The organism is Pseudarthrobacter sp. NPDC055928, from assembly GCF_042270935.1.
GTDB lineage: Bacteria > Actinomycetota > Actinomycetes > Actinomycetales > Micrococcaceae > Arthrobacter.
The window spans coordinates 225844-279989 of record NZ_JBHJZH010000002.1 but is presented as its reverse complement, the minus strand read 5'-3'; the positions used below and the strand labels follow the sequence as shown (position 1 = coordinate 279989).

Below are 54146 nucleotides of genomic sequence, written 5' to 3'. Positions count from 1 at the left end.
TCGCTGGCAGTCCTGAACGATCTTACGTGATTCCTTGGCCTAGCTTGGGGTCGCATAGGATGGGGCGGGCAACCGGTGGGACCCTTACTGCCGTTGTTTTGCCCTTGAAGTCGAGCGAGACGTGAGGCCATGAACGCCCCAACCCAGCCTGAGACGGCGCCCGTACGAGCGAGCATTTGTATGGCCACTTACAAAGGTGCCAGGTACATCGACGAGCAGCTCACATCGATCCTGGATCAGCTCGCAGAAAACGACGAGCTTGTCATCGTGGACGACGCTTCGCCCGATGACACTGTTGAACACATCCGCAGATTTCATGATCCCAGGATTAAGTTGATCCAGGCCGAGCGGAACCAGGGATACGTCAGGTCCTTCGAACAGGCGGTGCTTGCGAGCAAGGGCGCTGCCATTCTCCTGGCCGACCAGGACGATGTCTGGATTGAGGGTCGCCTGGATACCTTGCTGGCCGGGCTGGAAACGGCGGACGTCGTGGCCAGCAACTTCGACGTCCTGGGCGGCGGCCGCCGTCCCGGCATTCCGCTGCTTCGAAGCGCCGACAGCGGACGCCACCGTGCGAATCTTTTAGGGATTCTGATCGGTTACCGTGCCTACTACGGCTGTGGGATGGCCTTCCGGCGCGACGTTCTGCACGACTTTGCCCCGGTGCCCCGCTACCTCCGCGAATCCCACGATCTTTGGCTCGCCATCCTGGGCAACACGGCAGGATCCATCATGCATGTCGACCGCCCGACACTGCTGCGCCGACTGCACGAGGAGAACGCCACGCCCAGGGGCTGGAGGTCCTTGAGCGTGATCGTCGCCGCGAGAGTGGTCCTACTCAGGCTAATGGTCGAGGCGCGGCGGCGCCTGCGGTCAGGGAAGAAGCCGCGGCCCCGATGAGCCAGCTGGCAGTGGTCGCGTCCCGGCGAAACGGCTCATGTCAGAACTAATACACGACTGCGTCAACGGTTTGGGCCGGGATGGTGTTACTTAGGAAATGGACCGTAGTGCGCCGTAGGCCCACTGTTGTTGACCAATTCCCATTCCAGTCGCCGGCTAGGGGACGGTCGCCCGGATTGCCAAACGGAAACGCTGAAGCGACGGATGAGCTCCGGTTGCTATTGCCGAGAGCAAATACGTTGTTTCTGAAGATACCGATGGTTGTTGTTCCGTTGGCGTCCCAATCACCAGCGAGGGGAGCGTCGCCGGCCTGACCAAAGCTAACTACGTGAGTGATGCTGGCTGCCCCCGCGCTTCCGTTGCTCAGAGCCCAAACTCCATTGCGAAAAATACCAATACCCGTCCGTCCAGTAGCCGACCAGTCGCCGGTAACAGGGATGTCCGTGGGCAGCCCGAACGATGCCACCGAATCAATCGCGGGTCCTGTCAGACTATTGGTGAGGTACCAGTGGCCGTTGCGCACGATACCAATGGTGGTTATTCCGTCACCATTCCAATCCCCAGTTACGGGAATATCGCCCGCAGTTCCAAACGAGAAGCAGAGAGGAACGCCATTGGGGTTCTGAAGGCACCAGAAGCCATCAAGCATCCACCCCACCAGCCAACGCCCTGCCCCGTACCATTTGCCAGAAATTGGCGTCGAGTTTGCGGGCGGGGCCATCGTAGTGAAATCCGGCGTCCCTGCGAGTCTCCGCAGCTGGTCCATTGTGCCGTTGAACACATTCTGGTCCCCGGGGAACGTTGCCTTGACGGTCTGTGAGGCGTCGGCATAGTCGTTGGCGTACTGCCAGATTGTGTAGGTCGACCAGCCCCCGGGAATGGCGGGGCTGTTGGTGTAATACGAGGCGAGCCAAAGGGGATTGGTGCTGCTGAATTCGGTGGTGTTTCCCAGGCAGTCGCGCCAGAACCAATAGCCCGTGTAGATCATGGCCTGTTTGTTGGTCAGCCGGTAGATCGTGGAGGTAAAGTCCCGGACCCAGGTGGTGAGCTGGGACGGAGACATGCCATAGCACTTGTTGGTCCCGCCGTACGGGTTGTCCTCAATGTCCAGCGTTGGTGGCATGGTGATTCCGTCGGCTGACCAGCCACCACCATTGTTGACGAAGTAGAATGCCTGAGTCGCTCCATCGGATGCACTTGGCGCTGCGAAGTGGTAGGCGCCCCTGATCAGCCCCACGGAGGTGGCACCGCCGATCTGGGCGCCGAAGTACGGGTTCTTGTAGGTGGTTCCTTCGGTCGCCTTAACATAGGCGAACCGTGCGCCGTTGCTCTTGACCGCGGCCCAGTTGACCGACCCCTGCCACGAGCTGACATCCAGGCCCAGTGGCTGGCCCACCGTGCTGGCAGGCTGCTCGGGGACCGATGGCTGCGCTGACTCCGCGCTCAGTGCCTTGGCTTGGGGAACCTGGCCCTCCGCCTCCGGTCCATTCATCCCAGCCCTGCCCATCGCGGCCTGTCCTGCTTCGAGGGAAGGAGCTTGCGCTGCCGCCGCTGTTTCGATGGGGTCAGGCGTGGGCGATGGCGAGGGCGTCGGCGACTCTTCGGAAGCGGCGGCCGGAGGGGTCGACGTCGGCTGCAAGGCACGTGCGGTCTGTCCAGGGGCTGATTCGGACGGCGAAGGCTCCGGAAGTACCTCCGTCGTGGGCGGCGGAGTCGGTGCCGGAGTCAGTGCCACGGCTGACGTTCCGTTCAGAATGAGTGGAAAAACGAGCGCGGCGGTTATCAGGGCCGTCCGGCGGGAATTCAGCATGGTCACGGTTGCTCCCGGTTATATCTTGCGCGGGGAGAACTTCCACCGACGTCCTACCGAGAGTACCCAACCGTTACTGGTGTGACCAGTGGTGGAGGAGTGAAGAATTTGTGGCTTTCTCTGAAATCGGCCGGCCACGCCTCAGCCGGTAAGCTGGGCACCATGCAGAAACTCCTCGTTACCGGCGGCGCCGGCTTCATCGGTTCCAACTTTGTTCACTACGTCATCGCCAATACGGACAGCCACGTCACCGTTCTGGACAAGCTCACGTACGCGGGAAACCTGGAATCGCTGCGGAACCTCCCGTCGGACCGCTTCGCCTTTGTGGAAGGTGATATTGCCGACGGCGGCCTGGTGGACGGGCTCGTGGCCGACACCGATGTGGTGGTGCATTACGCTGCCGAGTCACACAACGACAACTCCCTGCATGACCCCCGGCCGTTCCTGGACACGAACATCATCGGCACGTACACGCTGATTGAGGCGGCCCGGAAGCACAACAAGCGTTTCCACCACATCTCCACCGACGAGGTCTACGGCGACCTCGAACTCGATGACCCGGAGCGCTTCACGGAGCAGACACCGTACAACCCGTCCAGCCCCTACTCATCCACGAAGGCCGGCTCAGACCTACTGGTCCGCGCCTGGGTGCGTTCCTTTGGGCTGCAGGCCACCATCAGCAACTGCTCGAACAACTATGGCCCCTACCAGCACGTGGAGAAGTTCATCCCGCGCCAGATCACCAATGTGATCGACGGAATCCGCCCCAAGCTGTACGGCAAGGGTGAGAATGTGCGGGACTGGATTCACGCCAACGACCACTCCTCGGCGGTGCTGGCCATTATCGCCAAGGGCAAGATCGGCGAGACCTACCTGATCGGTGCCGACGGGGAGAAGAACAACAAAGACGTCGTGGAACTGATCCTCAAGCACATGGGCCAGTCCCCGGACGCCTACGACCACGTCGTCGACCGGCCCGGGCATGACCTGCGCTACGCGATCGACTCCACCAAGCTCCGCGACGAACTGGGCTGGGAACCCCAGTTTTCAAACTTCGACGTCGGCATCGAGGACACCATCGCGTGGTACCGGGACAACGAGGACTGGTGGCGGCCGCAGAAAGCCCAGACCGAAGCCAAGTACAAGGAACAGGGCCAGTAAACGATGACCATCGAGTTCTCGAAAAAGCTGACCACACACGAAACGCCGATCCCCGGCGTCGTCCTGTACGACCTTCCGGTCCATGGCGACAACCGTGGCTGGTTCAAGGAAAACTGGCAGCGGGAGAAAATGGTGGCCTTGGGGCTGCCCGATTTCCGTCCAGTGCAGAACAACATCTCCTTCAATGAGAAGGCCGGAACCACCCGCGGTATCCACGCTGAGCCGTGGGACAAGTTCATTTCTGTTGCCACCGGGAAAATCTTCGGTGCGTGGGTGGACCTGCGCGAGGGGCCTTCCTTTGGGGCGGTATTCACCGCCGTCATGGACCCCAGCCAAGCCATTTTTATCCCCAGGGGAGTGGGTAACGCTTTCCAGACCCTGGAGGACAATACTGCCTACACCTACCTCGTCAACGACCACTGGTCAGCCGACGCGCAAGGCCAATACACCTTCCTGAACCTGGCTGACGAGACTGCCGCCATCGAATGGCCGGTGCCGCTGGCGGAGGCCGAACTCTCGGACAAGGACAAGGCCCATCCCAGGCTCGGCGAGGTAGTCCCGATGCCGCCGAAGAAGATACTGATCCTTGGCGCAGATGGTCAGCTGGGCAAAGCACTGCGGGAACTTTACGACGGCGACACATCAGTCGAGTTCGCCGGCCGCGCCGACTTCGACATCACCAGCGCGGACGCGTATGCCCGGAAGAACTGGAAGAACTACTCGGCCGTTATCAATGCTGCCGCGTACACCGCAGTTGACCAGGCGGAGACCCCTGAAGGCCGGGCCGCGGCGTGGAAGATCAATGTGGCGGCTGTTGCCCACCTGGCCCGCACCGCCGTCGAGCATGACCTGACCCTGGTCCAGGTCTCCTCGGACTACGTTTTTGACGGCTCCGAAGCTGACCACCATGAGGGCGAGGCGTTCTCGCCGCTTGGCGTCTATGGCCAGTCGAAGGCTGCCGGCGACGCAGTTGTATCCGTGGTGCCGCGCCACTACATCGTCCGCACGAGCTGGGTTATCGGCGAAGGGAACAACTTCGTCAGGACCATGTCATCCCTTGCAGGCCGTGGGATTGCACCGTCGGTGGTCAACGACCAGATCGGGCGGCTCAGCTTTACCCAGGATATCGCCGCCGGTATCAGGCACTTGCTTGAGTCCGGCGCAGCGTACGGGGTCTACAACCTCAGCAATGACGGCGAGCCGCAGTCCTGGGCAGACATCGCCGCTGATGTTTACGAGCTCAGCGGAGCCTCCCGGGACGACGTGGCCGGCGTCAGCACCGAGGAGTACTTCAAGGGCAAGTCCGTCTCTGCCCGCCCGTTGAACAGCGTGCTGGATCTCTCCAAAATCAAGGCCGCCGGGTTCTTTCCTGCCAAGGCCGGAGACCGGCTGCAGGAATACTTGCGGGGCTAAGACCGGCAAGGCAATAAAGAACTCTGGACTTCCGCAGGATTACGGAGGTCCAGAGCTCTTTAGGGTGTTGTCAGGGTTTTGTGGAGTCTGCCCGCGCAACCGCCTGGCCGTTCGCAGACTGGGGGCCCTTCTGCCGGAACGAAAGCCGGGCCAGCGACCCTGGCATCGACAGCAGGGTGCCGCCCGGGTGAAGGTAGCCGAACAGCATGCCCGCACCAATCAGGACCGTGACGGCGTAAACGAGGGTCAGGACCTCCCAGGTGAAGGGTGGCTGCCATCCCGGAACAGTGATCATCGTCTGCCAGTTCCCCTTATCCGGCAGACCTACAACGTACCGGCGCAGCACAAACAGGAACCCGTAGACGTGGGCGATGGCACCAGCGAGGAGCAGGAGCCGTGTCATCGCCTGGGAAGGCCGGCTTTGTGGAAAGTGCCGGAACCGGAACGCCATGCCCGCCGCGATGACCGCTATCAGGAACAGAGGCAAGCTATATCGGCCCTGCCAGATGAACCCCACGCTTGCCACGAGTCCGGCCTGCATCACGGACGGAACCAGCAGCAATGCTGCCAGGGCGGCAAGGAACCCCAGGCGCAGGCGCCAGTGCCTGACCAGGAAGACCATCAGGATCGCGAGCATCAGCAACATGTTCCAGAACATCAGGACAGCCTGGGGCATGGGGGTGTCAAGCCAGCCCACAACGCCGACGTACTGGATGACGTAGTCGAAGGACCGGTCAAGCATGGTGAGGAAGGCGTTGTACGGCCGGACATCGTCACCGGTGACATTTGAAATTCCCGGCGGCGCCTCTCCCGCTGAGGGCGGTGCGTTGAGGATCAACAGGTTCCAGGCCATGCCCAGGGCCACCCCGACTGCTGCCACACCCACGGCCATGAGGACCACCCTGTTGCGGAATAACACGAGAAAGTCTTTCCAACGGTAAAAAACACAAGCGACGACGACGGCGCACAGCAGCCAAACGAGCGACACCGCCCTGGTATTGGCCAAGGCGATGATTGACACCGCCACGGTAATCACCGCTGGACGCACGACCCTCAGTTGGCTTGAGTTCTCCAAAACCACGAGGAAGCCGCAGAAGGCGGCCATGGTCGCAGCCACTTCCAGGGAATTGGGGTTGATGCCGCTCGCCAGGAAGAGAACCATGGGTGTCGTTGCCACTGCCGCGGCCGCCATGGGCCACTTTGGATGCCGCAGCCGGCTGAGGGCGGTGAAGCCTGCTGCGTAGAACGCGGCGGAGAGCAGCGCACTCAGAATGCGCATGGCGAAAACCGCAGGCGCTCCGGACATGAACAGGCTGGGGAGCCCCACGAGCCAGTAGTACATCGGGTTGTACAGGCCTGCGGATGTCACGCCGATCGTCAAGTAGTTGTCATCGGCAGGGACCCCAGGGGCGCACCCGGCTGACCGGTCACGGTGGAACGCAAAGCAGGTCTGCGCCTGGAGGTTGGCAATGTAGGAGGGCACTTGTACATGGAGGCCGTGACCGAACGACTTCCCCGCCTCCGGCGCGATCTGTCCGCGCGCGACGGCGGCGGCTTTGATGGTGTGCACCGGCTCGTCGGGGTAGGCCATGAGGGGAGTGGCCAGTGCCCAAAGCACCATCAGCCCTGACAACAGCGCAAAAACCCGGAAAAAGGTCTTGGCCGCTGGTCTCGTGCGGGTGGTTTGATCAGCGGGTGTTCCCGGGACGATGTGTGTCATGCCTGCCTTGCCTGAGGACGGACCGTGGGGCGTCATGCCCGGCCTGAGTTGTGCGCTCATTCGACGGATGTGATGTCGTCGACGCGGGACTTGGCCATGGTCAGTGCCTTCTCGCTAAGGGTGGAAACGCCGGCGAACCGGGCGGAGTTGCCTTGTCCGCCTCCGCTGAGGACATAGTTGCCCCAGGATTTCACAAGCGTGGTCAGGGAAGGATTCGCGTAACTGCTGCAGTAGGCCTGGTAGGTCACTGTTGCGAGGCCATAACCGGAAGCGGCGGTGTTGTCGACGGCGAATGTGACGCTTTCCCCCGGACCGGTGCCGGTGGTTCCCGCTGCGATGGACTTGCTGAGGCTGTCGTCGCTCATTCTGACGAATCCTGTTCCGAAGTCGAGCAGTGCAGTGTCGAAACCGGACCCGATTCCTGCCCGGTCGACGAAGGCTATGGAGCCTGCCGTGTCGTCGACTTTCCGGGGTACTGCGTCGTACTTCTTGACCGTTACGTCTCCGGCCGGCTCCGGCCAGCTCCGGTCGGCCCGGGCAGGCCATCCAGCCGGAGTCAAATAGTCAGTGACAGCAGCCGTCAACGGGGACGCTTCTTCCGCCCTGATGGGAACGATGTCCTGGTCGGGAAACTCTGACTCCGGGTTGAGCCTTGCAATCTCCGGGTCTTCCCAGTTGGTGATCCGCCCGCTGAAGATTCCAGACAGCGTCTCGGAGTTCAGTTTCAGGTTTTTGACACTGGGAAGGTTGAACATCACGCCGATCGGGATGACGGCTACGGGGACCGAGAATGCGCCGTCAGGCCCGCAGGCGTCCCTAGATTTCTCCACATCCTCGCTGGTCAGCGGGGTGTCGGTGGCAGCGAAGTAGGCCTGGCCGGTGATGAGCGCGTCCACTCCAACGCGCGGACCATCGGGTGAGTAGTTGAGCGAAGTCTCGGGAAATTCCTTCATCCAGCCGCTGCGCCATGCCGAGATCGGCGCGCCCTGGGCAGGCGTTCCGATTGCGGTCAGTGCGCCGCGCACGGGGGCCTCGGATTGCGGCACCGCGCAACCTGCCAGGGAGGCTGCCAACGCGGCCGTCATGGCGAAGGACCGGATCGAGAGTGGTCTCAATGCTGTATTTCCTCTTCGTTCAGATTCTCCGCACACGGCGGACCGGGGCCAGTCAGGCCCGCACTTCCTCGGCCTAGCCTACTTTGCCGGAGCCCACGGCATGGTCAGCGCTGGGCCTGACCGGGTTTTCCACATCTTCACAATATGACTTGGTCGTATGGTGTAGGGTGCCTAGGCTGTACCTCAGTTACACTGCTCCGCTGGGGGCGGCAGTTGTATGGGGGAATCATATGGACGCTGTGCAAATCGTGGAGGACGAAGTCCGCGAGCTGATCCGACGTCGTGGCCTGGACCCATCGCGGCAGGCCGGAGAGGTCCGTCGGCTGGTTGAGGCTGCTGTCACCGACTACGACGAACGGGCTCTCGTGGGGCCACTTCCTCCGATCGGTCCGCTTGAGACGGCGCGCAAGTTTGTTTTCGATGCTGTTGCAGGGTTCGGGGTCCTTCAGCCTCTGCTGGATGATCCCACCATCGAGGAAATTTGGCTCAACGCCCCGAACGAAATCTATGTGGCACGGAATGGTGAATCCGAGCTGACATCCCTGAGCCTTTCAGACCAACAGGTCCGCGACCTGGTGGAACGGATGCTGAAGAGCTCTGGCCGCCGCCTGGACATGTCGTCGCCATTCGTGGACGCCGCCCTTCCGGATGGATCAAGGCTGCACGTAGTCATACCGGATGTAACGCGCCGGCACTGGGCAGTGAATATCCGGAAGTTTGTCGTGAAGGCGAGCAGGCTCGAGCACCTGGTTGAGCTCGGCACGCTGACGCCGCAGTCGGCACGGTTCCTGGGGGCGGCCGTCGCAAGTGGGCTGAACATCCTTGTGTCCGGCGCTACGCAGGCCGGAAAAACCACCATGCTGAACTGCCTGGCCGCGAGCATCGGTAGCAGGGAGCGGGTGGTCACCGTAGAGGAGATCTTTGAACTTCAATTTCCGCTACGTGATGTCGTGGGCCTGCAGTGCCGTCAGCCCAACCTGGAAGGCCAGGGCGAGATACCGCTGCGCCGGCTGGTGAAAGAAGCGCTGCGGATGCGTCCGGACCGGCTGGTGGTGGGGGAGGTCCGGGAGGCTGAGAGCCTGGACATGTTGATTGCCTTGAATTCCGGACTTCCCGGGATGTGCACTGTCCATGCGAACTCGGCCCATGACGCAGTGACCAAGATCTGTACCCTTCCGCTGCTTGCCGGTGAGAACATCTCGTCGGCGTTTGTTGTACCCACGGTCGCATCCTGCATCGACTTGGTTGTCCATTGCAGCCGCCAGGCCAACGGGCGCCGCCAGGTCACCGAAGTACTGTCGCTGGGGAGAAGAGTCGAAAACGGCGTTATCGAGTCGTCGATGGTTTTCGGTATGGACGATGGGTTGCTCCAGCCACGGGCCAACTCCATGCCGGCAGCTGAGAAATTTGCGCGCGCCGGCTACGACGTCGCGGCGCTGCTGGAACCGCACTGATGGCACCACTCATGGGGGTAGTTGCCGGCGCTGGGTTCTTTCTTATTTGGTGGTCGTGTTGGGAGAATCCGCAACCGGCCGCCCGGCCGGCCAGATCAAACCGGCTGGAAGACCTTCTGGCGTCCGCCGGTATTGAGAGAGTCTCGGCGGCCGGTTTGGTGGCCAGTTGCCTTGGACTGGGCCTTTTTGTGGCGCTCGTATTCTTCGCCGTCAGCCGCTCGTGGCCGATGGCGGCGTGCTTCGGCCTCTTCGGTGCCTGGCTTCCGGTCAGCGTGATCCGCTGGCGTGCCAGGAAGAGAACGGCGCTGCTCCGTCAGTTGTGGCCGGACGTCGTGGACCACCTCAGATCCGCTATCCGGGCGGGACTGTCACTGCCGGAGGCCCTCATCCAGCTCGGGGAGAAGGGTCCCGAGGAACTGCGGTACGTCTTCAGGGACTTCGGCTCGGACTACCGCGCCGGAGGCCAGTTTGATGCCGCGCTGAACAAACTCAAGGACCGGCTGGCCGATCCCGTGGCTGACCGGATCGTGGAAGCACTGCGGCTGACGCGCGAAGTCGGAGGCGCGGACCTGGGGAAACTGCTCAGCACGCTTGCGGAGTTCCTGCGGGAAAACGCCCGCACACGAAGTGAGCTTGAGGCCCGCCAGTCGTGGACCATCAACGCAGCCAGGCTGGCGGTTGCTGCTCCCTGGATCGTTATGCTGCTTCTGGCCACGAGGCCAGAGGCGGTCCAGGCGTACAACACGCCGGTGGGTGTCGCTGTTTTGCTGGGCGGCCTTGTTGTGTCCCTTGTCTGCTATTCGCTGATGCTGAGGATTGGCGCCCTCCCACCGGACGAAAGGGTTCTCAGATGACGGGCTCTCAGGCCGCGGCCACCATCTGCGGAATCGTCCTCGGAGTGGGACTGTGGCTGGTCTTCGTTCGATTGCCGATGATGCGCGCCACTACACTGGCCGAACGCATTGAACCGCAGCTGAAGTCACAAAACCTTGAGTCAAGGCTGCTGCGCGCAGCGGGGGACCAGAACGTCACACCGTTCGGCCCGCTGGAACGCATTATGAGGCCCCTGATCCGCGACGGCTTCGCTGCGCTGGGCGGGCTGAACCTGGGATCCAAGGGCCTTGCACGACGGCTCGCCCAGGCAGGCATCAACAAACCTCTGCTCGACTTCCGGGCTGAGCAACTGCTCTGGGCTGCGGCAGCCTTCAGCCTCTCGCTGTCGTTGGTGGTCCTCGGTGCCCTAGCGGGCCGTTTCAGTCCATTGCTGGCGGTCCTCGCGGTCGTTGGGAGCGGGTTCGGCGGGTTTCTGTTCCGCGACTATTGGCTTGGGATCCAGATCAGGAACCGGGAAGCCCGGATGATGGCTGAGTTCCCCAGCCTGGCCGAGTTGATGGCGCTCGCGGTCGGTGCCGGCGAAAGCGCCACCGGCGCGCTGGACCGCGTCTGCCGCAGCGCGCACGGGGAACTGGCCAAGGAGTTCTCCCGGATCCTGGCCGAAACCCGGGCCGGCAGGCCACTCGTGGAGGCCATGCAAGGGTTTTCCGCCCGAACCGACCTGGGTCCGCTGATCCGGTTCGTTGACGGCATTATCGTGGCCGTGGAACGGGGGACCCCGTTGGCGGACGTACTCCGGGCCCAAGCCCAGGATGTCCGGGATACGGCCAAACGGAACCTTATGGAGTCGGCCGGTAGAAAAGAGATTGGGATGATGGTGCCGCTCGTTTTCGGTGTCCTGCCCTTGACCGTGATCTTCGCTGTTTACCCCGGCATTGCAGCCATCAGCCTTGGCTTATAAGCGGCCTCGCTGGGCAACCATAACCAGCCGGGCTGCCGGCTTTGAGAACGCGACTACTGAATAGGACGAAAGATGAAAAACTTGGGATTGCGCATCGGATTGCAGCTTTTGGGCATCGTGGCCGGCATCTGGTGCTTAGCTCGGATAAGCCTGCAGCCGTACGGGGCGCTGCCCGCCGGGCGAAGCTACGCAGCATCCGAACACCCTGAGCGTGGCGACGTCCCTGGCTGGGTGATGATCACACTGATGTCGGCGGTCCTCGTGGCAGCGTTGCTGGCTTTGGCGGGTCCGGCTTTGGAGTCGATGTTCAACCAGGCCATGGACAGGGTCGGAAACTGACCATGCCCCGACGCCTTGGGCGGGACCGTCTCCGCGGCGGCAGTCCCGTTGCAGTACAAGGCCGTTTCAGGGGTGCGTCACCGGGCGAACGCGGTTCGGCCGTGGTGGACTTCGTCCTGGTGGGTGGCCTGCTCAGCATGTTTTTCCTGGCCATCATCCAACTCACCTTGGTCCTCCACGTCCGAAATACCCTGATCGACGCCGCGGCATCAGGCGCCCGTTACGGCACCTTGGCAGACAGGGGCGCCGCCGATGCCCAGGAGCGCGCCGGGGCGCTGGTTGGAATGGCACTTAACGAGGAGTTCGCCCGCGATATCAGCACCTCCGAAGTGACCTTCCAAGGCCTCCGGACGCTGGAAGTGACCATCAAGGCCCCCATGCCGGTTATCGGATTGATCGGGCCCCGGGACATGTTGGAAGTCAAGGGCCATGCCGCTGTCCAGCCGTGAAGCCATCCATTCGGCCGTAGTCCGAAGGCTGAGGTTCGCGTGTGGCCTCCCGGCCACGACCGCTCCGCCACCGGACGACAACACCAGAGCCATCCGCGAACAGGGGAGCGCAGTGGTGGAATTTACGTTCCTCGCGCTGCTTCTGATGGTTCCGCTCGTGTACTTCATCATTACTATGGGCCAAATACAGGGCGGATCCTTTGCCGTCGTTGGGGCGGCCGACCAGGCCGCAAAAGTGTATGTCGCCCAGCCTGACCCTGCCTCGGCGCAGCGCGCGGCCGAGCAGGCGGCCCTGGTTGCCCTCGCAGATTACGGTCATCCTGCCGACAACGCCCAAGTAACGACGAGTTGTGACCCGTCTGCCTGCCAGGCGGCCGGAACGGCGGTGACCGTGACCGTCAGTTTGATGGTGCCTCTGCCGTTTGTGCCGTTCAGTGACGAGTTCAGGCTCAACGCCAGCAACGTCGAAGCATCTTCGACCCAACTGGTTGGCAGGTTCCGGTGAAGGCAAAGAATGCCCGGGAGGACGGCCAGATGATTGTCCTCATCATCGGATATGTCCTGCTGGCACTCTTGGTGGCCACTGTCGTCGTCGGCATCTCCAGTGTCTACCTGGAGCATAAGCGTCTCCTGTCCCTGGCCGACGGAGCGTCCCTGGCCGCGGCCGACAGCTTCACCCTGGGTGATGTTGGATCCGACGACGGCGGTCCCTCCACTGTCCTCGGTTCCGAACGCGTCAGGAACGTTGCCCGCGACTTCATCGGCAGAAATCCAGCCGCGGCGCGTTTCGACCGCTTGGACGTCGCCCCGGCGACAGGCAGTCCCGAGGGCTCCACCGCCGTCGTTGTCCTCACCTCTGCCGTCCATCCGCCAGTGGTGAATTTCCTCATGCCCGACGGAATCAGGATCGAAGCTTCCTCCACGGCCCGTTCCCGGCTTACGCGGTGACCTGCGGCGGGGAGTCGGGGCCTCCGGCCGGATAGCGTAGGCTTAAACAACCATGGCCAATATTGATTTTTCCGCAGAAATCCGCGCCCTTCGCGCCACCTACACCTCCATCGAGCGAGTCAGCGATGTTGAGGCTCTGAAGGAAGACATCGCTGAACTCAGCGAGCGGGCCGGCGAACCGAACCTGTGGGATGACCCTGCTGCTGCCCAGAAAATCACGTCCCGGCTCTCCCACCGCCAGTCGGAACTGGAGCGGCTCAACACTCTGGCCTCGCGGATTGACGACCTCGAAGTCCTTGTGGAGCTCGGTCAGGACGAGGACGACGCTGATTCCATGGGCGAAGCGGCTGCGGAACTCGAATCCATCAGGAAGGCACTGAAGGAGCTCGAAATCGTCACGCTGCTCTCCGGCGAATACGACGAACGTGAAGCGGTAGTGTCAATCCGTGCGGGAGCCGGCGGGGTTGATGCAGCTGATTTCGCCGAGATGCTGATGCGGATGTACCTGCGCTGGGCGGAGCGGCACGGTTACCCGACCACTGTTATGGACACTTCCTACGCCGAGGAAGCCGGGCTGAAGTCCGCCACTTTTGAGGTCAAGGCACCTTACGCCTTCGGAACTCTGAGCGTGGAGGCCGGCACCCATCGCCTGGTACGGATCAGCCCCTTCGACAACCAGGGCCGGCGCCAGACCTCCTTTGCCGCCGTCGAAGTGATCCCACTCATCGAACAAACTGACTCCATCGACATTCCTGACAACGAGATCCGCGTGGACGTTTTCCGGTCCTCGGGCCCCGGCGGACAGTCGGTCAACACCACGGACTCTGCTGTCCGCCTGACCCACATCCCTACCGGCACGGTGGTGTCGATGCAGAATGAAAAGTCCCAGCTACAGAACCGCGCGGCTGCGATGCGGGTCCTCCAGTCAAGGCTCCTGCTCCTGAAGAAGGAGCAGGAGGACGCCGAAAAGAAGGCGTTTGCCGGGGATGTCAAGGCATCCTGGGGCGACCAGATGCGCTCGTACGTCCTGAATCCGTACCAGATGGTCAAGGACCTGCGGACCGACCACGAAGTCGGCAACACGTCAGCGGTTTTCGACGGCGAGATCGATGACTTCATCGACGCCGGCATCCGGTGGCGTACTGACAACCGCAACGCCGAAAAGTAGCTGTCCGGCAGTCCCCGAGGGACTGATCGCGCGACACGCCCCCGGAAGCCCCTAAATACGGCGCCGCGGCTGCGTATAGTCGAGGAGCCGGAGCTCTACTTCCCCCAAACAGAAGCCCGCGCACCGGCTGCAGATCTGGGCTGCGTAACGATCAGCCGTGCCTGCAGGGTACTTAGGGTCATGATCCGATTCGAAAATGTCACCAAGGTCTACGACCAGCAGGCACGGCCCGCGCTGGATTCTGTCAACCTGGAGATCGACCGTGGCGAGTTCGCCTTCCTCGTAGGCGCTTCCGGATCCGGAAAATCCACCTTCCTGCGGCTGGTGTTGAAAGAGGACCGCGCCTCGTCCGGGGCCGTCTACGTGGCCGGGCAGAACGTCGCCAAGATCTCAAGCTGGCGGGTGCCCCGTCTCCGCCGCGGCATCGGCGTCGTCTTCCAGGACTTCCGTCTCCTGCCGCAGAAAAACGTCTTCGCCAACGTCGCCTTCGCAATGCAGGTCATCGGCAAGAGTCGCAGCGTCATCCGGGACACGGTACCCGAGGTACTCAAGACAGTGGGGCTCGAAGGTAAGGAAAACCGGCTCCCGCACGAACTCTCCGGCGGCGAGCAGCAGCGCGTGGCCATTGCCCGTGCGGTGGTTAACCGGCCGGGCATCCTCCTGGCGGACGAGCCGACGGGAAACCTGGATCCCACGACGTCAATGGGCATCATGGGTGTGCTGGACAAGATCAACCAGAATGGCACCACAGTAGTAATGGCCACGCACGATGACGACATCGTTAATGAGATGCGCAAGCGCGTAGTGGAGTTGAAGAACGGCGTAGTCATCCGCGATGAAGCGAAGGCCCTCTACACTTCCATGATCCCGGTTGTTGGCCAGTCGCGGCGGCTCAAGGACGCCAGCGGCCGGGAGGAGCCACCGCCTGCCAGCCCTGAAGGACACCGCGAAGGCTCAGGGGAGGGACAGCGATGAGGCTCGCTTTTATCCTCGGTGAGATCGGCAGCGGCCTGCGGCGGAACGTGACCATGGTCGTTTCCGTCATCCTGGTGACCTTTGTTTCCCTGACCTTCGTTGGCGCAGCCGGGATGCTCCAGCTGCAGATAAACCAGATGAAGGGCTACTGGTACGACAAGGTCCAGGTAGCGATCTTCCTTTGCAGTGACGGTTCGACGGCCGCCGGGTGCGCCGCCGGCCCGGTCACTCCGGAGCAGCAGGACAACCTGCAAAGCCTCCTGGAGTCACCGGCGGTGGCTCAGTACATCAACGATTTCCAGTTTGAGTCCAAGGAAGAGGCTTACAAGCACTTCAAGGACCAGTTCTCCAATTCCCCGATTGTTGACTCTGTCACGCCGGACCAGCTTCCGGCCTCCTTCCGGATCAACATGAAGGATCCGGAGAAGTACCAGATCATCAGCGAGACCTTTTCGTCCCAGCCCGGCGTCGAGACTGTTATCGACCAGCGCCAGTTGCTGGAACGGCTCTTCTCCGCCATGAATGCCGCTTCCCTCGTGGCTGTCAGCGTCGCGGGCGTCATGATTGTCTGTGCCATCCTCCTGATCGCTACCACTATCCGCCTCTCGGCGTTCAGCCGACGCCGCGAAACGGGCATCATGCGCCTCGTGGGCGCCTCCAAAACAGTCATCCAGCTGCCGTTCATCCTCGAAGGTGTCATTGCTGCTGTGATCGGCGCTGCGCTGGCGTCCGGAACGCTGTGGGCCGTGGCGCACTTCTTCCTGGGGGAGTACCTGTCCAAGCAGTACCCGGACACGGCCTTCATCTCGCCGGCGCAGACACTCATCCTTGCGCCTGCCTTGCTGATCCTTGGCGGATCCTTGGCAGGAATTTCGTCTCTCTTGACCTTGCGCAGATATTTGAGGGTTTAGGCTGTGCAAACCGACCAAGGAAAGCTTATGACTGGCATGAATCGAACTTCCCGAGCGCCCGGCAAAACCGGCAACCGCCGGCCCCGCCGCGCTGGCATCATTAGCGGTGTCCTGGCGCTTGTCCTGGCGGCAAGCCTGGGCGCTTCAACGCCGGCAGCTTTCGCCGACGAACTGGAAGACAAGCAGGCCGCCCTCGAAGCCGAGGCCGCCCGGGTTCAGCAGTCCCTTGAATTCGTTGACTCGCGGATAGCCAAAGCCGCGGGCGACCTCGTGATCTACCAGGGCCAGCTTCCCGGCGCCCAACAGGCACTTCTTGAAGCCCAGGGCAGGGTTGCCAGTGCCGTCAAGGAAGTCGAGGCGCTCTCAGCGCGGGTGGATTTGGCACAGCAGAACAAGGCCAAGATCACTCAACAGCTGGAGACAGACAAGCAGAAGATAGCGGACACAAAGAAGCTGATCGGCCAGATTGCTACGCAGGCGTACAAGTCCGGCGGGGTACCCTCCAACCTCACGCTCTTCTTCGGATCCAACGCAGGCGGGAGCCTGACCGATACGATGGACCTCGCCGACCAGGCCATGCGCAGCCAAAACTCGGCCATGGACAAGCTGTCCCAGCAGAACGCCACCAACGTCAATTCCCAGGCTCGGCTTGCGGCAGTTGAAGCGGAGATCCAGGACCTGAAAGCCAAGGCCGACGCGGCGCTCGAGCGGGAAAAGGCGGCCCGCGATGAAGCCGCGGCCAAGAAGGCGCAGGTTGACCAGCTGATCGCCGACACCACCCGGCTGGATGCCGAACTCCAGGCCGCACGGCCAGGCATTCAGAGCCAACTGGCAGCCGTCGAGGCCAGCCAGAACGCAGTCGCCAACGAGATTGTCGAGCGTGACCGCAGGCTGCGGGAAGCCTGGGAAGCAGAACAACGGCGCCGTGCTGAGGCGGCGGCAGCAGCCGCGGCGGCAGCGGCCGCTGCAGCGGGCCAAGCTGCCCCGCCGCAGGTGCCCTACGCTCCGGTGACCGGGTCGCCGTCGGCGTTTGGCCTGCGGCACCCCTTCGCCGGCTCCGTGCCCATCACGTCCGGCTTCGGTTGGCGGGCCACTCCGCCGGGAACCATCGACTTCTACGGCACCGGCGGTTACATGCATACCGGCATAGACTTCGGAGCAGCGTGCGGCACCCCGGTCTATGCGGCCGCGGCCGGTGAGGTCTTTTCCTCGGGCTGGAACTCAGCCGACGGCGGCGGATGGCGGGTAAAGCTTTCCCACGGTGTGATGGAAGGCAATTCCCTGACCACCATCTACTACCACAACAGCAGCATCGTCGTCTCCAACGGCCAGAGGGTCTCCCAAGGCCAGCTCATTGCCTACTCGGGCAACACAGGGAACTCCACAGGCTGCCATGCACACTTCGAGACCTGGCTGAACGGCGCAGCGGTCGATCCGATGCGGTTGCTGTAACGCCGCTCCGCGCCTGCCGTACACTGGTATGACTTCGCGCCGGAACGGCCGGAGCCACTGACGATCCAAGAACCGAGGAGTTCCACCGTGCCCAAAGAAAGTGGCCGTAAAGTTGTGGCCACCAACCGCAAGGCCCGGCATGACTACCACGTGCTGGACACCTATGAGGCGGGAATAGCCCTCATGGGAACAGAGGTCAAGTCGCTTCGCGAGGGCCACGCGTCCATGGTCGATGGCTTCTGCACCTTCTACAACGACGAGTTGTGGATGGAGGGCATCCACATCCCGGAATATAACCAGGGAAGCTGGACCAACCATGCTGCCCGCAGGCGCCGGAAGCTGCTCCTCCACCGCGAGGAACTGATCAAGATTTCGCACAAGATCAGGGAGTCCGGGTTCACCATTGTCCCGCTCCAGCTGTACTTCGTCGACGGCCGTGCCAAGGTGGAGATCGGGGTCGCCCGCGGTAAGCGGGAATACGACAAGCGACAGAGCCTGCGTGAGCAGCAGGACAACCGTGAGGCACTGCGCGAGATCCGGGAACGAAACCGGAGGTAGCGCGCCGTGGGGTGGAATGATTTCCACCGGCTGTGCGTTATGATTGGTAGTCCGGCAGGCATTGGGACGCAAAACCTGACCTGCCGGGTTTGATAACAAAATACGGGGATGATCGGTTTCGACGATGTTAGTCGCGACAGGTGAAGCGGGCCGAGGATGCAGAATTATCTCGTAAACGCTGTCTGCAAACCAATAAGTGCCGAATCTAAGCGCACTGACTTCGCTCTTGCTGCCTAAGCAGTAAGACAGTCCGTCAGCCCGAGGTTGCTATTGCCCCGGAACCTGGCGTCATTTAGATAGCCACTGCTGTTTGCCTCCGTCATCGGGGCAAACGGGACTCTTAGATGACTGGGCCCGGATCAGCCAGCTGTTTGCAGCATGGCTGGGGCCGAGAAAATCCGACGCAAACTGCGCCCGGAGAAGCCCTGACAACACGACATCGGACGGGGGTTCAATTCCCCCCATCTCCACTCTAAAACCCCCGTGTTTACGGGGGTTTTTTTGTTGGTGTTGACGCAAACGCTGTTAATGTTTACTCACACCTGTTAAAATTAGAGTGATGCACAAGCATCAAAGACCTAAGGGGACAGAGCTTGAGCATTCCTAACGAAGCTGTTGAGGCGGCGCATGAGCAGCTTGACGCGATGGGCTCCTACGTCCCACGAAAGTATCTAGCCGCCGCACTCGAAGCCGCAGCCCCGCACATGCTGGCAGACGCTTGGCGTCTAGGCCTTGACGCTGGCCGCGGGGTCGAGACTGCGAGAAACCCTTACAGTGGCTAGTATCCGAACCAACAAACTAGCGAGCGGCAGGGAGTCGTACACGCTGATGTGGCGTGAGGACGGCAAACCCCGCGGACTGAACTTCGACAACAAACCCGAAGCCGAACGATGGAGAAAACTCCTTGATGCTAATGGGCAATCCTTCACTCAGGCTGAGAAGCTCTACGAGGAACACGACGCCGGCGGGATCACGTTCGCGGAGTTGTTTGAGGAGCATTTGAATCAGCTCACGGATGTTGGCCCGTATCAGATGAAGCGGTATCGGTCTGCGTACCGTGACCACTTCGGATCCCTCGCCAACCGCACTGTCAAAGGCATCACGCGTGCTGATGTGACGGCCTGGATCAACGAGATGCGGAAGAAACCCGGTCGGTACGGTGGGCCGATGGAGGCTAAGACCATCGCCAACCACCACGGGCTGTTGTCTGCTGCGATGACGACTGCTGTTGTGAACGGGCACCGGGCGGACAACCCGTGCAAAGGGATCAAGCTTCCCAAGTCCACGCACACTGAGGAAGTCATCCGGTTCATGACACAGGCTGAGTGGGCGACGATCATGAAGAACATGGACGAGTACTACCGCCCGTTCTTCAATTTCCTTGTTGGCACCGGGCTGAGGTTCGGGGAAGCAACAGCACTCACGGCGAAGGACTTCCAACTCGACACCCCCACACCAACCGTCAAAGTCACCAAGGCATGGAAAGAAGACGAGAACAAGGGCTACTACATCGGCCCGCCTAAGACCAAGAAATCGCGGCGTGAAGTATCCCTAGCCCCGTCCACCGTTGACGCTGTGAGGCCCCTTGTGGAGGCTGCCGGGGACGGTTACGTGTTCCGCCTCAAGAGGGGCGGGGTGATCCGTTCAGGGGCGATCTACAACAGGTGTTGGGAACCCGCACTGATCAAGTCCGGGTACATCAAAAGCACCCAAACCACGGACGGCAAACGCGGCACAGTCGGCAACATGCCACGCATACACGACTGCCGCCACACCCACGCATCCTGGCTCGTCGGCGCCGGCATGGAAATCTTCCAACTCTCCCGGCGCCTAGGCCACGAATCCGTGACCACAACAATGGACCGGTACAGCCACCTCCTGCCCGACGCCATGTTCTCCCAAGCCAGCATCACCCAAAAGGCACTCGGCGCATAGGAAGTTTACGATACCCAAAAGTACTTACATGGTTGGGTAATTTCGGGTAACATTAGATGCATGGGGACTTACGAACTACACCATGGCGACTGCGTCGAAGTGATGCGAACTATGCCTGATAGCTCGGTGGACAGCATCGTCACCGACCCGCCTTACGGGCTCGGGTTCATGGGTAAAGCATGGGATGCGTTGCCGCCGGGGCGGGAATGGGCTGAGGAATGCCTGCGGGTACTCAAACCAGGCGGACACCTGCTGGCGTTCGGCGGGACTAGGACATGGCACAGGCTCGCTGTAGCCATTGAGGATGCAGGGTTTGAGCTCCGCGACTCCATCGCATGGATGTATGGCTCCGGATTCCCGAAGCACCGGGCCGCGCTGAAGCCAGCGTTTGAGCCCATCGTTATGGCACGCAAGCCATTCAAAGGATCGCTGACCGCCAATGAGGCGATTCACGGCACAGGCGCCCTAGACATCGACGGGTGCCGCATTCAGTACAGATCTGAGTCAGACAAGCAATCAGCCAAACCACAAGGCGCGGCAACTGCATTAATCGGCGCACTAGCCGGGAAGGTCCAATCATGGGAATCAAGTACAGCGCTGAAGGAATCATCTACCACTGCGGAGACGACGGGTTCTTCTGCGAGCCCGTCAGCAATGTCTGCCAGCACTGCAATTGGGACGGAGCGAAAGGAGTTTACGCCGAAACGGAATGATGCTGGGCGTTGGCCCGCGAACGTCATGATGGACGAGTATTCCGCGTGCGCACTTGACGCGCAGAGTGGAGTTACGAAGAGCGGAAGTCGAAAGGCTGGTACGTACGCCGGCCTCGGGTATAACGGTAGCGTGGCCGCAGATTTCCCTGCTGTCCAAGGTGACAGCGGGGGAGCTTCTAGGTTCTTCTACGTCTCGAAGGCCCCGCCGCGCGAGCGCCCCAAGGTTGACGGGGTTACTCATGCCACAGTGAAGCCCCTCGATCTCATGCGATGGCTCGTGCGGCTAGTAACGCCGAAAGGCGGGACCGTGTTAGAGCCGTTCGCCGGGTCCGGCACAACGGTGGAGGCGTGCATCCTCGAAGGCTTCCACTGCATCGCCATAGAACGCGAAGCCGAATATTTACCACTCATCCAAGCAAGAATCGACAGGCAGGAAGTGGCATGAGGCACGATTGGAGCTTACTTGGGGGCGGTGGGGGCTGGGAACTGTGGCAATGCCAGCGGTGCAAGCAAAAAGCAATACCGCTCGTATTCGGGAAGTTCTTGCCCTTCCCTAGGTGCCGGGCATGAGGGGCCCGATACGTAGGCGGGTAGCCGCGGTGGCTTACCTCTTTTGCAAACACGAGTGGCAAGAAGTGATCACCCACTACCCACCCAAAGAGGAGCGGCCCGCAAACTGGCCGCTTGCCATCTGCAACAACTGCGGAAAGCCTAAGACGGCATGATCCCATACTTCATTTTGGGTGAAGAGACAGTCATGAAGGCTGGTCCGGGGCTTACGGTCACGCTTGGATGTATTCTCATCTACGCTATCTACGTGAACCGCAAAGACCGTGAAAAAGGGACGAGCCGAGTGAATGTCCACAAGACCGACTTCGGTGACTATGTCGTTTCACTCGGTGGCATGTGGATACCAGGAGCTTACGAAACGGAGAGTGCCGCTCTGGAATCCGCGAACCTCTACGCCTCCGACCTTGAGAAGTGGAAAGAGACTTACCCGCAACCGGTTGACTAGTAGAAGGGCCCTCTTACTCCCAAACATTCCACCCGCCCATGTTACCGAGACAACAAAACGCCCCGCGCATCCGAAGATGGCGGGGCGTTTATGCTTACTTAGGCTGCCAGTAAGTCCCACTAGCTGAGTTCCCCCTATACTTCATTCCATGGGGAAACTACTTGAAGCCGTCCGTTCGTTCAATGCTTCCGTGAAGCTGAGCCGGGGTCAGTGCGACAATCTGACTTGCCGGAAGCCGCTGCGTGACGATGCCCGCCGCGTCAATGGATACCGGACATGCTCCGAGGCGTGCACCGAAGCTGTGTGGCTCGACTCTGGCATCTAGCCCCCGGTGGGCAGGAACCGTTGTTCCATCTGTGCGATGTAGGCGTGGCCTGTTGCGGTGGGGTGGACGTAGTCGGTGTGGAGCAGTCCGCCGAGTGTGGAGTTGAACGTTGGGACGGGGTTGAGGCGTGATCCCCAGTCGAGTACGGTCACGTTGTCGGGGTCTGCTGCTGCGATTTCGTAGGCTGCTGTACGGTACGCGCTGAACGGGTCCAGTGGTGATGCCTTGAAGATCTCAGCCGGGAACAGGATCACGAACGATGGGACTTTGCCGGTGGTCCGCGCCTTGATCTTGGTAATCATGCCCTGGATGTTGGTTTTGTAGGTCGCCGCCGTGACGGGTACGGTGCCGCCGTAGTCGTTGGTGCCGAGTCCGATGGTTACGAGGTCGGGGGCGTAGAGCTTGGCGATTTCGTAGGGGCCGGTTGCCATAGCGTTCCAGGTGGCTGTGGTGCCGCCCGAGATCCCAGCCGCGATCGACCGGAAGCCCTTAGTCTCATCGCCGTTGTAGGCGACGATCCCCGAGATGCCCGAGTAGCTCGTAGTGCCGTTGCCTGCCGCCCAGCCGACTTCGATGGTGTGAACGCCGGCTGTCAGCCCTGTTATCTGGACACGCTTGGGTGCCGTGTATCCAGTGTCCGTGACAACGTTGGTTGCTGCCCCGCCATCAACTTTCCAGTAGAACGCCTGCGAAACGCCGAACGCTACTTCCCAGTAGATGATGTCCGCGCCTGTGCCCGTGAACGTGTAGACCTGCTTGTCACCGGATGCCACAGCCCGCCAGACGTAGGAGTCGGGTGAGAATGCTGAGCTGCCTTGTGAGGTGAGCAGCCCGCCAGTTGTGACCACGTTGGGGTTATTGGCGACGTTCGCCGAGTAGAACCCGAACCCGCCTACCGGGTTGCCAGCCGTGGGGAAGTCGAGCCGCAACCGGTCCCGCAGCACGGACGCCCAGCGGGTCGCGAGTGTGGCCGGGGAGACGCCCACGGTAATACTGTCACCGATGTGCCACATGTTCACCGGTGCCGTGTCGCGGGTCAGGAGTGCGCGGCGGAAGGTGCGGAGAGCGTTGTACGCCTGGTCCGCACGGTCCTCTTTGAGCCGCTGGGAAGCGTCGATGTCCGTCAGTCCCGCCTTGGCGGCAAGGTCGGCGGTGCTTGCTTTGGTAGCGAGTGCCGCTGTCGTTGCCGCAGCGTCAGCTTTCGCCGCGACCGATGCGACACTGGCGTACGCGGCGCCGAGTGCCAGCGCGGTGGGTGTACCCGGTGTGGTGACTTCCGTGTTGACGTGCCCCGCTACCGCCGCTTCAGTAACGAGCCTCTTATTCGTGGGCTGTGGCATTGTGTCTCCTTAGACGTAGTAGGGGACACCATCGGTGTCAGCCTGGAGGGTGTACCCGGACGTGCCGAGGGAGAAGTATGGGACGCCGTCGATGTCTTCGCCGATATTGAACGGGGTGTCGATGGTTGCGAGCCGCCCTGCGATGTTGGCTAACAGGTCGTCGGCTTTTTGTGCGTTGTCGGCGATGACGTTGTCGCCGCCGCGGACGAGTTCCTGCCCATCGGGCTTCTTGAACCCCAGTGGGGTGGTGGTTATCGCCACGATGGGCCTCCTGTTACTTGGTTACTTCAGCGTTGGTGGCGGAGGGGTTGCCGTCTTTGTAGCCGGACGCCAGCGAGGTCAGGATGGAAAGTGTGACGCCGCCGAGTCCGATGCCGCCCATGTTGACCCAGTCCGCCTGAAATGCGTTGAGTGCCACGTCCCCGACAAAGTAAGCGGTGAGGACAGACTGCGCGCCCGTCTTGACCGCACGCTCAGCAGCAGCCCGCCAAAAAGTAACAGTGAACATCAGTTGGCCGCCTCTCGTGTGGCTGCTTCTTCGGCCCGGTTGTCGATAATGACCCGGTCGGCGTTCGCGTTATCCACGCCATGAACGAAGGCCTTCACCTCATAAGAGGAATCCTTCACAGTTTCGATGACCTGCTTAGCCCAATGCTCAACCTGCCACCTAGAATCCAGGATCACCCGGTCAGCGTTCTGGTTAATGACGGTCTGCAAAAACTCGCGGTCTGAAGTGTCGAGCGACATCCCGGCCTCCTCTAATTGGGTGATGATGTCTCCTGCGGGCGCGAGTGACGCGGCCCCGAACAGGGTGGCGGGATTGATCCGCCCGTACATGTAGGAGTTGAGGACATACCCGTCAGGGAGAACCTCAAAGTGAAGGTGCGGGCCGGTTGATGCGCCCGTGTTCCCGGACAGCCCAAGCACCTGACCCTCAATGACCTGCTGGTTCAACCGGACCCTCGCGCCGTCCTCAGCGCAATGCCCGTAGATACCAATGAACGAACCGTGATCGACCACATAGCAGTAACCAGCGAAGCCTGGCGAGATCCAGTACGGGTTATCCGCATACGACCCCGAGTAGTAACCAACATGAACGACCTTGCCGTCAGCAACAGCCCGAACCGGCGTCCCAACAGGGCACGGGTAATCGACGCCCGTATGACCGTCAGGCTGGTAATTGCCGAACTGCACAATGATCCAGTGATTGGACGGGAGGTTCTTGGTGGGGTTGTCCCCGAAGTCCTGCGACGGCGCGTAATCAACCGGATGCCTCATGTGTACCTCATTGGTCTAGGTCTTTGGGCCACTCGTGCGGAACGCCGCCCAACTCGTGGACCTGCCCCCGGAGCTTATGTATGTACGCCCGATACTGCGAAAACTGCGACTGGACTTTGGACTTGAACGCCTCAAACTCTTTACGGAGCTGAGCGACATCCTCTTTGTAGAGGGTCCGCTCTTCCTGCAACTCGTTCGCGAACTTGAGGTGACGCTCAACCTCAAAGTTCGTGCCCGTCAACTTGTTCGCTTCCGCCTGTGACTTGCGTGCCAACAATGACGTGACTAGACCGACTCCACCGGCAGCCAAAAGCGCGATCAGCCCGGAGATGATGTTTTCCCAACTAATCACTTGGCGTCTCCCTGGGTTTTTGCATAACCTCAGGGCGCGAGGGTGCGTGGTTCAGAAGCCTTGCGATGCCAGCGGACGAGAGTGCCATCGACGCTAGCAACGCTGAGGAAAGGAACGCGGTCGATGTTGTTCCATCCGGCAGTACTGGGACTCTGAAGAAGAATTCAAGGAAGCAGAGCGACCAAAGTGTGAGCATCCCTGCGACCGCACCAAGCGCCCTAGACTGGTCCGCTTTGAATGCTGAAGCGGCGAGCATGAACGCTACGAGGAACCATGCGACGGCCCACAATTGGAGCGGCATGATCCGCGTTACCAGTTCAAGCGATGGTTGTGGGCGCGAACCCAGAACGCCAAGGTATGAGATTCCGAAGCAGAAGCACATCAGTGACTTGCCGAGCATCACCATGCCGCGGGGACCGTACACTTTCGGCAACGTCTCCATCACGTGGACCCGGAGCCGGCACAACCACGCCGGCGACTCAATACCAAAGAGGGACGGTTTGCGGTGAGGCGTCAGGTCAGACATCGGAGGATCCCCCATTGTGGCGTAATGTGTGGTCTACCCATACGGGCGATGCCTCCTAGTTAGGCGTTGAGACGTGGTGGGTAGTGCGGCGATGGGGGCGCAACCCTGTCGCCGCACGCTTACCCGATCCGGGTTATGGCGATGCGGAATTTGAGTGTGCGGTTGGATCCGGACTCGTGGTAGATCACAAACAGGGCGTCTTGGTTGGCGGCGACGCGGAGGTTGGGGTGTGCGGCCGTGACGCGGTCCTGACCTGTCATGCCTGTCCGGTATGTTTCGCCGCCGGTGATGATCTCGGCGTAAGCGAGGGTGTTCAGTGTGCCGGTTGTTGACTCTGGGTTGAATGTCACGGCGTATGTTCCGGCGTCTCGGAATCGGAGCACGTCGGCGGCGGGGTGTGTGATGAACGCCGTGTCTGTTGTTTTGGCAGCGTCCAATGTGAGCGCGCCAACACCCCACACGTCGTTTGTTGGGACGACCTGCCCGGTGCGGGTCCACTCGGAGTGCCCGGTCGTCTTCCAGGAAGTCCCGTCCCACTTCTCCGTAAACATGGACTGGTCTTTTCGGAGGACCGTTGTGCCGATCTTCAACGTCCCACCCGCCAACGCTGCGAGACCGTCACGTTGCGCGGCGTTGTCCACGGGGATGGGCAGGTTGAGGGACAACGCCATTTTGGCTAGGTCCGAAGTGAGCTCATATGGGTCACTGTTGGTGGGGACCTCGGCGCCGTTGTATAGGGTGATCGCCATTAGTTGGACCAGTCCATTTCTAGTTTGCCCGATTCGGGGTCTTTGAGTCGGCTCTGAAACCCGACATACGGGTCACCGGATATGGAAATGCCGCCCCCAGCAATGAGGACGGCATGGAAACTGTCGGGCAGGACGACCCAGCCGGGCGATAACCCGGCAGTGAACGTGTGCCCGGCGGGTGTGTACCTTGCTGGGACTGTCACGTCGAACGGGCCGACCGTGCGGGTAACGTCCCCGCCCGGCCTTGACTGGGATGTGTGTGCGTACAGGTGGATGGTTGCGTCCGAGTTGTACGAGCCTGCGTTGAGTCGTGCAGGGATGCGGAAGCGTGCCTGCTTGATCGTCTTCCCGGCGAGTACCGTGTTAGCTGGCCCGTAGAACCATGCACCCGTTGTCGCGCCAGAGTAGTAGGAGCCGGAATAGAGGTCTTCTCCGCCCCGCACAGAGGTGGCGTAGGATCCCCAGCCGCCCGGCCCCCACCACGTATCCGAGGCTGTAGCGGGCGTCTTCTGCGTACCCGTGATGTCCCCGCCGCCCGGTGGCAACGGTGTGTTCGCGGGTGGTGTGACAGTGATGGTTGGGATCTTCCCGATGATCGTCGGTGTCGCGGCGTCCCAGGTGATGTAGATCAGGTCACCGATGACGTACGAGCCGATGAACCGGTCTGTTGTGTAGACCGTCCCATCCTCGCCCGTGAACACGATCTCGGAGATGCCCACCGTGAGCACGGTCCCCGTGGACGGTCGCGGCTGATCCGTGTACCCACCCAACACAAGCGCCGAAAACAAGCCCCGACCCTCACGGCTAATGTCAACAACGATCTGCCCACCCTGCAACGGCTGAATCGGGTCCATCCACCGCGCACCAATAAGGTTGCCGTTGATGTTCGCCCACCACTGCGACCCGTCCCAATGCGCCGTCCCATAAGCGCGCCTGGTAGAGCCGTCCGGCATGGCCTCCATCATGTGTTTGAAAGCGTCCAACGGTTCGCCTCCTACGGCAGGTCATCCCAAGTCAGGTCCGGTAGACGGCCCCACGTTGAGGGCATCCGGTCCCAAATAAGTTCCGGTGTCCCGGCTGTCAAATACTGCGCCCACTCGGTACGGCCCAAGGCGGTGATCATGTCGTTGTAAGAGCACTGGACCGTGATGCGCGTCCCAGCCGGCACCTTCGCACCAGACCTGCTGATACCCACGATCTGGCATGGGAAGTAAGCAACGTGCCCGGCAGTCAACGGGTAGCCGACATCGATCCAGTCGCCGCCCTGCAACTCCGGGCGCGGTGTCGTCTCAACCTCAAACTCCACCGCAATCGAAGACAGAAACTCGTCACGCAACTGGATCCCGTACGCGAGCGCCTGACCATACGTTTCGATCATGTCCGACGTGTAGAACTCCTGCGCCCGCCCATGATCCCCACCAAACCTGAGCGGGCCTGTGTCGATGGACACGACAGCGGTAACAGGTTTCCCGTCGCCCGAATCCTTACCCGACACAACCCAACGGTTATACAGCTTGTCCAACACCTGTTTGCGGGAGACACTGACCATGCCCTTCTCAGGCTCAACACGCCACACCGGGGCTGAGATGCGCGGGTAGACGCGTAACTCGCCGTCGCCGCCCATCCTGTACCGTGCGTTACGGCGCGCAAGGATATCCTGTACCGCCTCAAGACGCTCCCGGTCATACACGGTCGTCCGAGGAATAGCAGCGTCCGCGACACCAGCCTCCACCACAACAGGGAAATGATTCACCAGGAGCCGCTGAACCTCAGTCAAATACGTTGCAGCCAACGCGGGCGACTCGGGGGCTTCCAACTTGTCCCGATCAGGGTTGATAGTCAGATCAACCGCCGTCAACTTCACAGCCGCCGTGACAATCGCTTTCTTCCTGCGGTGTGGGCCGAGTTGCGAGTCAGGCACATCGAGCCCGTACTCGTCGATCTCGCGCCAGTCCACAACCTCCACCGGCTCATTCCCCGTAATCCGGAACTTGCCATAGTTGATCGCACCAGCACCGCCCACACGGTAAATGATCTGCAACTCGGTCCCGCCCACACCCAGCGCGTCATCAAACCGCCACGCACCCAACACGCCACGAGGATCCGCAACCGTCAAACTCACCTGCTGACCAATCTTCACCGAACCCCCGGCAGAATCGCCGAAACTCCAATCAACAACATCCAGCGGCTCATCCAACACCAACTGACCACCACGCCAAGCCCACACCAACAACGAATCCGCCGGCCTCGAACCCTCCAACGCACCAGCCGTAACCACATCAACAGGACGCACATCAGCCTCCTATCGGGTTCTTCAAATCATCCAAATACGTTTTACCAGCCATAAGATCCTGCTTCTGCTGATACGTCTCCAACAGAATCTCCACATCCCCATACGTAAACGTCGCCGTCAGGACACGGATCGCCGGGGCCTGGACCACATCGGACTTCAGGTCCCACCACGTCAGGTTCCCGCCGAACTGCACAGTCACCGGAACCTGACGGGCCACAGCATTAGCAAGGTGCATCGTGCCGTCCAACCCGAAGTCCCCCCACTCAGGCAGGGGACGGAACACGAGCTGCGCTGTGGACTTCAGGATCCGCTTCAACTTCGCGTTCTGCTCAGCCGAACGAATACCCACCGACGTATCCAAACCAACCTCGGCCATACGCTCACCAAACAACGCCATCGGCTTGCTGCTGCCCATGATCTTAAAGATGGAAACGTCCGCCTGATACTCCAGGTTCGCGAGTGCCTGCCCTCGGAGGTAGATGTCGTTGTTGTCGCTACGTTCACCCACGATAGGGACCGAGTTCTGAGGGATCAGAGCGTCCCCCAGCCAGCCAGTAACCGAGTCAAGGAACACCGGGGCTGAAGTCGTCCGCGAGGCCCCCAGAGGACCGCTGATGACCTCCACCTCATACGTAACGTCACGCTTCAGAGGACAATAAAAATCCTCCAAATACGTCGCATCATTCATGACCACGCGGCGGTACCCGGAAACAGCATTCCGGGTACCATCCGCGACCTGCCACACAGTCACCAACGAACTACCAATACCAAGGCCAGTGATCGTAATCCCAGCCCGGTCACACGGCGCATCCAACAACGCCTCAACAGTTACAGCAACCACTACTTGCCGCCTCTCATATAACGCGTGTTCGAGTCGGCAGTTGATATCGCGGAACTAGCCACCCTGTACATACGGGAATCCAACTGCTCGTTCCCGATCATCACCGTTACCGCGGGGGCCGAAACATTCACGGGGCTGGACGCAGACTGAGCGAACGACTGCGCCGAATACTCACGCCCACCATTCGCATAACCGGGCAGCTTCGGGAACGTGCCCGCGTTGATCGCAGCAAGCTCCCGGTCATAGCGTTGCGACGAGCGCCCGTTAATGATCCACTCGTTAGCGTCCAGCCTTGCGACAGGAACACCAGCAGAGGAGACCCCAAGGAACCCGTCAGTGACGCCAGTGCCCGGCCCGGAAGACGGTAGCTGCCCGCCATTCGAGTAGCCCAAGATCTTGCCGCCAATAGCACGCCCACCCGGATCAAGCGCAACCATCGACGGGTCATCCCGATATTCAGACTGGGTCACCGTCTTATTGATCGTCTCAATAAGGTTCTGGATGTGCGTCTTCACAACGCGACCATCGATAGCATTCAGCGCGCCAGTCGTCGCCTCTGCCATGCGCTTAGCCTCATCAGACATCCACGATTTGATGTCCACGCCCGGCGGGATCTTCATGATGTCCCGCGCCAACGTATTAGCTTCCTCATCAGTAAGCCCAAACTGCTCCGCGGCAGCCTTCAGCCCACTGTGAGTCCGTTCCAAACTGTATTGAAGGTCTGCTTGGCTCGCGCCATTCGCTGCCATCGCCTGAGTAGAACGGAATCCCGCACCCGCGATAGCATCAAGAGCCGCCTCGTTCGCCCGCCCCGCAGCCGTCGTGATGTCAAGCGTTCTACCATTGGCAGCGATGGACTCTGTAAGCCCCACCATGGCTTCCTCGAAACCACGAGCCGCGTCACGAGCGCTAAGGTTCAGCAACCCAGCATTTACCAAGGCGTCAGTGAACTTTGACAGATCAGCAACTGTCCCGTCAGCGGCCAGGCCGACATCCTCTAATGCCTTCTCGATTTCCTCGGTCTGTTCCGCGGATGCCTCAGCAGCCGCGCCAACATCAGTTAGGGCGCCGTCGAGATTCTTACCCTCAGCCGCCGCCGTCTTCGATGCTGCCTCAGCAGCCTTCAAAGCATCCGCGTACTCGGGGAACTTTGCTGCCAGATCCTCGACGCTGACGCCCTGCTCGTCGGCTACCTTCTTGATCTGCTCGAAAGTCTTGGCTGCGTCCTCAGCGTTGCCGCCAGATACGAGTTCCGCCAGCCCGGTGTCGAGTCGTTTGAAGGAGCCTTCCAAGATTTGCGAGGAACCCTCAACGCCGGTCATCCCATTAATGAGGCCTTCGCCCCAGTCGTTGAATGTTTGCCCAGCGTCCTTATTGAAGGTCCGCTTGATGGCAGAATCAAGGCTGTCCACGGTGTTGATTAAGTCGCCGCCATCACGGTCCTTGAACAACTCATCAAGGGCGCTACCAGCGCCGGGACCGTTTGTTGCGACCTCAGCTAGAGCGTTGGAAACCTTACCCATGCCCGTATCGATCTTCGACATATAGTCAGACTCGGCCAGCTTCGCAAAGATAAGCGTCACAGCCGCCAGTGCACCAGCAGCACCTGCGGCCTTACCAACCTTGCCCATCGCCGTAGCGGCCTTGGAGCCAGCGGGGGCTAAGGTGTTGAACGCCTGCACCGAATCCAGGATCTTAGGCGTCAACGTCAGGAAAGCACCCGCACCGAGAGCCGCCACACCAACCACGCCACCGAGGACCGACAAGACACCCTTCACAGGGTCAGGAAGCGAACCAAAAGCGGAAGCCATACCCGCGACCGACTCAGCAACGCCAGCGATCAGGGGAAGCAGGACAGCTCCCGCTTCAATCGCCGCGTCCTTGATGTTGTTCCAGGCGACCTTGACCTTGGACTCGGTCGTTTCGTAACGCTTAGCCGCTTCCTCAGCGAGTGCAGAGTTAGACTGCCAAGCTGAGTCGCCAAGCTTCAACGAGTCGGTGAGGATGTCGCCGGCACCAGCGAGGCGCAGGATAACGCCCGTCTCCTCAGTGCCCTTAATGCCAAGGTCTGACATCGTGTCGATGACGTTGCCGCCCTCGTCCTTGATCCGCCCAAAGCCCTTGACCATCATGTCAACAGCACGGACAGGGTCAGTCTCGAAAGCGGTAGCGAACTCCTTAGCCGAAACCCCGGCAACCTCCGCCAACCGGTCGAGCCCTTCGCCGCCAGCTTTCACATCGCCGTACATGCGCTGCATCACACGGGAGATAACGCCGCCGCCGAGCTGCGCCTCAATACCAAGGGAAGCCATTGCGTTAGACAGGGCCAGAACGTCAGACTCAGAAGCGCCAACAAGCTTCGCAGCACCAGCGATCCGCTTAGCCATCTCCAGAATCTCGGCCTCAGTCGAAGCACCAGCGTTACCCAGAGCGACCAGTGTCGCGCCGAAACGCTCAACACCCTTCGACCCCTCGCGCTCCATCGTGCCCATGACGTTAGAAATCTGGGCGATAGACGTAGCCGCCTCGTCAGCGGAAAGGTTCGTGGTTTCGCCAAGGTCCACCATCGTCTTCGTGAACCCGACAACATCCTCACGCTTCACACCAAGCTGACCAGCAGCCTCAGCAACAGCCGCGATCTCCTCATGCGTGGACGGCAGGGTCTTCGCCAGGTTGCGGAGTGAGCCCTCAAGCTCATCCATCTGCGCCGGGGTACCGTCAACAGTCTTCGTGACACCAGCCCACGCGGACTCCCAGTCCATCGCAGCCTTACCAGCCAGAGCGAGCCCGCCAACCGCGGCTGCACCAAAGCCGAGCATCGTTGTGCCCGCAGTGTCCCAAGCCTCACGGTTCTTGTTCGCAGACTGAACCATCTTGCCAAGGTAAGTATCAGCAGCCTTAGAGGAATCCTCTGAGGCCTGCTGCGTCTTCTTAGTAGCCTGCGCCGCCTGCTCCATAGCGCTCTTGAAACCAGCGATCTCCGCGCTGAATATGACTTTGACGCGGCGATCAGCCATGAGCCCTCCAAAGGGATGTTAATGACGGGGGAGACATGGCATACTTAGCCAATGACGCAAACGGGGGACGCGCACAAGCGGCGCGGGGCAAACATCATGAAGACGGGGCTTGGGATGCTCGTGTTCGGTATCGTTATCGCACTGGCCGCGGCGGGCGAGAATGGCAACCCTGGGCTAAATGCTTTTGCCTCATTCGTCGCTCTCGCCGGTTTCATCACTGCGATAGTCGGACTAGGTAAGTGGCGCGAACGTCCTGCGGGTGATTAGTTCTTCGTCAAGTTCGGTCGCGTAGAACCGCTGTCCCGGATCCGGCTTGAACTTCTCTTGCCCGGTATATTCCTCGACCGCAGCCTGCGCATGGCATGTAACGTCCGCGACCTCGTAAAGCCCACGGTTGGCGTCATTCCTGCACTCCGACTTAGGGCGGCCACAATCACACATGCCCTCGACATACAGCGTGTAGGCGAACTCAAGGAGCCGGTCCTTCCACTCAGGCAACGCGCCCAAGTAAGAGGACGGCGGGCGCTGGAAACGCTCAGCGGTTTTGAGGGCTGCGACTACTCGCCACCATCGTCCGGTGTAGAGCGCTTCGGCAAAAAATCTGCGCTCACAGCGGGAACCTCAGTGCACGCCTCATGGAACCGGGCAATGATCTGATTGAACTGGGTCTCGCCGATCTTGTCTGCGAGCTTCTCAAGCTGCGCCGGCGTTACCTTGGGGGACTGGATCGCGTCAGCAATCGTAATGTATCCGAGCTGAGTTCCGGTCAGCCCAGGATTAGCTTTGGCTAGTGCCGACTTCTCAGCGTCACTGCGCCCCTCAAGCTTGATGACCAACGCGGAGTCATGGAACTGCTTGGCGAGCTTCGCGTACTGACTGCGGAGACTCCCGCCACCAGCGCTAGGCCCGTCAACGTCCTCATCCTCCGCGTTCTCAATACGCTCCTGGAGCGCGTCAAGATCCGCGATCAAGCCCGCCTTCTGATACACCGTCACACTACGCGCAGGCCGCTCAGCATCTTCCAACCACGCATCAATATCAAAATCCTGGGGGGTAGTCATGGCTTAGGCTCCATTTCTAGGGGGTCATAGGCTCGAGAAAGTTGTGAGGGTGGCGGCGCGGAGCCTAATCACGCGCCGCCACCCGGTTCACTAGGCGCCGGCAGCCACGACAATGTTGTCGTACATGCGCTGCGGCTCGAGGGGGATCCGCCGCTTGATGAAGCCCGTACCATCGGTGCGCTGGGCCGTGTCAGTCACCACGAGGCCGCCAAGGTAGATCTCGTCCGTAGCAGCCCAAGCCTCAGTCGAATCCTTGTCAGTCTCGCGGGCGTACCCGTAAACCTCGGCACCCTTCTCCGACAGGGCAGCCCAACCGGTTTCGTTCGCCGTGTCAGCGCCACCCGCGGTCAGGAACTTCCGCCACAGCGTCAGGCCCGTACTGTGGTTACCCTTGCCAATCGCGTTCGAGTTGTTCGTGTCACACAGGGCCGGCTCAGACACCTTGTCAGAATCAGTAGCCGTCCAAGTGAAGTCGCTCGACAGAATGTCACACGACAGGTCAATCCCGGCGTTCAACTCGGTCGCCGTAGGGGCGGCAGGGTTAGCGGGTGCAGTAGTCAGGATAGTGAATTTAGTTTTGCCATCGGCAAGAACACGAGCCATTACTTGGCCTCCTTCGTTTCCGGCGAGGCCGGGTTGGTGGTTTCGGCCTTAGCCGCTTCCCGCGCCTTCTGGCTGGGAGTCCTGGACAGATCGTTGAACGGCGCATCCTTGCGGTCCAGCCAAGAGGCCGGGACTACCTGCTTAGCGCCGGTCGATTTTGAGTAAGCATCAATGAACCGTGTCATCGGTTACCTTTCAGAGCTTGTGGGAGACGAGCGTGAACTCGTCAACTGCGTAGGTTGGGTTGCCGCCACCGGTGAGAGTTACGTCCGTGTCAACTTGGCCGTCCATGAGAACCGCCTGCCGCAACTTGCTAGGGCGCCAACCCGTGACAGTGGGTGTCTTCCGGTTCAGGGCAGCCCGGACATTGCGGGCCATGATCAGCATCGAATCGCCATTCAAACCCACATACGTAGCGCGGATCCGCAAAGACAGAACATCCGGCACATCCTCCAACGAATCACCATCAGGGCCACCAGACGACTCCTCGCCAAGATCACCCCACAGCACCACGTACGGATAGGCAGGATCCGCGGGAACCGACCACATATGAACCCGCACAGTAGGCGGCAACAGGGCCTTGACCGCGTCATAGTGTTCCTTGATCACAGCAGACCCTCCGTCGCTTTGAACGCATACTCGTAGAAGTTCGGGGCCTCCTCGAGCATCGCGTCCTCAGGATTACGGACAGTCCCACCACCAGGCCGCGACGTACCGAAATACGCGATGTTAGCCAGGCTGGCTGGCGTCCGTGGGCCGGGTCGCGGCTTTTTAGCCCTACTCGCAACCGTCACGGTTTTGTCCGGGCCGATCTCCGCTTGAATCTCAGCGTCCCCACCGAACTCCAGAACCTTGAGGTCATAGTTGATCGTCATAGCCAACTGCCCAAAGTGCTTGGAGCTACGGGCGTCTTTCCGCATGGTCTTCTTTGTGTTGTTCGCAGACTTCTCAACAACGCCACGCATCTTCGGAACCATCGCCGCAGGTATCTTCCGCAAATCACGCATCAGCCCGTCAAGGTCCGACGTATCCGCGCTCATAGGATCTTCACCGGCAACCGGAACGCGGTATCGAAACTGTCTGGCTCGAACCCGGACACCCGGTACTGTTTGCCCACCGTGAACGCATTCAACAGTGAAGCCGTGATCGTAACCACGTCACCGTCCTGCACATCCGCAGCGTTCGCCGGGATATGAACCTGACGGGAGACGACCGTGAACGTCGCTTCCCCAGCCTCAGGGTTGCTCGTGGCTGAGTCCTTTGACTGGACCTTGCACTTACCGCTGTAGACCTCAGTAGACGAGTTCGTAACGTCGCCCGTGTCGGGATCCGTCACCGGCTCACCAGGACGCGTAATCGTGCAGGCATCCACCATCAGCGCTTCCGCCTCACGCCGCCCAGCAAGGACAGCAGCCTCCGCGCTCACAGTTGCAACCAACTGATAGGCGAATACTCGTCAGCCGCACCATAAGGGCGAATAGTGAAAGCCTCACCAGACGCGCCAGGCAGCAACAGCGACCACTCATCATCCGTCAAGCCGAGGTAGCCGGCAGAGTTAGCCGAATCCACAGTCTCAGTCGTCGAATAGTCATCAATCGCGACCGTCCGTGTACGCAACCCTGACGGGTTCTGCAACTTCCGAATGATCGACGCACTAATGACACGCTTCAGAGTCGCCGCAGTAGGACGACCAGCCAAGATCAAATCCTCAAGATCCGGTATCCGTTCAAGGATCTCCGACTCCAAATCCTCAATCCACGCCGTAACCTGGGCAGACTCGGCAGCCGTGAGGGACCGGCCATAGCGAACCTCAACATCAGCAACAGTTGCGTATGCCATGACCGGCCACCTTACTTAGACTTGCGCGAACGAGAAGACGCCGCGACCCGCTTAGGAGACGCGACTTCCGGTTCCTGCTTCTTGAAACCAGCACCGAGAAGCTGATCAACGAACTCCGCAGAGACATCGACCAGCTTCCCGGTAAAAGGGTTAGTGAGAAGCATTACGCGGTCGTAGCGCCAGTCAGCTTCACGAAGTGAGCGCCGTTGCGAACAACGAAACCAACCTCGATCTCTGCCAGCACAGCGAACATGTTGCGCTGCCACAGGTTCAGCTGAGTGCCGCCCTTGTTCACAGTCGCCTGGTCGCTGATGGACACCTTGATGCCCTCGACGGAACCCCAGATAGCGGAGTTCGCGAAGTCGCCTGCGAAACCGACAACGTCCGGGCCGGTAGCCGGGTTGTTGTAGACGCTGGATGACTTCAGCACGTCGCGACCGAAGATGGAGCCGATAGCCCCGGTGTCGGTGCGGGCATCACGCAGGAACGCGTAGTTACCGGCGCCGTCCTTCGCGGTCATGATGGTACCCTCAGCCTGAGGGGCGATCAGCCAGTGGCTAACGTCGCCACCAGCAGCACCAACAGTGGTCAGCGCGGTAGCGAGGTCACCGATGGTGTCAGTGGAATCCAGTGCCACGGCGGTCGAACCGGAAAGCACATCGAAGTTCGAGCCCGGGGCGGTGCCATTCAGGATCGTAGCGTCAAACGTGCGACCCAGAGCGTAAGGCAGCCGGCGGGCCAGCTCCGCGTACAGGCCCGGAAGGTCACGGCGGAACTCGTTAGAGAACGTTTCGATGACAGCGAGCTTGTACGGGGTGATCGACTTGCTGGACACCGTAGCGTCAGAGACAGGCTTCTCGTCCGTCTCGTTCACCCAGGAAGCGGTGACATCGCCGGTGATCAGCGGGATAGTGACACCCGAACCGGGAAGGTTGATCCGGCGGGCAGTCCGCATGATCAGAGAGTCGTTGACAGCGTTAGCCCAAATCTCAGAAGAAATTTCCTTGGGAAGGAGGGCGGCTACGCCCGCGCTAGTGCGGTTGAGATCAATACCAGCCATGAGCTAGGTATCCTTTCAAAAGTTTAGGTTGAGAGGTTCTGGTTGAAGAAGTCCTCGAACATGTCGCCCGTAGACTTCTTCGTTGTGCTGCCCTTCGCGCCTTGCGACGGGTCAGGCTTCGGGGTGCCGGAAGTGTTCAACCGGGCAATGAGGATGTCAGCCTTCGCGGCGACTTCCTCCTCAGTGGAACCGGTCAGGAACTCGATCAGATCCGCAGGGACACCCTTGGTGAGGGCCACCCGGTTGCGGACATTCTCGATACGCAGCGCAGCGAGTTCCTGCGCAGCCTCAGCCGCAGCGGACTGCGCCCGTTCCAGATCAGACAGGCTCGCGTCCTCAATGTTCTTGAGCTTCGCGGCCAGATCAGCGGCGGTACGTTCGGCAGCCTTACGAGCATCGCGCTCAGCCTTGATTGCCTTCTGCCCAGCGTCGCCAAGATCCGGCGTGTCTGTACCCTCGGCGTCTTCTGATGCGTCAGCCGTGGTTGTGTTGTCTTCCGACATGTGTTCGTCCTCCGTCGCGGATGGAAAAACCCCGAAGCATCGCGCTTAGGGGAAAATAGAGAGGGCGCTTTTAATGCACGCCCAAAAATGGGACAATTAGATATGCAAAATTCAAGTGATGACGAAGCAGTAGAAGCGTGGGCGCGTAACTACAACGCAGAGAATTTTGATTTGGCATGGGAAGCGCTACCTGAATGGGCGCGGGAAAGTCACCGCGACACCGCAAGAAAGGCGATCGGCAAAACCAGCTAGAAAATCTGGCCTCCCGTAGCAACCCAACGCCGGTAATCCTTCTCCACCTGAGCAGCGATCTGCGGGGTGAGCGGAGACGCCATGACCTTAGCTCGCCGAGTCATTGACGGCGCACCATAAGGGTTCACGCCCTGCTGCACTAGTTCCCACCGGGCTTTAGCGTCGAAAAGTCGCCGCTCAGCCTCAGTCATGGTCGCCCGAACCGCAGGATCCCTCCCATACTTGATCGCATCCTCAACACGCTTCCGGGCCGCGTTATATGCGCCGCCGTGACCCAGTGCGCCATAACCCTCCCGCTGCCCAGTAATCGAGCCAAGCGGGTTCTGACCACCAGGAAGGATATACCCGTACTTCTCAAGGTCCTTGAGAGCAGCGGCACGGTTGTTCCCGTTCAGCTTGTAGATCGCCTCAGGAGTCATCCGCCGACCGCGGGTCGAATCTCCCGCGGCCTCACGGAAGTTACCCCGCTTAGTTGTACCCTCAGTAGTCATCAACCCGCCAGGCTTCATGCCACGGCGAGAGTTCACAACTTGGAAGATGTCACCACCGTCGCGGATGGCCTGAGCGCCGGCCTTTGTGTAGAGCCGATCCTGATCAGCGGCAGACAAGCTCTTGAAGTACTCGTAAGGGTCATGGGTCAGGCCCTCAGTCTCAGCCGCAGCCTTCGCCGTCGTCTGGACATGAACGCAATCGCACTTAGGGTGCCGGCTGAACCCGTTATTCCAACGGTAGAACCGACCCGCGAGGACCGAGCAGCGAGAGCATGAGGGCGGGTTCAACATCCGAACATAACCGATGTTCTTACGCGCCGCCGTATCCACACCCGCAGCAGACCGCCCCGCATCACCAATCGTCGTCTGCGTGACCATCTCCAAGAACTGCCCGCCCCGGCGCACAGCATCCTTCACATCCATCCCGCCAGCAATCAGGTTCTTAGTGTGAGGAACCGCCGCGTACAGCAAGCCATCCAACGAGCGACCATCAGACGCATAACCGCCGAACGCTTCAGCGTTCACGAAGTGCTGTGGCGCCTCATACAGCCCTTGCTGCGCTAACGTCGCCGCGCCATACATCGCCCCAGCCTCGGCGGCCTTGACCTGCAAGAGCGTTAGAGCGTTCTCCAACTCGCTATTACGCAGAATGATCTGCCATGACTGTGAGAGGAGCCCACCTTGCACCTGGGCCCACGCCCTACGAGCCGCCAAAACACCCAACGACTGCAACCGCTGCATCTTCCTGTAATGCTCAACGGTCGCTTCGGGAATCATCAGACCACCTGTTCAACGTCCTTTTCCAAAGACGTAATCGCTAGCCTCGACTCGTTACGGAAATACTCGCGCTCACGATCCTTACGCGCATCCGACCAACCAAGCTCATCCCAAACCCCTTCGCGGGAAAGGACACCCTGACCGCCCGCGTAAAGCTTCGTCAACGCGTCAGCCTTCTGCGCGAACGTCGGAGTACCAGCGTCGTGCCACTCAGTCTTGATCCGGTTACCAGAAACCCACTCGCCAGTACGGAAACGCTCGTACAAGCCCATGACCCAGCCCCAGCCATCACCAAAGTTGGCTTGCTTACGCTCAGCGTTCAACACAAGACGCGACTCGTCAGCACGGATAGCACCCTCAGCAGCCGGGTTCACCGAAGTCTGACCCAAATACCGCAGCGGAAGACCAGTAACCGACGACACGAGCTGCCCGTAATGGTTCACCGTGTCATGGAAATTCTTCAGATCAGAGGCAGCAAACTGCCCCATCTTCGCGTCCTTATTACCAGTCGCCCAGATAGCCGAATAGTACGACTCCCAAGCCGGGATAGGCTGCCCCGTGGAATCCACAAAGTCGCCCTTAGACGCAGACACAACCCACTTCTGAGGAACAGAATGCGTCTCGCCAGCGATCTGCAAGTTAGTCAGTGACCGAGCAGCAGCATCCACCAGTGGAATAACGTCCTGCATCTCCGAAACGCCGTCCCACTTACCCAGCCGGCGACGGTTCAGGAACATTACGATAGGCACGCGGCCGAGGTTGTGGTCGTCACGGTCAAGGACGGTCCAACCACCCTTGTTATCCCGCTCGAGCCATTGCGTAGAATCCGGCAGGTACAGTGTCGCGAACCGGGGGAGAACCTCACCAGGCTCCGTGTCATACATCCGAACCGCAGCGCGGATCCGGCGGTGCCTCTTGTCGATATCAACGGCGATCTCACGCGGAGACTCAACCGTAATCAGAGGGTGCTCACGGTCCTCCTCGTTCGTGCCGACAGTCACGTAACCGCGGCCCAGAGTCAGAGTCTCCTGAGCATGAATCACAGACTCAGAATCAAGATTGTTCGCGTCCCAACCCTCACGAAGAGCCTCAGAAGCCGTCTCCTCACCAGGAAGAATGAACGACTTCACCGACAACCTGTCAGCCACCGAATCAACAGCAACCCGGTTCCAGTTCACAACAGTCTCAAACCGCCGCAACTCAGGAGGAACCGCCAAACCAATATGCTCCAAACGCTGCGAACCCTCGTAATAACGGTCCAAACGCGTATCAGCAGACGACAACTGAACAAGATCATTACCCAGTCCCGCTACGAGGTCGGAATCAGCACGGCTTAAAGCCACAACGGCCCCCTAACGGAACGAAAAAATACGGTTGTCTTGTTCTTCATCGGACCATCCGGCCTCGCGTGCGTCAGCCGCCGCAGTGTGAGCCAGGATCCGGGCCATAATCGCATCGATCTTCTGATGATTCGCGGGCTTACCCAGCACGTACTGCTGATTGAACTTCGCCAGCTTCTTAGCGTTCGCAGCATGAACTGTCACAATCGGGCACCCATCATGGGTGATCTTCCGCTGCGCCAAATCAATCTCGAACCGCTTAATCTCCGGGTACATACGGCTGACCTTGTTAGTAGGCCACTCAAAGACGTGATTATCGCCGTACTTCACGGACCACTCACCGATCTCCGAATACCAGTCGTGCGGGTCGCAATAGAACCGCTCAACCTTGTACCGTTCGAACAACTCCGCGACAGCCACATGAACCTGATCGCGGGGGATCGACCCCTGCCACTCGGCAGGGTTCCACACCGCCGCGCGACCATCAGGCCCGTACCGAGGAGTGAACGTAAACCCGTCAATAGTCTCGGCTTGGAGCGCCGTCCAGTCGTCATTCTCCGAACCGTCAAAGCCCAAACAAATACGTGTCCCCGGTTCAGGATTGGGCAGCCACAACATTTCCTGCGTAAGCGGCATCCCACAAACCATCCTTCAGCCAGGCGCCAAGCCCATGCACAATGCGGTTGCCGTAAAAACGTTCAGCCTGCGACGGGTCAGTCTCCATCAACTCCGCAGCCTCAGCCTCGATAGCATCAAGATCAACCCACGGCGAACCCTCATACACGTACTTATGGATCTTGCGTCGGTCTACCTTGTTCTTATAGGACAGGTCAGCCGGCGGCTTCCGGTAAAAACGGTAAATGTCAGTCGATTTAGACTCGAAAGTCTGCTGAGCCGTCGAGTTCTCGGCAGGATCCCACGGGTTCGTCCACTCAATCGAACGGCCACCCATACCAGCAAGACCACGACGCATCGTCTGAGCAACACGAACCATCTTGTTCTGCACCGTGTAAATACCAGACTCGTCAAAGTTCGCAAAGTTAATCGGATTACCAAGACGCGACATCGCCGAAGACGTGACAGCCTCGATCTTGCCGTTATTCGGCAACCGAACGAACTGCTCACCAGTCTTCATAATCGAATCCAAGGCGCCGCCACGAACCATCGCCTGCAACGGACGATAAACGTTATCGACCTGCTCCTCAGACGTAGCCACCAACTGAATCAACGAAGTATTCCGCGGAATACCCATCGCATCACCTGGCTCATACTCATACCAAAAATCACAGTCACAACCGTGTTCATGGCACGAATACACCTCGCCACCCTCAGCCCAACCACCAAAAACAACCGGACCAGCCGCCTCAAGCAGAGTCACTGCCGCAGCAAGCGGCCCCTTACCAGTCTTCTGAGGCGCAACCACCTGAGAACGCCGATACGTAAACGCAGGTGCCAACACCGGACGCTCCGCAACCCACTTAGCAGCAGCCTTCACCCGGTAATGGTTCGCAATGATCTGCAACTGCCAGTCAGACGGGATGAACGGACGGCCCTTATCGAAACCATCAGGCACCGAACAGTGAGCCTCAACCCAATCCGCCCCGAGGAAACCTAGAGTCTGGCTCGCGGGGAAGTTGATACTGAAATCATCCGTCATTCCCCACAACCTTTAGCCGGGCACGAGACGAAGACTTCCGCTTCGGCGCCGCCTCAGATTTAGGAGCCTCACCCGCCGGCAACTGCCAACGAAGACGATTCAAACCAGCCGTAGACAACCCCAGAAGCTCCTGGTGCTGCTTCACAAGAGTCCGCACCGAACCCGAAGCCTCCGCACGCTCAGCCTCAGCCAAATAACGCGTATACAGTGCGACCTCATCCTCGAGGCCAAGCCGCTTCCACTCCGACGCCTGCGGCTTCACCCACAAACGAGCCCAAATCGCAGCCTCACGAGACGACATCTCATCCAACGGAAACTCAGGCACCCCAAACTCAGGCACCTCAAGCACAGTCCAAGTCGCCGAATCACCCGCACGCTCACGCCTCAAAGCCGCCGGATCCGCAACCCTGCCAGCATTCCCCCTCGCACCACCAGACGCCACAGGAAACACCACCAATCAGGGTTGCAAACGATTCTCAAAAAGGTTTTGATTCTGGAAAACTACCGAGCCACCTCACCGGCGGTTTTTCGTTTTAGGGTCGCTCAGTACCCCCGCCTGGCCCCTCATGCCGCGAGGAACAGGTCATGCTGCTCGTTGTCGCTGCGCACAGAGTTGCACCATCGATGGGCAGTGCGAAGGTTGCTCGACTCGTGTGTGCCACCTTTGGAGCGCGGCGTGACATGGTCGAGCGAAGGCGCCCAGTCGTCACGCTTCGGGTCTGCTAGATAGTCCACCGAGCCACCACATAGCCAGCACTTGTGATCGTCTCGCTGGTAGATACTGAGCCTGATGCTCTTGTGTATCCACCCACGGTGCAGCGTTGAGCCACGACTCACACGGGATTCGTCTCTGCATAGATCGCTACAGTGCACGCGCTGCTTACTTGAATGGTGGTATGGCTGCTCACACCATGCGCAGTTGCGGGCCTCGGCTAGCGTGACAGATGCCAGCGTCTTGCCCTCCCGTAGTGCGCGAAAGAGGTGGTGAGCGCGAGTGGAGCATCGAGTCGAGCAGTACTTCTGAGATCCGCTTACTGGCCTATACTCCGAATCGCAATGTTCACATGCTTTGGCTGGCAAGTCTTGGGTATTTCGTACGCGTGGCCACGCACTCGCTTTGCCATACATCTTCGCCCAGTGGTCTTCGGGCAGAGTGCAGTACGGGTTCTGTAGCCATTGCCTGCATTCATTGGAGCAGACAGGTCGTCGGGCCTTGCTGCCGCCCGAGTTCTTCATGACTTCGGTTCCGCACCATGCGCAGGCCACGGGCTTCTTTGCGTGGCGGTTGGGTGCGTGTTCTTGGTTGTAGTGCGAGGCGCATAGGCCGCGTGCGCGGTGTGCGCGTTCGCAGTTGTCTTTGGTGCAGGTCTTCATGGTTTCCCCCAAGGAATGCGTAAGGCCCGGCACTTGGGGTACCGGGCCTTACTGTCACGGGTAATTAGTCCGTGGTTCTTTTGTGTTCAGTTTTTGTGGGCGTTCTTGCCGCCGGCTGAGTTGTTGCAAAATACGTGACTTGGTCCGAGGTATTGCCCTCGGTCTAGGTCGTCGTGGTCGAGTGCCCATGGCGTGTTGGGTGCGATGGGTTCGTTGCATCGGGCGCAGCGTGTGCGTCCTTGTTGTACTTCTAGGTTGATGCGGGCCCTGGTTTTCTGATGTTGGGATCCGTATCCGCGGGCTGTTGAGCTTCCGCGTTCCTTCTCGTATGCTGCGTTGTGTGTGGTGCAGTACCTGCCATCCGCAACGTTGGGGCAGCCAGGCTTAGGGCAGATGCGCTTAGCTCTTGGCATGTCCAACCTCCACATAAAGTTTGGTGCCGGGCGTCATCTCGACGAGCCGGCTGTGTGCTTGACCCTGCACGGGAGATAGGTTCCCCTTTCGGTTGCGTGTCCTATCCATAACCATCCGGGCGTAGCGTTACCCATTAGGTCAGTCATTTGCGGCTGATGTTTGAAGATCAGTCGTTAGCGGTTTATTCGTCGTCGCCGGATTCTGTGGTGTATACGACTTCGGCGCCTGAGAGTAGGTCGTCTTGGCCTTCTTTGAATGCGCGGCTGTACGTTCGTAGCCCTGTGGTTGCGGCTTCTTCTCGGATGAGTTCGGCTTTGGCTTCGAGGATTTCGGCGATTGCGTTGAGGATCCGTCTCATGCCTGCTCCTGGTTAGGATTGTCGCTTGAACTCTGACTAGCGCACGCCTTATTCAGGGTTAGTGCGCTGTCCGTGTTTGGGTGGCGTCGATGAGTTTCTTGTTGCCGCGTACCCAGTGACCACAAGGGCACTGATACAACCTGTAGCGCTGCACGTTGGTGTACGCGGTACCGTCACGGAACTTGCTCAGGTCTTTGTTGCCGCAGACCGGGCAGCCCCATTCCTCGCCCGTGAACATGGACAGGTGTGGGTGGTTGGGGATCCATGCGCGGAGGCGGTCGTAGAGCTTCTCGGTGAGGACAACGTCTTGTTTGTTGTACTGCCGCATCTTGTCCCAGGCGGCGTCTTCGCCTCGCATGCAGCGCACCCATAGGTCGTGGCCTGCGTGTGATGTTTTCTTGCCTAGCCCGAGCTGCTGCGCGACGTGGTCCAGTTTGCCGGATGCAAACTTGAACTGTTTGCGGACGGTCTGGAGCAGGTCAACGTTCTTGTACGGTGCCGGCGGGTTCAAACCTGCGAGAATGAACTCACGGTTGAGGTGTTTCATGTCGAAGCCCGCGGAGTTGTACCCGACGATTAGGTCAGCTTCGGACACGAGCGCGTGAATCTTCTCGATCATGACCGCGTGGCCGTCGTGGTGGTCGCTGTAGAACAGCACTTCCTTTTCGCCGTACCATTTCGCGGCCACACTGATGACGGTGGCGACTTCCTGGAGTTGCGCTAGGGACACGTTCTGATTGAACAGTGACCAGACGTGGGCGAGGTTCGGGGCGTTCTCAATGTCGAGTGTGAGGATGCGAACCTGTTTGGCGGCGGCGGGTGCGATCTTCGGCGCGATCCGTTTTGCGAAGGCGCCCATCAGGCAGCAACCCGTGCACAGGTGCAATCAGACTTCTTGTGCCGGCGCACAGTGTGCTCACTCATCGGGAAACCGGCGGCTGTCATCTCACGGGCGACAGCAAGGTGCCCCTTGGACGAGAGCAGCGTGTCAAGCGCGGCCCGGTCTTCATGATCAAACTGGGCCTGAATACGGTGAAATATGCACTTGCTCATTTGGTCCCCTGCTCAATGGGTTGCTCAGTAGATGTTGTAGAACCGCTGCTGGCTGAAGTCGCGCCAGTCAGGTGCCGGATCCGGGACGTTGACCACGATTCGCTGCGGATGCATGATGAACCGCCGGATCATTGTCTGCTCTTTGAGTAGCTTCTTGCGGATGACAGCGTTTCTCATGATTCCCCTTGCTCAGGTGGGTTGAAGGTGTGACGGCGAATGGCACTCTGCCCGCTGTGGGCGCTCGTGGCGCGTGTTCTTCGGGGGTGTTCGCCGTCTCGTGGGCTGCCAGCACTTGAAGCTGGTGGACTCCCGGTTCTGAGTCCAGCCCTTGCCATTTCCTACGCGTCCGTAGGTCCATCTGGCCCATGGCTGGACCCTCCAACCCTTGACCCTTTCGGAGACAGAGGGGCGGAAGTTTGTGGTGCGTGTAGGCAGCTCGCAGTGATGAGCGGCACGGAGCTTGATGTGACGGAATCCCCGTTCGGGCGCGTCGCCACACTTCACCTACACGCACCGGTCTATGGCTGAAGCGACTTACTGGCGCCTCGGAGGATTGTGATTGCGTGGGTGATGGCGGATCTGGCCGGCACTGATGCGGTGTCTGACATGGATAGGTCGAGGCCGTCGGCGATCCGGGCTAACAGGGCCGCGTCGTTCAAGTACGCAACGGCGACGGGATGCCTGGGACGGTTTGCGGGGTTGTACACGGCTTCTCCTGTCTCGGCTCGTTTACGCATTAGTGGACATGTCCGTCGTCGCGGATGCCCTCGGTGAGTTGCCAGCGTTCGTCGATGATCATGCTGACGTACGGGGCGAGCGCTTCGGCGTACTGGTCTGCATGGTGCACGCAGAAGTACAGCTCGCCGGAGGATGGAAGGCCGGGCGACCAGCGCAGGAGTACGAGTACGTATGCCCTTGAGTTTGAGCAGCGGTCGCACCTGTGCGTTGCGTTCAGTGTCGCTACGGGGTGCTCTGTGGGTGCGATGCTCATTCCGGCCTCTTTCGGGCAAGACTAAGGCCCCGGACTGTTGAAGTCTCGGGGCCTTAGGTAAATTTCCACCTACTAAAACCATAGCAGGACAAATGGGTACTTTCAAGTATCTTTGGGTATTTTCGGGTAACTAATTACGCACGGATTTAGCGCGAGGCTCGCAGAAGGTCGAGCAGGTAGCGGAGGTCTTCGGGTGCGTTGGCGATGAAGTCGGCGTCAGCGGCGGACTGCTTTCCCATCAGCATCACCTGAGCCACATCTGATCCGGTGACCTCGGAGCCTATGCGGTGGACTGGGATGGAGCGGTAAGTGTCATCGGCATTTCCCCACGGCCCCGGCGTCGAAGCGTTGAGTCTTGCTTCGATCTGGGCGATTCGTTCGTTGTTCATGCTGTGCGTCCTTCGAGTGGGTATCGTGCGAGTCGTTGGTCTACGAGTTTGAGTACGTCTCCGAGCCGGTAGTGGGCGGCGATGATTTGCCCACTTTCCCCTAGCTCGTCGTTTGCCCGGTTGAGTTTGCCGCGGTTGGCCCATTTGCGGATTTGGTCGGCGGTTACGGTGTGGTTGTACTGGGGCGTGCTGAGTTTGCGTGAGAGGTCGGCGGGTGTGCCGATGTAGTAGTGTTTCGCGGTCGCTGCGTGCGCCCGCCACTTGAGGACCTCGTACCCGGCCCCGCAACCTGCGCAGTGGGCTTGAGTGTCATCCCGGTTGGCGTAGAGGTTGGTTTCGCAGTCGGGGCACGTACCGGCGAACACGCGGTCGTCTTCTTTCGCGTGCCGTTCATGACCATGGCGCAGATGCTTCCTCAACTCTGGTTCGAGGTGCGGCGCCCACTCCTGCCGGCGCACAAGTCCCAGGTTGCGGGTCAGGTGTCCGGCGAGTCCAGCACAGGTACGGTCGGTGATGCGTTCCCCGAGCTGTAGCGCCGCTTTCATGAGCGCCACATGCAGGCCCCGTTTCGCGTCGTACAGGGTTTCGTTGATCGGCAACGGCGCGTGCAACGGGCCCGAACTGTTGACGCGTTCCCCATACCTGGCTGTCAGGCTCGCCCGTGAGAGTCCCGCGTCCAACACCGTCACCACATCCGCAACCTCGGCTAGAGCTGTAGCGAGCAGATCACCACACAAGGTGCACAAGAAGAAGCCATCTGGTAGGGGTGCGTCACAAGTGCAATTCATTCGTCTCCCCGTTAGTGGTTTCGAGCAGTTGTTTCAATTTGCCGTAGTCGATTACCCCGCGCCCCCACATTTGCTCTAGTTCGTGTCTGGCGCGTTGGAGGGTTTCGTTGTGCTCACACATCGTCGTGGCCTCATTCGTCGTAGTGGGGGAGAGTGGCAAAGCGCTCCAGCAGCCATTCCTGCTCTAGACCCCGTTCGTAATGGTCGAATAGGACCATGTCGCCGGGATAGTTGTGTGTCCGCTTCTGCCGCACGTAGCTGATCAACCGTGAATTCTGGTACTCCGCGCACAGTTCCGCATCGCTAAACCTTTTGTCCACTGCTACGACGGCGTAGGGCTGGTATGCGCCGCCCACACGGTACGCATCCATGTCCGGGTGCTTCGGAAACAGTTCCAGGGTCATTCCCCGCCCCCGTTCGCAGCAGCAACAGCGGCGGGTTCGATGTCTTTGAACCGTCGTGATGCGGGTTCCCATGAATCGTGGATGTCCTTGCCGTGGGAGCGCATCGGTGGGAGTGGCGCGTTAGGGTCGAAGTCGCTCATGGTTTACCCTTCCCACGGATGGTGGCTAGTAGTTCGGGGTCCATGTTGCGGAGTTTCGCCGCAAGGATCGGGGTTGAGTCGGAGAGGACGAACGTCTCAGTCTGTTCGGGTTGCGCAGGCCGGGTCACGGGAGCCGCCAAACAATGTTTTCGCGGCAATCAGCACGCGCCAACTCGGGGAGAGCCAACCACTGAGCCTCAGTGAACCCCGAATGCGCCGCGATCAACCTGTCTTCCGGGGCGATAATCACTGGCTGGGCACGGTGTGCGGACCGGTTACGGCGAAAAAAGTTACGCATCATCCCTCAAACTCTCTTGGTAGTCGTCATATGCCGCATCGGCGCGGTCGTCCTCATCGTGCCGGTCGCACAGATCCCCGTAATCGGCGACCTCGTTCTCGCAATACTCCGCTGGGGTGTCCCTGGTCTGCCGGTACGTCAGCGCCGGGCAATAAATGGTTTCGCTCATGATTTCCTCGGCTTGATCGGCACGTACACTTTCACGTTGCCGCACCATTCGATGCGGTACTGTTGCCGGCTCACTTCGCAACCTCCGCAATTGCAGCGAGGTCCTTGAGAGCCTGGATCAGCTCCCGGAGGATCTGAAAGTTTTCTGCCGTCTCCGGAACGGATTCAGCCTGACGAAGCACAGACAACGGTGTAGGTGCGTACATGATTTCCCCCTAAAAATTGGTTCGGCCCGCTCAAGGCCAATACGACAATGTTACCCGAAAATACCCGATTAGGTAAGTATATTTAAGTACTTTGGTGCGCAAAAAAATTATGGGCGCGTACCCGTCAGGATCGCCAAGAAGTCCGCGAGGGTCAACGTAACCCACTGATCCGCAGCCTGCCCCTTCCCATGCCGCTTATGCACCACCAACCCAGCGAGTGCCTGGTCATTGACACGCTCCACCTCAGCCTCAGCCGCCCACACACCAAGGCTGATCTTCGCCGTGTTCTTCACCTCAATAGCCAGCCTCCGGTCATGCACATGCACCCCGCCAACGTCGCCAGTATCCTTCGCGCCCGTCTTCACGCGACGGTCAGCAAACGGAAAACCATGCGCCTTGAAATAGTCAGCAACCAGGCGCTCCATGCTCGAGCCGGCGGATTTGGCTGAGGCTCGGGTGCGGGTCACTTGCTTCCTTCCGGGTATGCGTTTGCTAAGGCTGCGTAATCCTGCGTGTGGGTACTTGGGTCACTAAGTACTTTTGGGTAACTGTGTGGGCAGCAGGAAGCCCGTTGAGCGGTCATGCAGCCATCCACCCGTCGTGGGTTTCTTCGGGGGCTCGGTGTTGGGATGCTTTGCCGCGTTCGGCGTTTCCTTGACGTCGGCCTTCCTCGAATAGCTGGTCCCAGAGTTCCGGGTTACGGGAACGCCAACTGAGCGGGTGCTTCACAGGCTGGGCCGGCGGTTCGATCTGGCCCGCACGCTGCCCCGCGTCACGGCTCGTCTTGATGTTCGCCGCCCGCTTCGAGATCGCACCAGGAGACGCAGCAATCGACTCGTTCGCCTTATAATGCTCGAGGACAGCCTGCTTAGCAACCGCCGGGTCAACACTCCTAAGCGAGTACGCCCACGTCTCAGCCGCCGCCTGATTCAACATCACCCTAGGGTCAACCTGATTAATCCACGTCAACATCGCGATCGTCTGCTTGTGATCCACGGTCATCCCTCAATCTCTAGAAACGGCTGATCCTGCTGCTGCTGTGCGTCGTACTCCTGAAGCAACGCCATCCCCTTCGCCAACCCGCGGGCACTGTGGTCCATGCGCTGGTTGCCGAGGTCTGGGGCTGGGAGTGGTTCGTCGTCCCAGGAGCCCGCGTTCAACCACGTGCTGAAATGCTTAGTGAACTGCGGCTTCCGGTTAGGGTCGTCGCGGTACCTGACGACCCCTTCCCTCAAGGCTTCTTTTTCTACTTCCTTCGAGGCCTTGACGTAGGCCTTGTACGCGGCTTTCTTGTCGCGCTTCAGGGGGTAGAGGTTCCAGAGTGTTTCGAAGTCGGGTGGGTAGCTGCTTCGCTGCGGGGAGTCGGGAGTATGGGAGTTGGGAGTAGGGAGAAGGGAGTAGGGAGCATGCGAAGGGTTCCCAACTGCTGCGGGGAAGGGTTTCGAAGGGGTTTCGGAAGGGTTCCGATTTGCTTTGTAAGGGGTTAGTTCGGACGGGTCGTTGGACCTTTTTGTGAGCAGGTCGCCGCAGCAGTCCCAGCCCTTCAAAAGTGGCTGCTCGGTATGGAGTCGCTTCAGTTCGTGGACGACGACAGAGCGGAGTGTGCGGGATCCGATGTCTGAGTAGGTCCGGTACATGGCCTTGGTGATGTTCGGGCTACTGAGGAGTCCGTCGTTGCGGATAAAGGACCGCACAAGGACTTCACCGGTCGTCTCATCAATGACCAGGTAGAGGTGCTCTGACAGTTCCTCCGCCGCTTCCTCAACCTCGGCAACAGTCCAGTCAGCGGCGAGCTGGGAGATCCTGCCCGCGTGCCATGTGGTGACGCCGCAAAAGTTAAGTGTCATCTGCGTGGTCATTACGAAGTAGAGGTGTTGTGCCTCGCGGGTTAGGTCTAGGAAGTCATCGTCTATCCAGATAGCCGTCTGGATGCGGGCGTGTTCACGCGCCACTAGAACCTCTCCACTGGTACGTTTTCGTAGTTCTCTAGCACGGGGTAATGGATGCCTGCGCGGGCGTCTTGGAAGGCTTCGCGTGACAGCCTCGGGTGAAGTTGAACGTTCTTAAGCCGCTCGCCAAACATGATCGACATGGCTTCCTCTTTTAGTGCCTGTTCTTTGGTGGCGTACCGGCTGACATCCACGGACTGAACCTGCCGGAACCAGTTCTTGCTGCGCCTATGCTCTGGGATGCGCCGGCCAGGGTTGTCGGTGTATCCGACGTAGATCACCCCGTATTCGTCGCATAGCCAGTAGACGAAGTGCCCGTCGTTGCTTCCGAACCACCTCATGCGGCGAGTTCCCAGGTGTTGAAGATTTGTGCGGTTAGGTCTTGGCGTCCGTATTTGTTGAGTCGCATGCGGAGTGTTCGTTCGCGGCCTATGTATCCGGTGGCTTTGAGGATGGCGTGTTCTCCTTCGCCGCAGGATAGGAGGAAGGTGATGTCTTCTACGAGGCTGGTGACGCCGTAGGTGATTACTGGTTTGACGCCTTTTTCGCGGCGGAGTTGGGTGTCGTAGTCGCGGCGTGCTTGGTTGCAGGGTTCGCATGCTTGTTCGCCGCGTGCTTTGTGGCGTTTGTAGGCTGCTTGGGTGCCGCATGGGTTTAGCGTTCGGGGCATGGGGTTTTCCTTTGCTGGGCTTGGGTTTGTTTGCGGGCGGTGTCTGCTTGTTTCCGGGCCGCTTTACGTTCGGCATGGGATGCGGCGGTCACGCGGACGCTTCCAAAGCGCATTTAGCTAGCAGGAGAATCGCAGCCTTTGCGTCTTCTCGAAGTGCGCGTTCCGCCTGGTAGCTCAATTCGCCGAATGGGGTAATTCCCCACTCCTCTTGAATCGCCTTCGCGGCAGCTTCGATTGCTTGGTCAGTGATGTTCATGCTGCGTTCTGCTTCCTCTTGCCGCGGCGGTGGGTTTGGTCCCAGCCGGATGCTTCGAGTGAAGCGAGGTAGAGGTTGTGTGGTCCGCCCCACACGGGTTCGGGGAGTTTCTTCGCTTCGGCTTCCTTGTGTGCTTCCCAGGCCCGAACCTGCTCAGCGGTGGGCGCATACGTCCGGACTTTGGGGACGTGTTTGAGTTGCTGTTTGCGGGCTTCGATGCGGGCTTCGAGTTCGGCTTCGAGGCGTCGTAGCTCGGCGACTTTCTGCCGCGCCCGAATCTCAGCCTCGCGTGCTTCCTTCGCCGCTTTCGTCTGCCCAAACTGGTAAAGGCTCATTTGCTCCAGACCTTTCGGAAGTCGGGGTCGAGGTGGTTGCAGGGTTCGGTGACGCAGGATGTCCAGTCGAGGAGGTGTTGTCTGGTGTGCCAGGTGTGGAGTGCGGCGACGTTGTCGGCGACGGTCCTGTGGAAAGCGCTCATTTGCTTCTCCTTGGGGTTGTGGTGGCCCGTCGAAAGGCGGGCCACCAAGTACTTAAATATACCCTCTAAGTTGGGTAATTTTAAGTACCCAACACTGCACTAAAAAACGGGGCGGATCAGAACGGAACTTCGCCCTGGTTGCCCCAGCCGCCCGCGTTCGCCGGCTGCGGCGGCTGCTGGTTGTTGGTGGTCTGGTTCTTGGGGACGAGGCCGACAGAGTCCGCGACAACATCCAACGATTCGCGCTTCTCACCGTTGTGCTCATACTCGCGGGTACTCATCCGTCCCGTGAACACGACCTTGCCCTTGCCGCCCTGGTTCGCGATGAGCTGGTCGAGTGCTTCCGCGGCGCCGCCGAACAGGGTCACGTTGTACCAGGTTGTTCCGCCGTCAACCCAGTTGCCGCCCTGATCCTTCACACGGGCTGTCTCGGCTGCGGAAAACTGGATCCGCGCTTTGCCGTCCTGCCCGAACTTGATGCCGTGGTACTTGCCAATGTTTGCGGTAGTGGAAATCGTTGCCATAGTTATGCTGCTGCTTTCGTTGAGTGCGTGTACTTTTCGAGGTTTGCTACTACGAGCCCGGACCACATGAGGTCGGTTTCGGGGTCGCCGGTGGAGACGATGACGACGGGGACTTCTTGGAACCCGAGCGACTGGATAGCTTCAAGGTCGGCCGGGGAGGCGCTGATATCGACCTCCGTGTAAGGGATGTTTCGTTTGTCTAGCCAACGTTTCGTAGCCTTGCAGGGCTGACAGTTCGGTTTGCTGTAGACGGTGATGGTGCGGGGTTTCATGCAACTGCTTTCAGGTGGTAGTTGGGGTCTAGTTCGCGGGTCCAGTGCCAGGCGTTGCCGCAACGGTAGAACCTTGCAGTGTTTGGTCCGCCTTCTCGTGCCCAGATTTTGGCGCGGATTTCGCGTGCGTCCTCGAGTGAGGGGCAGGCGAGTTTCCCGCAACCGCATTTAGGTAGCGGCGGGCGTTTCAACGGGTGCCGGGGTTGCTAGTGCGCGGATGTTTGTGAGGGTTTCGGGTGTTGCTCCGGCCTGCTGTGCGTCCATGTAGAGTGCCCGGAGCTTGTCGGTGTCACCGTTCAGTGACTTCGCCTCAGCCAGGAAGTCGCGGGCTGCGGGTGTGGTGAGGACAGCGACCGTGAAGTTTTTACGCTTGCCGCGGGTTGCGGTGAGGGCAACCGTGAGCGGTTTGGTGATGTGTGACATTTCGGCGATCTCGATGCCGCCGACTTTGTCCCGTCCGAAAGTGATTTCGGGGTTGCGGACGAGGGTGAGGCGGTGACCTGCGTAGGTGCTCGCTTCGGCCCCCCACGCGGACACCATGACACGTCGCATGGACTTGGACGGGCGGTATGCGCGGCCTGGGTATTCGGCGAGGATCACGTCAACGGGCTGCTCAGGGGTGCCAGCGCGAACCTCAGTGATCGTTACAGTAATGGGCCCGCTGATCAGGTCGTCCGCGTTGAGCTGGTCCGACTTCGGGGCGATGCTTTGGGTCAAGTCCATTTAGAACACCATGTCTTCGTAGTGGTCGATGCGTTCGGTTTCTGGCATGTGGACGGTAGCAAGATCGAAGTCCGCCAGCATGTGCGAAACAGTCCGTTCGAATGTTGCGACAGCTTCCTTGATCGCGGCGAACCACTTCTCATCGGGCAGCACACGCTTCACAAAGAGGGGCATGCCGCCGCAGTAGGATACGTAGTCGAGCCAGTCACGCCCGGACACGAGTAGGCCGGCCTGGATTTGTGCCATGTTCTCGAGCGGCACCTCATCAGCCAGGATCGTTGCGAGCTGCTTCTTCTGACGGCGGGACTTGATCTCAACCAGACCGTCATCACCAACCAAGCCATCGGGTGAGTAGCCGATCCGGAAACCGAAGTCGTCACGGACCATGAACCCAACCTCAGTAGCCGGTGCGTAGTGGTCGCTGTAGATAGCGCGGGCGAACGGCTCGTCAAGGGTGCCGCGTTCCATGTCCGCGTTCACATGGATGGGTTCGACATGGCCGGTGATGCGTTCGGCTGCGAGGGTCATGGTCAGGGCCCGCGAGTAGTCGTTAGCT

The 54146-nt window shown here is 60.1% G+C and carries 70 protein-coding genes and 1 other RNA gene (1 of these 71 running past the window's edge); 21 read left to right on the top strand and 50 right to left on the bottom strand.

Annotated features, from left to right (window positions below; all coding sequences use genetic code 11):
* Positions 1-180: 180 nt before the first annotated feature.
* Positions 181-900, top strand: a complete 720-nt coding sequence (locus tag ACFC25_RS04560) for a glycosyltransferase (RefSeq protein ID WP_337345789.1) — start codon at positions 181-183, stop codon at positions 898-900.
* 46 nt (positions 901-946) lie between these two features.
* On the opposite strand, the gene ACFC25_RS04555 is transcribed toward ACFC25_RS04560, so the two are convergent.
* Both ACFC25_RS04555 and ACFC25_RS04550 read right to left on the bottom strand, forming a co-directional pair.
* The gene (locus ACFC25_RS04555; RefSeq protein WP_337350993.1) at positions 947-2296 is read right to left on the bottom strand and encodes a GH25 family lysozyme; all 1350 of its coding nucleotides are present in this window, start codon (positions 2294-2296) and stop codon (positions 947-949) included.
* A 169-nt stretch (positions 2297-2465) separates the two neighbouring features.
* The gene (locus tag ACFC25_RS04550) at positions 2466-2756 is read right to left on the bottom strand and encodes a hypothetical protein (protein WP_337345791.1); all 291 of its coding nucleotides are present in this window, start codon (positions 2754-2756) and stop codon (positions 2466-2468) included.
* Between the two features lie 116 nt (positions 2757-2872).
* Between ACFC25_RS04550 and rfbB the strand changes: the two genes are divergently transcribed.
* Both rfbB and ACFC25_RS04540 read left to right on the top strand, forming a co-directional pair.
* On the top strand, positions 2873-3871 hold the full coding sequence (gene rfbB, locus ACFC25_RS04545; RefSeq protein ID WP_376044288.1) for a dTDP-glucose 4,6-dehydratase: 999 nt from the start codon (positions 2873-2875) through the stop codon (positions 3869-3871).
* Positions 3872-3874: 3 nt separating this feature from the next.
* On the top strand, positions 3875-5284 hold the full coding sequence (locus ACFC25_RS04540; RefSeq protein WP_376044287.1) for a sugar nucleotide-binding protein: 1410 nt from the start codon (positions 3875-3877) through the stop codon (positions 5282-5284).
* A 70-nt stretch (positions 5285-5354) separates the two neighbouring features.
* Here ACFC25_RS04540 and ACFC25_RS04535 read toward each other — a convergent pair whose 3' ends face one another.
* Entirely contained in the window at positions 5355-7064 is a 1710-nt protein-coding gene (locus ACFC25_RS04535) for a DUF2142 domain-containing protein (protein WP_337350996.1), read from the bottom strand.
* Positions 7061-8119 (bottom strand): substrate-binding domain-containing protein, encoded by a 1059-nt coding sequence (locus ACFC25_RS04530; protein ID WP_376044286.1) that lies wholly within the window; start codon positions 8117-8119, stop codon positions 7061-7063. The genes ACFC25_RS04535 and ACFC25_RS04530 overlap by 4 nt, the downstream gene beginning before the upstream one ends.
* Before the next feature lie 230 nt (positions 8120-8349).
* On the opposite strand from ACFC25_RS04530, the gene ACFC25_RS04525 reads away from it, so the two are divergent.
* The 16 genes from ACFC25_RS04525 (at position 8350) to ACFC25_RS04450 (ending at position 21831) form a co-directional block, all read left to right on the top strand.
* Positions 8350-9573 (top strand): CpaF family protein, encoded by a 1224-nt coding sequence (locus tag ACFC25_RS04525; protein ID WP_376044285.1) that lies wholly within the window; start codon positions 8350-8352, stop codon positions 9571-9573.
* On the top strand, positions 9573-10427 hold the full coding sequence (locus ACFC25_RS04520; protein WP_376044283.1) for a type II secretion system F family protein: 855 nt from the start codon (positions 9573-9575) through the stop codon (positions 10425-10427). The genes ACFC25_RS04525 and ACFC25_RS04520 overlap by 1 nt, the downstream gene beginning before the upstream one ends.
* The gene (locus ACFC25_RS04515; protein ID WP_376044281.1) at positions 10424-11368 is read left to right on the top strand and encodes a type II secretion system F family protein; all 945 of its coding nucleotides are present in this window, start codon (positions 10424-10426) and stop codon (positions 11366-11368) included. Before ACFC25_RS04520 ends, ACFC25_RS04515 begins: the two co-directional genes overlap by 4 nt.
* A gap of 72 nt (positions 11369-11440) precedes the next feature.
* A complete protein-coding gene (locus ACFC25_RS04510; protein ID WP_376044280.1) occupies positions 11441-11707 on the top strand; it encodes a hypothetical protein in 267 nt (88 codons plus the stop codon).
* 137 nt (positions 11708-11844) lie between these two features.
* Positions 11845-12156, top strand: coding sequence for a TadE/TadG family type IV pilus assembly protein (locus ACFC25_RS04505; protein ID WP_376044361.1), 312 nt, complete (start codon positions 11845-11847; stop codon positions 12154-12156).
* Positions 12137-12661 carry a hypothetical protein gene (locus ACFC25_RS04500; protein ID WP_376044278.1) on the top strand — a complete coding sequence of 175 codons (525 nt, stop codon included), beginning with the start codon at positions 12137-12139 and terminating at the stop codon, positions 12659-12661. Before ACFC25_RS04505 ends, ACFC25_RS04500 begins: the two co-directional genes overlap by 20 nt.
* Positions 12662-12690: 29 nt before the next feature.
* Positions 12691-13104, top strand: a complete 414-nt coding sequence (locus tag ACFC25_RS04495; protein ID WP_376044360.1) for a pilus assembly protein TadG-related protein — start codon at positions 12691-12693, stop codon at positions 13102-13104.
* A gap of 52 nt (positions 13105-13156) precedes the next feature.
* On the top strand, positions 13157-14272 hold the full coding sequence (gene prfB, locus ACFC25_RS04490; protein ID WP_337345802.1) for a peptide chain release factor 2: 1116 nt from the start codon (positions 13157-13159) through the stop codon (positions 14270-14272).
* Between the two features lie 180 nt (positions 14273-14452).
* Positions 14453-15247 (top strand): cell division ATP-binding protein FtsE, encoded by a 795-nt coding sequence (ftsE, locus tag ACFC25_RS04485; RefSeq protein ID WP_337345803.1) that lies wholly within the window; start codon positions 14453-14455, stop codon positions 15245-15247.
* Positions 15244-16158: a permease-like cell division protein FtsX gene (ftsX, locus tag ACFC25_RS04480; RefSeq protein ID WP_337345804.1), complete on the top strand. Its 915-nt coding sequence runs from the start codon at positions 15244-15246 to the stop codon at positions 16156-16158. Before ftsE ends, ftsX begins: the two co-directional genes overlap by 4 nt.
* A 36-nt stretch (positions 16159-16194) precedes the next feature.
* Entirely contained in the window at positions 16195-17610 is a 1416-nt protein-coding gene (locus tag ACFC25_RS04475) for a peptidoglycan DD-metalloendopeptidase family protein (RefSeq protein ID WP_376044359.1), read from the top strand.
* A gap of 87 nt (positions 17611-17697) precedes the next feature.
* Positions 17698-18168 carry an SsrA-binding protein SmpB gene (gene smpB, locus ACFC25_RS04470; protein WP_066292645.1) on the top strand — a complete coding sequence of 157 codons (471 nt, stop codon included), beginning with the start codon at positions 17698-17700 and terminating at the stop codon, positions 18166-18168.
* Between the two features lie 104 nt (positions 18169-18272).
* Positions 18273-18641: a transfer-messenger RNA gene (gene ssrA, locus ACFC25_RS04465) on the top strand.
* 259 nt (positions 18642-18900) lie between these two features.
* The gene (locus ACFC25_RS04460) at positions 18901-20103 is read left to right on the top strand and encodes a tyrosine-type recombinase/integrase (RefSeq protein WP_376044276.1); all 1203 of its coding nucleotides are present in this window, start codon (positions 18901-18903) and stop codon (positions 20101-20103) included.
* A gap of 60 nt (positions 20104-20163) precedes the next feature.
* Positions 20164-21261, top strand: a complete 1098-nt coding sequence (locus ACFC25_RS04455) for a DNA-methyltransferase (RefSeq protein WP_376044274.1) — start codon at positions 20164-20166, stop codon at positions 21259-21261.
* Positions 21262-21537: 276 nt separating this feature from the next.
* Positions 21538-21831: a hypothetical protein gene (locus tag ACFC25_RS04450; protein ID WP_376044272.1), complete on the top strand. Its 294-nt coding sequence runs from the start codon at positions 21538-21540 to the stop codon at positions 21829-21831.
* Between the two features lie 321 nt (positions 21832-22152).
* On the opposite strand, the gene ACFC25_RS04445 is transcribed toward ACFC25_RS04450, so the two are convergent.
* From ACFC25_RS04445 to ACFC25_RS04400, 10 genes are all read right to left on the bottom strand, one after another.
* Positions 22153-23496 (bottom strand): SGNH/GDSL hydrolase family protein, encoded by a 1344-nt coding sequence (locus ACFC25_RS04445; protein ID WP_376044270.1) that lies wholly within the window; start codon positions 23494-23496, stop codon positions 22153-22155.
* 9 nt (positions 23497-23505) lie between these two features.
* Complete coding sequence (locus ACFC25_RS04440) at positions 23506-23757, bottom strand: hypothetical protein (protein ID WP_376044268.1); 252 nt, start codon at positions 23755-23757, stop codon at positions 23506-23508.
* 13 nt (positions 23758-23770) lie between these two features.
* Positions 23771-24004: a holin gene (locus tag ACFC25_RS04435; protein WP_376044266.1), complete on the bottom strand. Its 234-nt coding sequence runs from the start codon at positions 24002-24004 to the stop codon at positions 23771-23773.
* The gene (locus ACFC25_RS04430; RefSeq protein ID WP_376044265.1) at positions 24004-24774 is read right to left on the bottom strand and encodes a M23 family metallopeptidase; all 771 of its coding nucleotides are present in this window, start codon (positions 24772-24774) and stop codon (positions 24004-24006) included. Before ACFC25_RS04430 ends, ACFC25_RS04435 begins: the two co-directional genes overlap by 1 nt.
* 7 nt (positions 24775-24781) lie before the next feature.
* The gene (locus ACFC25_RS04425; RefSeq protein WP_376044263.1) at positions 24782-25126 is read right to left on the bottom strand and encodes a hypothetical protein; all 345 of its coding nucleotides are present in this window, start codon (positions 25124-25126) and stop codon (positions 24782-24784) included.
* A gap of 645 nt (positions 25127-25771) precedes the next feature.
* The gene (locus ACFC25_RS04420) at positions 25772-26401 is read right to left on the bottom strand and encodes a hypothetical protein (protein ID WP_376044261.1); all 630 of its coding nucleotides are present in this window, start codon (positions 26399-26401) and stop codon (positions 25772-25774) included.
* Positions 26401-27384, bottom strand: coding sequence for a hypothetical protein (locus ACFC25_RS04415; protein WP_376044259.1), 984 nt, complete (start codon positions 27382-27384; stop codon positions 26401-26403). The genes ACFC25_RS04420 and ACFC25_RS04415 overlap by 1 nt, the downstream gene beginning before the upstream one ends.
* Positions 27385-27395: 11 nt before the next feature.
* Entirely contained in the window at positions 27396-28694 is a 1299-nt protein-coding gene (locus ACFC25_RS04410; RefSeq protein ID WP_376044257.1) for a hypothetical protein, read from the bottom strand.
* A 1-nt stretch (position 28695) separates the two neighbouring features.
* Positions 28696-29535 (bottom strand): hypothetical protein, encoded by an 840-nt coding sequence (locus ACFC25_RS04405; RefSeq protein WP_376044256.1) that lies wholly within the window; start codon positions 29533-29535, stop codon positions 28696-28698.
* Positions 29535-32552, bottom strand: coding sequence for a phage tail tape measure protein (locus ACFC25_RS04400; protein ID WP_376044254.1), 3018 nt, complete (start codon positions 32550-32552; stop codon positions 29535-29537). The genes ACFC25_RS04405 and ACFC25_RS04400 overlap by 1 nt, the downstream gene beginning before the upstream one ends.
* Positions 32553-32603: 51 nt before the next feature.
* Here ACFC25_RS04400 and ACFC25_RS04395 point away from each other — a divergent pair, with 51 nt between their 5' ends.
* Positions 32604-32819 carry a hypothetical protein gene (locus ACFC25_RS04395; RefSeq protein ID WP_376044252.1) on the top strand — a complete coding sequence of 72 codons (216 nt, stop codon included), beginning with the start codon at positions 32604-32606 and terminating at the stop codon, positions 32817-32819.
* 290 nt (positions 32820-33109) lie between these two features.
* Here the strand turns inward: ACFC25_RS04395 and ACFC25_RS04390 are convergent, their stop codons facing one another.
* The 9 genes from ACFC25_RS04390 to ACFC25_RS04350 form a co-directional block, all read right to left on the bottom strand.
* On the bottom strand, positions 33110-33613 hold the full coding sequence (locus ACFC25_RS04390; protein WP_376044250.1) for a hypothetical protein: 504 nt from the start codon (positions 33611-33613) through the stop codon (positions 33110-33112).
* A 90-nt stretch (positions 33614-33703) separates the two neighbouring features.
* Positions 33704-34054, bottom strand: a complete 351-nt coding sequence (locus ACFC25_RS04385) for a hypothetical protein (RefSeq protein WP_376044248.1) — start codon at positions 34052-34054, stop codon at positions 33704-33706.
* 161 nt (positions 34055-34215) lie between these two features.
* Positions 34216-34401, bottom strand: coding sequence for a hypothetical protein (locus ACFC25_RS04380; protein ID WP_376044246.1), 186 nt, complete (start codon positions 34399-34401; stop codon positions 34216-34218).
* 10 nt (positions 34402-34411) lie between these two features.
* A complete protein-coding gene (locus ACFC25_RS04375; RefSeq protein WP_376044245.1) occupies positions 34412-34825 on the bottom strand; it encodes a hypothetical protein in 414 nt (137 codons plus the stop codon).
* Positions 34822-35256, bottom strand: a complete 435-nt coding sequence (locus ACFC25_RS04370; protein WP_376044243.1) for a hypothetical protein — start codon at positions 35254-35256, stop codon at positions 34822-34824. Before ACFC25_RS04370 ends, ACFC25_RS04375 begins: the two co-directional genes overlap by 4 nt.
* A complete protein-coding gene (locus tag ACFC25_RS04365) occupies positions 35253-35642 on the bottom strand; it encodes a DUF6093 family protein (RefSeq protein ID WP_376044242.1) in 390 nt (129 codons plus the stop codon). Before ACFC25_RS04365 ends, ACFC25_RS04370 begins: the two co-directional genes overlap by 4 nt.
* Complete coding sequence (locus ACFC25_RS04360; RefSeq protein WP_376044240.1) at positions 35639-36055, bottom strand: hypothetical protein; 417 nt, start codon at positions 36053-36055, stop codon at positions 35639-35641. Before ACFC25_RS04360 ends, ACFC25_RS04365 begins: the two co-directional genes overlap by 4 nt.
* A 163-nt stretch (positions 36056-36218) precedes the next feature.
* Positions 36219-37115, bottom strand: coding sequence for a phage major capsid protein (locus ACFC25_RS04355; protein WP_376044238.1), 897 nt, complete (start codon positions 37113-37115; stop codon positions 36219-36221).
* A 23-nt stretch (positions 37116-37138) separates the two neighbouring features.
* A complete protein-coding gene (locus ACFC25_RS04350) occupies positions 37139-37618 on the bottom strand; it encodes a hypothetical protein (RefSeq protein WP_376044236.1) in 480 nt (159 codons plus the stop codon).
* On the opposite strand from ACFC25_RS04350, the gene ACFC25_RS04345 reads away from it, so the two are divergent.
* Entirely contained in the window at positions 37619-37870 is a 252-nt protein-coding gene (locus ACFC25_RS04345; RefSeq protein ID WP_376044235.1) for a hypothetical protein, read from the top strand.
* Here ACFC25_RS04345 and ACFC25_RS04340 read toward each other — a convergent pair.
* The 27 genes from ACFC25_RS04340 to ACFC25_RS04210 all read right to left on the bottom strand — a co-directional run.
* Entirely contained in the window at positions 37867-39138 is a 1272-nt protein-coding gene (locus ACFC25_RS04340) for a hypothetical protein (protein ID WP_376044233.1), read from the bottom strand. The two genes, ACFC25_RS04345 and ACFC25_RS04340, sit on opposite strands and share 4 nt — an antisense overlap.
* The gene (locus ACFC25_RS04335) at positions 39138-40481 is read right to left on the bottom strand and encodes a phage portal protein (protein WP_376044231.1); all 1344 of its coding nucleotides are present in this window, start codon (positions 40479-40481) and stop codon (positions 39138-39140) included. The genes ACFC25_RS04340 and ACFC25_RS04335 overlap by 1 nt, the downstream gene beginning before the upstream one ends.
* Positions 40482-40490: 9 nt before the next feature.
* Positions 40491-41114: a terminase TerL endonuclease subunit gene (locus tag ACFC25_RS04330; RefSeq protein ID WP_376044230.1), complete on the bottom strand. Its 624-nt coding sequence runs from the start codon at positions 41112-41114 to the stop codon at positions 40491-40493.
* The gene (locus ACFC25_RS04325) at positions 41074-42135 is read right to left on the bottom strand and encodes a terminase (RefSeq protein ID WP_376044228.1); all 1062 of its coding nucleotides are present in this window, start codon (positions 42133-42135) and stop codon (positions 41074-41076) included. Before ACFC25_RS04325 ends, ACFC25_RS04330 begins: the two co-directional genes overlap by 41 nt.
* A 564-nt stretch (positions 42136-42699) precedes the next feature.
* A complete protein-coding gene (locus ACFC25_RS04320; protein WP_376044358.1) occupies positions 42700-43263 on the bottom strand; it encodes an HNH endonuclease in 564 nt (187 codons plus the stop codon).
* 841 nt (positions 43264-44104) lie between these two features.
* Positions 44105-44281: a hypothetical protein gene (locus ACFC25_RS04315; RefSeq protein WP_376044226.1), complete on the bottom strand. Its 177-nt coding sequence runs from the start codon at positions 44279-44281 to the stop codon at positions 44105-44107.
* Between the two features lie 58 nt (positions 44282-44339).
* The gene (locus tag ACFC25_RS04310) at positions 44340-45140 is read right to left on the bottom strand and encodes a ribonuclease H-like domain-containing protein (protein ID WP_376044224.1); all 801 of its coding nucleotides are present in this window, start codon (positions 45138-45140) and stop codon (positions 44340-44342) included.
* A gap of 218 nt (positions 45141-45358) precedes the next feature.
* Positions 45359-45511: a hypothetical protein gene (locus ACFC25_RS04305; protein WP_376044223.1), complete on the bottom strand. Its 153-nt coding sequence runs from the start codon at positions 45509-45511 to the stop codon at positions 45359-45361.
* Positions 45512-46070: 559 nt separating this feature from the next.
* Positions 46071-46325 (bottom strand): hypothetical protein, encoded by a 255-nt coding sequence (locus ACFC25_RS04300; RefSeq protein ID WP_376044221.1) that lies wholly within the window; start codon positions 46323-46325, stop codon positions 46071-46073.
* Between the two features lie 146 nt (positions 46326-46471).
* On the bottom strand, positions 46472-46714 hold the full coding sequence (locus tag ACFC25_RS04295; protein WP_376044219.1) for a hypothetical protein: 243 nt from the start codon (positions 46712-46714) through the stop codon (positions 46472-46474).
* Complete coding sequence (locus ACFC25_RS04290) at positions 46711-47403, bottom strand: hypothetical protein (RefSeq protein WP_376044217.1); 693 nt, start codon at positions 47401-47403, stop codon at positions 46711-46713. The genes ACFC25_RS04295 and ACFC25_RS04290 overlap by 4 nt, the downstream gene beginning before the upstream one ends.
* A 230-nt stretch (positions 47404-47633) precedes the next feature.
* The gene (locus ACFC25_RS04285; RefSeq protein WP_376044215.1) at positions 47634-47906 is read right to left on the bottom strand and encodes a hypothetical protein; all 273 of its coding nucleotides are present in this window, start codon (positions 47904-47906) and stop codon (positions 47634-47636) included.
* Positions 47903-48046: a hypothetical protein gene (locus ACFC25_RS04280; protein ID WP_376044213.1), complete on the bottom strand. Its 144-nt coding sequence runs from the start codon at positions 48044-48046 to the stop codon at positions 47903-47905. Before ACFC25_RS04280 ends, ACFC25_RS04285 begins: the two co-directional genes overlap by 4 nt.
* A gap of 290 nt (positions 48047-48336) precedes the next feature.
* Positions 48337-48513: a hypothetical protein gene (locus ACFC25_RS04275; RefSeq protein ID WP_376044211.1), complete on the bottom strand. Its 177-nt coding sequence runs from the start codon at positions 48511-48513 to the stop codon at positions 48337-48339.
* Positions 48514-48583: 70 nt separating this feature from the next.
* Positions 48584-48718, bottom strand: coding sequence for a hypothetical protein (locus tag ACFC25_RS04270; RefSeq protein ID WP_376044210.1), 135 nt, complete (start codon positions 48716-48718; stop codon positions 48584-48586).
* A 107-nt stretch (positions 48719-48825) separates the two neighbouring features.
* Entirely contained in the window at positions 48826-49185 is a 360-nt protein-coding gene (locus ACFC25_RS04265) for a hypothetical protein (protein WP_376044209.1), read from the bottom strand.
* Positions 49186-49297: 112 nt separating this feature from the next.
* Entirely contained in the window at positions 49298-49720 is a 423-nt protein-coding gene (locus ACFC25_RS04260; protein WP_376044207.1) for a hypothetical protein, read from the bottom strand.
* Positions 49717-50670, bottom strand: coding sequence for a hypothetical protein (locus ACFC25_RS04255; protein ID WP_376044205.1), 954 nt, complete (start codon positions 50668-50670; stop codon positions 49717-49719). The genes ACFC25_RS04260 and ACFC25_RS04255 overlap by 4 nt, the downstream gene beginning before the upstream one ends.
* Positions 50670-51008, bottom strand: a complete 339-nt coding sequence (locus ACFC25_RS04250; RefSeq protein WP_376044203.1) for a hypothetical protein — start codon at positions 51006-51008, stop codon at positions 50670-50672. The genes ACFC25_RS04255 and ACFC25_RS04250 overlap by 1 nt, the downstream gene beginning before the upstream one ends.
* Positions 51005-51337: a hypothetical protein gene (locus tag ACFC25_RS04245; RefSeq protein WP_376044201.1), complete on the bottom strand. Its 333-nt coding sequence runs from the start codon at positions 51335-51337 to the stop codon at positions 51005-51007. Before ACFC25_RS04245 ends, ACFC25_RS04250 begins: the two co-directional genes overlap by 4 nt.
* 88 nt (positions 51338-51425) lie before the next feature.
* The gene (locus ACFC25_RS04240; protein ID WP_376044199.1) at positions 51426-51593 is read right to left on the bottom strand and encodes a hypothetical protein; all 168 of its coding nucleotides are present in this window, start codon (positions 51591-51593) and stop codon (positions 51426-51428) included.
* Positions 51590-51928, bottom strand: coding sequence for a hypothetical protein (locus tag ACFC25_RS04235; protein ID WP_376044198.1), 339 nt, complete (start codon positions 51926-51928; stop codon positions 51590-51592). The genes ACFC25_RS04240 and ACFC25_RS04235 overlap by 4 nt, the downstream gene beginning before the upstream one ends.
* Entirely contained in the window at positions 51925-52071 is a 147-nt protein-coding gene (locus ACFC25_RS04230) for a hypothetical protein (protein ID WP_376044196.1), read from the bottom strand. Before ACFC25_RS04230 ends, ACFC25_RS04235 begins: the two co-directional genes overlap by 4 nt.
* A gap of 116 nt (positions 52072-52187) precedes the next feature.
* A complete protein-coding gene (locus tag ACFC25_RS04225; RefSeq protein ID WP_376044194.1) occupies positions 52188-52595 on the bottom strand; it encodes a single-stranded DNA-binding protein in 408 nt (135 codons plus the stop codon).
* Between the two features lie 2 nt (positions 52596-52597).
* On the bottom strand, positions 52598-52867 hold the full coding sequence (locus ACFC25_RS04220) for a glutaredoxin domain-containing protein (protein WP_376044193.1): 270 nt from the start codon (positions 52865-52867) through the stop codon (positions 52598-52600).
* A 168-nt stretch (positions 52868-53035) separates the two neighbouring features.
* On the bottom strand, positions 53036-53590 hold the full coding sequence (locus ACFC25_RS04215; RefSeq protein ID WP_376044191.1) for a hypothetical protein: 555 nt from the start codon (positions 53588-53590) through the stop codon (positions 53036-53038).
* Positions 53591-54146, bottom strand: partial view of a lambda exonuclease family protein gene (locus ACFC25_RS04210; protein ID WP_376044189.1) — the 3' portion only. 167 nt of this gene lie beyond the right edge of the window; only the last 556 of its 723 coding nucleotides appear in the window; its start codon lies off the right edge, out of view — the gene reads right to left on this strand; it ends in the stop codon at positions 53591-53593.

Coding starts and splice junctions, on each gene's coding strand:
- ACFC25_RS04495 (WP_376044360.1), top strand. CDS start 12,691: ATGATTGTCCTCATCATCGGATATGTCCTGCTGGCACTCTTGGTGGCC.
- ACFC25_RS04500 (WP_376044278.1), top strand. CDS start 12,137: ATGCCGCTGTCCAGCCGTGAAGCCATCCATTCGGCCGTAGTCCGAAGG.
- ACFC25_RS04250 (WP_376044203.1), bottom strand. CDS start 51,008: ATGAGGTGGTTCGGAAGCAACGACGGGCACTTCGTCTACTGGCTATGC.
- ACFC25_RS04540 (WP_376044287.1), top strand. CDS start 3,875: ATGACCATCGAGTTCTCGAAAAAGCTGACCACACACGAAACGCCGATC.
- ACFC25_RS04525 (WP_376044285.1), top strand. CDS start 8,350: ATGGACGCTGTGCAAATCGTGGAGGACGAAGTCCGCGAGCTGATCCGA.
- ACFC25_RS04315 (WP_376044226.1), bottom strand. CDS start 44,281: ATGAGACGGATCCTCAACGCAATCGCCGAAATCCTCGAAGCCAAAGCC.
- ACFC25_RS04510 (WP_376044280.1), top strand. CDS start 11,441: ATGAAAAACTTGGGATTGCGCATCGGATTGCAGCTTTTGGGCATCGTG.
- prfB (WP_337345802.1), top strand. CDS start 13,157: ATGGCCAATATTGATTTTTCCGCAGAAATCCGCGCCCTTCGCGCCACC.
- ACFC25_RS04310 (WP_376044224.1), bottom strand. CDS start 45,140: ATGGGCGCCTTCGCAAAACGGATCGCGCCGAAGATCGCACCCGCCGCC.
- ACFC25_RS04275 (WP_376044211.1), bottom strand. CDS start 48,513: ATGAGCGAAACCATTTATTGCCCGGCGCTGACGTACCGGCAGACCAGG.
- ACFC25_RS04245 (WP_376044201.1), bottom strand. CDS start 51,337: ATGCCCCGAACGCTAAACCCATGCGGCACCCAAGCAGCCTACAAACGC.
- ftsE (WP_337345803.1), top strand. CDS start 14,453: ATGATCCGATTCGAAAATGTCACCAAGGTCTACGACCAGCAGGCACGG.
- ACFC25_RS04390 (WP_376044250.1), bottom strand. CDS start 33,613: ATGACTACCCCCCAGGATTTTGATATTGATGCGTGGTTGGAAGATGCT.
- ACFC25_RS04225 (WP_376044194.1), bottom strand. CDS start 52,595: ATGGCAACGATTTCCACTACCGCAAACATTGGCAAGTACCACGGCATC.
- ACFC25_RS04235 (WP_376044198.1), bottom strand. CDS start 51,928: ATGAGCCTTTACCAGTTTGGGCAGACGAAAGCGGCGAAGGAAGCACGC.
- ACFC25_RS04340 (WP_376044233.1), bottom strand. CDS start 39,138: ATGATTCCCGAAGCGACCGTTGAGCATTACAGGAAGATGCAGCGGTTG.
- ACFC25_RS04220 (WP_376044193.1), bottom strand. CDS start 52,867: ATGAAACCCCGCACCATCACCGTCTACAGCAAACCGAACTGTCAGCCC.
- ftsX (WP_337345804.1), top strand. CDS start 15,244: ATGAGGCTCGCTTTTATCCTCGGTGAGATCGGCAGCGGCCTGCGGCGG.
- ACFC25_RS04300 (WP_376044221.1), bottom strand. CDS start 46,325: ATGAGCATCGCACCCACAGAGCACCCCGTAGCGACACTGAACGCAACG.
- ACFC25_RS04355 (WP_376044238.1), bottom strand. CDS start 37,115: ATGGCTGGTATTGATCTCAACCGCACTAGCGCGGGCGTAGCCGCCCTC.
- ACFC25_RS04285 (WP_376044215.1), bottom strand. CDS start 47,906: ATGACCCTGGAACTGTTTCCGAAGCACCCGGACATGGATGCGTACCGT.
- ACFC25_RS04270 (WP_376044210.1), bottom strand. CDS start 48,718: ATGTACGCACCTACACCGTTGTCTGTGCTTCGTCAGGCTGAATCCGTT.
- rfbB (WP_376044288.1), top strand. CDS start 2,873: ATGCAGAAACTCCTCGTTACCGGCGGCGCCGGCTTCATCGGTTCCAAC.
- ACFC25_RS04295 (WP_376044219.1), bottom strand. CDS start 46,714: ATGAACAACGAACGAATCGCCCAGATCGAAGCAAGACTCAACGCTTCG.
- ACFC25_RS04430 (WP_376044265.1), bottom strand. CDS start 24,774: ATGAGGCATCCGGTTGATTACGCGCCGTCGCAGGACTTCGGGGACAAC.
- ACFC25_RS04240 (WP_376044199.1), bottom strand. CDS start 51,593: ATGAACATCACTGACCAAGCAATCGAAGCTGCCGCGAAGGCGATTCAA.
- ACFC25_RS04520 (WP_376044283.1), top strand. CDS start 9,573: ATGGCACCACTCATGGGGGTAGTTGCCGGCGCTGGGTTCTTTCTTATT.
- ACFC25_RS04505 (WP_376044361.1), top strand. CDS start 11,845: ATGTTTTTCCTGGCCATCATCCAACTCACCTTGGTCCTCCACGTCCGA.
- ACFC25_RS04445 (WP_376044270.1), bottom strand. CDS start 23,496: ATGCCACAGCCCACGAATAAGAGGCTCGTTACTGAAGCGGCGGTAGCG.
- ACFC25_RS04380 (WP_376044246.1), bottom strand. CDS start 34,401: ATGACACGGTTCATTGATGCTTACTCAAAATCGACCGGCGCTAAGCAG.
- ACFC25_RS04395 (WP_376044252.1), top strand. CDS start 32,604: ATGACGCAAACGGGGGACGCGCACAAGCGGCGCGGGGCAAACATCATG.
- ACFC25_RS04370 (WP_376044243.1), bottom strand. CDS start 35,256: ATGAGCGCGGATACGTCGGACCTTGACGGGCTGATGCGTGATTTGCGG.
- ACFC25_RS04360 (WP_376044240.1), bottom strand. CDS start 36,055: ATGGCATACGCAACTGTTGCTGATGTTGAGGTTCGCTATGGCCGGTCC.
- ACFC25_RS04325 (WP_376044228.1), bottom strand. CDS start 42,135: ATGACGGATGATTTCAGTATCAACTTCCCCGCGAGCCAGACTCTAGGT.
- ACFC25_RS04320 (WP_376044358.1), bottom strand. CDS start 43,263: ATGTATGGCAAAGCGAGTGCGTGGCCACGCGTACGAAATACCCAAGAC.
- ACFC25_RS04535 (WP_337350996.1), bottom strand. CDS start 7,064: ATGAGCGCACAACTCAGGCCGGGCATGACGCCCCACGGTCCGTCCTCA.
- ACFC25_RS04305 (WP_376044223.1), bottom strand. CDS start 45,511: ATGAGAAACGCTGTCATCCGCAAGAAGCTACTCAAAGAGCAGACAATG.
- ACFC25_RS04515 (WP_376044281.1), top strand. CDS start 10,424: ATGACGGGCTCTCAGGCCGCGGCCACCATCTGCGGAATCGTCCTCGGA.
- ACFC25_RS04435 (WP_376044266.1), bottom strand. CDS start 24,004: ATGTTCACTGTTACTTTTTGGCGGGCTGCTGCTGAGCGTGCGGTCAAG.
- ACFC25_RS04330 (WP_376044230.1), bottom strand. CDS start 41,114: ATGCCGCTTACGCAGGAAATGTTGTGGCTGCCCAATCCTGAACCGGGG.
- ACFC25_RS04280 (WP_376044213.1), bottom strand. CDS start 48,046: ATGAGCGACTTCGACCCTAACGCGCCACTCCCACCGATGCGCTCCCAC.
- ACFC25_RS04260 (WP_376044207.1), bottom strand. CDS start 49,720: ATGACCGTGGATCACAAGCAGACGATCGCGATGTTGACGTGGATTAAT.
- ACFC25_RS04215 (WP_376044191.1), bottom strand. CDS start 53,590: ATGGACTTGACCCAAAGCATCGCCCCGAAGTCGGACCAGCTCAACGCG.
- ACFC25_RS04400 (WP_376044254.1), bottom strand. CDS start 32,552: ATGGCTGATCGCCGCGTCAAAGTCATATTCAGCGCGGAGATCGCTGGT.
- ACFC25_RS04420 (WP_376044261.1), bottom strand. CDS start 26,401: ATGGCGATCACCCTATACAACGGCGCCGAGGTCCCCACCAACAGTGAC.
- ACFC25_RS04350 (WP_376044236.1), bottom strand. CDS start 37,618: ATGTCGGAAGACAACACAACCACGGCTGACGCATCAGAAGACGCCGAG.
- ACFC25_RS04560 (WP_337345789.1), top strand. CDS start 181: ATGGCCACTTACAAAGGTGCCAGGTACATCGACGAGCAGCTCACATCG.
- ACFC25_RS04230 (WP_376044196.1), bottom strand. CDS start 52,071: ATGAGCGCTTTCCACAGGACCGTCGCCGACAACGTCGCCGCACTCCAC.
- ACFC25_RS04455 (WP_376044274.1), top strand. CDS start 20,164: ATGGGGACTTACGAACTACACCATGGCGACTGCGTCGAAGTGATGCGA.
- ACFC25_RS04475 (WP_376044359.1), top strand. CDS start 16,195: ATGAATCGAACTTCCCGAGCGCCCGGCAAAACCGGCAACCGCCGGCCC.
- ACFC25_RS04450 (WP_376044272.1), top strand. CDS start 21,538: ATGATCCCATACTTCATTTTGGGTGAAGAGACAGTCATGAAGGCTGGT.